This is a genomic window from Bacillus infantis (assembly GCF_008180445.1).
GTDB lineage: Bacteria > Bacillota > Bacilli > Bacillales > Cytobacillaceae > Bacillus_AB > Bacillus_AB infantis_B.
This window is the reverse complement of record NZ_VTER01000007.1, coordinates 288,358-344,343: the sequence shown is the minus strand read 5'-3', so window position 1 is coordinate 344,343 and position 55,986 is coordinate 288,358. Positions and strand designations below refer to the sequence as shown.

The 55,986-nt window shown below is 48.7% G+C and carries 58 protein-coding genes and 2 pseudogenes (2 of these 60 cut by a window edge); 22 read left to right on the top strand and 38 right to left on the bottom strand.

Annotated elements, in window-relative coordinates; genetic code table 11:
* On the bottom strand, positions 1-267 hold the 5' end (the start) of the coding sequence (locus tag FZD51_RS15790) for a site-2 protease family protein (RefSeq protein WP_094769435.1). It extends 396 nt beyond the left edge of the window; 267 of the gene's 663 nt are visible here — the first part of the coding sequence; the start codon lies at positions 265-267; its stop codon lies off the left edge, out of view.
* Between the two features lie 169 nt (positions 268-436).
* Here FZD51_RS15790 and FZD51_RS15785 point away from each other — a divergent pair.
* Positions 437-661: pseudogene (locus FZD51_RS15785) on the top strand (2-hydroxymuconate tautomerase); the annotation flags it as partial.
* Positions 662-708: 47 nt separating this feature from the next.
* Here FZD51_RS15785 and FZD51_RS15780 read toward each other — a convergent pair.
* The 3 genes from FZD51_RS15780 to FZD51_RS15770 form a co-directional block, all read right to left on the bottom strand.
* The gene (locus FZD51_RS15780; protein ID WP_009791656.1) at positions 709-1,215 is read right to left on the bottom strand and encodes a YwgA family protein; all 507 of its coding nucleotides are present in this window, start codon (positions 1,213-1,215) and stop codon (positions 709-711) included.
* Between the two features lie 49 nt (positions 1,216-1,264).
* Positions 1,265-2,563 carry an HD domain-containing protein gene (locus FZD51_RS15775; protein WP_009791657.1) on the bottom strand — a complete coding sequence of 433 codons (1,299 nt, stop codon included), beginning with the start codon at positions 2,561-2,563 and terminating at the stop codon, positions 1,265-1,267.
* 302 nt (positions 2,564-2,865) lie between these two features.
* Complete coding sequence (locus FZD51_RS15770; protein WP_022544517.1) at positions 2,866-3,090, bottom strand: YuzB family protein; 225 nt, start codon at positions 3,088-3,090, stop codon at positions 2,866-2,868.
* A 311-nt stretch (positions 3,091-3,401) separates the two neighbouring features.
* On the opposite strand from FZD51_RS15770, the gene FZD51_RS15765 reads away from it, so the two are divergent.
* Complete coding sequence (locus FZD51_RS15765) at positions 3,402-4,193, top strand: RsfA family transcriptional regulator (protein ID WP_148975649.1); 792 nt, start codon at positions 3,402-3,404, stop codon at positions 4,191-4,193.
* 106 nt (positions 4,194-4,299) lie between these two features.
* Here FZD51_RS15765 and lipL read toward each other — a convergent pair whose 3' ends face one another.
* Complete coding sequence (gene lipL / locus FZD51_RS15760; RefSeq protein ID WP_148975648.1) at positions 4,300-5,154, bottom strand: octanoyl-[GcvH]:protein N-octanoyltransferase; 855 nt, start codon at positions 5,152-5,154, stop codon at positions 4,300-4,302.
* Positions 5,155-5,873: 719 nt separating this feature from the next.
* Positions 5,874-6,851: a phosphate acetyltransferase gene (gene pta, locus FZD51_RS15755; RefSeq protein WP_148975647.1), complete on the bottom strand. Its 978-nt coding sequence runs from the start codon at positions 6,849-6,851 to the stop codon at positions 5,874-5,876.
* Between the two features lie 454 nt (positions 6,852-7,305).
* Between pta and hemQ the strand changes: the two genes are divergently transcribed.
* From hemQ to gerQ, 3 genes are all read left to right on the top strand, one after another.
* Positions 7,306-8,049, top strand: a complete 744-nt coding sequence (gene hemQ / locus FZD51_RS15750; RefSeq protein WP_148975646.1) for a hydrogen peroxide-dependent heme synthase — start codon at positions 7,306-7,308, stop codon at positions 8,047-8,049.
* Positions 8,050-8,493: 444 nt separating this feature from the next.
* The gene (locus FZD51_RS15745) at positions 8,494-8,916 is read left to right on the top strand and encodes a cell wall hydrolase (RefSeq protein WP_148975645.1); all 423 of its coding nucleotides are present in this window, start codon (positions 8,494-8,496) and stop codon (positions 8,914-8,916) included.
* A gap of 22 nt (positions 8,917-8,938) precedes the next feature.
* A complete protein-coding gene (gene gerQ / locus FZD51_RS15740) occupies positions 8,939-9,439 on the top strand; it encodes a spore coat protein GerQ (protein ID WP_009794338.1) in 501 nt (166 codons plus the stop codon).
* 35 nt (positions 9,440-9,474) lie between these two features.
* Here gerQ and FZD51_RS15735 read toward each other — a convergent pair whose 3' ends face one another.
* The 4 genes from FZD51_RS15735 to FZD51_RS15715 all read right to left on the bottom strand — a co-directional run bounded on the left by FZD51_RS15735 (position 9,475) and on the right by FZD51_RS15715 (position 12,061).
* Entirely contained in the window at positions 9,475-9,846 is a 372-nt protein-coding gene (locus tag FZD51_RS15735) for a DUF423 domain-containing protein (protein WP_009794339.1), read from the bottom strand.
* Between the two features lie 23 nt (positions 9,847-9,869).
* A complete protein-coding gene (locus FZD51_RS15730; protein WP_148975644.1) occupies positions 9,870-10,151 on the bottom strand; it encodes a YwdI family protein in 282 nt (93 codons plus the stop codon).
* 475 nt (positions 10,152-10,626) lie between these two features.
* A complete protein-coding gene (locus tag FZD51_RS15720) occupies positions 10,627-11,301 on the bottom strand; it encodes a uracil-DNA glycosylase (protein WP_148975642.1) in 675 nt (224 codons plus the stop codon).
* On the bottom strand, positions 11,285-12,061 hold the full coding sequence (locus FZD51_RS15715; RefSeq protein ID WP_262380934.1) for a DUF4230 domain-containing protein: 777 nt from the start codon (positions 12,059-12,061) through the stop codon (positions 11,285-11,287). Before FZD51_RS15715 ends, FZD51_RS15720 begins: the two co-directional genes overlap by 17 nt.
* Before the next feature lie 177 nt (positions 12,062-12,238).
* On the opposite strand from FZD51_RS15715, the gene FZD51_RS15710 reads away from it, so the two are divergent.
* On the top strand, positions 12,239-12,562 hold the full coding sequence (locus tag FZD51_RS15710) for a YflT domain-containing protein (RefSeq protein ID WP_148975640.1): 324 nt from the start codon (positions 12,239-12,241) through the stop codon (positions 12,560-12,562).
* Between the two features lie 97 nt (positions 12,563-12,659).
* On the opposite strand, the gene FZD51_RS15705 is transcribed toward FZD51_RS15710, so the two are convergent.
* From FZD51_RS15705 to FZD51_RS15660, 10 genes are all read right to left on the bottom strand, one after another.
* The gene (locus tag FZD51_RS15705) at positions 12,660-13,679 is read right to left on the bottom strand and encodes a ThiF family adenylyltransferase (protein ID WP_148975639.1); all 1,020 of its coding nucleotides are present in this window, start codon (positions 13,677-13,679) and stop codon (positions 12,660-12,662) included.
* A 13-nt stretch (positions 13,680-13,692) separates the two neighbouring features.
* Positions 13,693-13,923 (bottom strand): molybdopterin converting factor subunit 1, encoded by a 231-nt coding sequence (moaD, locus tag FZD51_RS15700; RefSeq protein ID WP_148975638.1) that lies wholly within the window; start codon positions 13,921-13,923, stop codon positions 13,693-13,695.
* Positions 13,916-14,380, bottom strand: coding sequence for a molybdenum cofactor biosynthesis protein MoaE (locus FZD51_RS15695; RefSeq protein ID WP_148975637.1), 465 nt, complete (start codon positions 14,378-14,380; stop codon positions 13,916-13,918). Before FZD51_RS15695 ends, moaD begins: the two co-directional genes overlap by 8 nt.
* A 71-nt stretch (positions 14,381-14,451) precedes the next feature.
* Positions 14,452-15,048, bottom strand: coding sequence for a molybdenum cofactor guanylyltransferase (gene mobA / locus FZD51_RS15690; RefSeq protein ID WP_148975636.1), 597 nt, complete (start codon positions 15,046-15,048; stop codon positions 14,452-14,454).
* A 534-nt stretch (positions 15,049-15,582) separates the two neighbouring features.
* Positions 15,583-16,317, bottom strand: a complete 735-nt coding sequence (locus FZD51_RS15685; protein ID WP_148975635.1) for an ABC transporter permease — start codon at positions 16,315-16,317, stop codon at positions 15,583-15,585.
* 1 nt (position 16,318) lies between these two features.
* Positions 16,319-17,026 carry an ABC transporter permease gene (locus FZD51_RS15680; RefSeq protein WP_187445787.1) on the bottom strand — a complete coding sequence of 236 codons (708 nt, stop codon included), beginning with the start codon at positions 17,024-17,026 and terminating at the stop codon, positions 16,319-16,321.
* Complete coding sequence (locus tag FZD51_RS15675; protein ID WP_148975633.1) at positions 17,026-17,937, bottom strand: ABC transporter ATP-binding protein; 912 nt, start codon at positions 17,935-17,937, stop codon at positions 17,026-17,028. The genes FZD51_RS15680 and FZD51_RS15675 overlap by 1 nt, the downstream gene beginning before the upstream one ends.
* 58 nt (positions 17,938-17,995) lie before the next feature.
* Positions 17,996-18,355 (bottom strand): hypothetical protein, encoded by a 360-nt coding sequence (locus FZD51_RS26230; protein ID WP_187445786.1) that lies wholly within the window; start codon positions 18,353-18,355, stop codon positions 17,996-17,998.
* A 138-nt stretch (positions 18,356-18,493) separates the two neighbouring features.
* Positions 18,494-19,873: a HAMP domain-containing sensor histidine kinase gene (locus FZD51_RS15665; RefSeq protein WP_148975631.1), complete on the bottom strand. Its 1,380-nt coding sequence runs from the start codon at positions 19,871-19,873 to the stop codon at positions 18,494-18,496.
* Positions 19,870-20,541 carry a response regulator transcription factor gene (locus FZD51_RS15660; RefSeq protein ID WP_187445785.1) on the bottom strand — a complete coding sequence of 224 codons (672 nt, stop codon included), beginning with the start codon at positions 20,539-20,541 and terminating at the stop codon, positions 19,870-19,872. The genes FZD51_RS15665 and FZD51_RS15660 overlap by 4 nt, the downstream gene beginning before the upstream one ends.
* Before the next feature lie 146 nt (positions 20,542-20,687).
* Between FZD51_RS15660 and pdxK the strand changes: the two genes are divergently transcribed.
* The 3 genes from pdxK (at position 20,688) to bshB2 (ending at position 22,685) form a co-directional block, all read left to right on the top strand.
* Complete coding sequence (gene pdxK, locus FZD51_RS15655) at positions 20,688-21,524, top strand: pyridoxine/pyridoxal/pyridoxamine kinase (RefSeq protein WP_148975630.1); 837 nt, start codon at positions 20,688-20,690, stop codon at positions 21,522-21,524.
* A 126-nt stretch (positions 21,525-21,650) separates the two neighbouring features.
* A complete protein-coding gene (locus FZD51_RS15650; RefSeq protein ID WP_148975629.1) occupies positions 21,651-21,998 on the top strand; it encodes a YojF family protein in 348 nt (115 codons plus the stop codon).
* Between the two features lie 21 nt (positions 21,999-22,019).
* Positions 22,020-22,685 (top strand): bacillithiol biosynthesis deacetylase BshB2, encoded by a 666-nt coding sequence (gene bshB2, locus FZD51_RS15645; RefSeq protein ID WP_148975628.1) that lies wholly within the window; start codon positions 22,020-22,022, stop codon positions 22,683-22,685.
* A 56-nt stretch (positions 22,686-22,741) separates the two neighbouring features.
* Here the strand turns inward: bshB2 and FZD51_RS15640 are convergent, their stop codons facing one another.
* Positions 22,742-23,185, bottom strand: coding sequence for an SRPBCC family protein (locus tag FZD51_RS15640; RefSeq protein ID WP_148975627.1), 444 nt, complete (start codon positions 23,183-23,185; stop codon positions 22,742-22,744).
* 179 nt (positions 23,186-23,364) lie between these two features.
* Here FZD51_RS15640 and FZD51_RS15635 point away from each other — a divergent pair, with 179 nt between their 5' ends.
* The 3 genes from FZD51_RS15635 to FZD51_RS15625 all read left to right on the top strand — a co-directional run bounded on the left by FZD51_RS15635 (position 23,365) and on the right by FZD51_RS15625 (position 25,854).
* Complete coding sequence (locus FZD51_RS15635; RefSeq protein WP_148975626.1) at positions 23,365-24,096, top strand: ABC transporter ATP-binding protein; 732 nt, start codon at positions 23,365-23,367, stop codon at positions 24,094-24,096.
* Complete coding sequence (locus tag FZD51_RS15630) at positions 24,093-25,121, top strand: ABC transporter permease (RefSeq protein WP_148975625.1); 1,029 nt, start codon at positions 24,093-24,095, stop codon at positions 25,119-25,121. The genes FZD51_RS15635 and FZD51_RS15630 overlap by 4 nt, the downstream gene beginning before the upstream one ends.
* 79 nt (positions 25,122-25,200) lie before the next feature.
* Positions 25,201-25,854 (top strand): TetR/AcrR family transcriptional regulator, encoded by a 654-nt coding sequence (locus FZD51_RS15625; RefSeq protein ID WP_148975624.1) that lies wholly within the window; start codon positions 25,201-25,203, stop codon positions 25,852-25,854.
* Between the two features lie 440 nt (positions 25,855-26,294).
* On the opposite strand, the gene FZD51_RS15620 is transcribed toward FZD51_RS15625, so the two are convergent.
* From FZD51_RS15620 to FZD51_RS15610, 3 genes are all read right to left on the bottom strand, one after another.
* Complete coding sequence (locus tag FZD51_RS15620; protein ID WP_187445783.1) at positions 26,295-27,380, bottom strand: PQQ-dependent sugar dehydrogenase; 1,086 nt, start codon at positions 27,378-27,380, stop codon at positions 26,295-26,297.
* Positions 27,381-27,449: 69 nt separating this feature from the next.
* Positions 27,450-28,316, bottom strand: coding sequence for an HAD family hydrolase (locus tag FZD51_RS15615; RefSeq protein WP_148975623.1), 867 nt, complete (start codon positions 28,314-28,316; stop codon positions 27,450-27,452).
* Between the two features lie 62 nt (positions 28,317-28,378).
* Positions 28,379-29,041 carry a DNA alkylation repair protein gene (locus tag FZD51_RS15610; protein WP_148975622.1) on the bottom strand — a complete coding sequence of 221 codons (663 nt, stop codon included), beginning with the start codon at positions 29,039-29,041 and terminating at the stop codon, positions 28,379-28,381.
* Between the two features lie 215 nt (positions 29,042-29,256).
* Between FZD51_RS15610 and FZD51_RS15605 the strand changes: the two genes are divergently transcribed.
* A complete protein-coding gene (locus tag FZD51_RS15605; RefSeq protein ID WP_148975621.1) occupies positions 29,257-30,774 on the top strand; it encodes a glycine betaine uptake BCCT transporter in 1,518 nt (505 codons plus the stop codon).
* Positions 30,775-30,836: 62 nt separating this feature from the next.
* Here FZD51_RS15605 and FZD51_RS15600 read toward each other — a convergent pair whose 3' ends face one another.
* From FZD51_RS15600 to FZD51_RS15585, 4 genes are all read right to left on the bottom strand, one after another.
* The gene (locus FZD51_RS15600) at positions 30,837-31,562 is read right to left on the bottom strand and encodes a hypothetical protein (RefSeq protein ID WP_148975620.1); all 726 of its coding nucleotides are present in this window, start codon (positions 31,560-31,562) and stop codon (positions 30,837-30,839) included.
* A 136-nt stretch (positions 31,563-31,698) separates the two neighbouring features.
* The gene (gene clpP / locus FZD51_RS15595) at positions 31,699-32,280 is read right to left on the bottom strand and encodes an ATP-dependent Clp endopeptidase proteolytic subunit ClpP (RefSeq protein ID WP_009794366.1); all 582 of its coding nucleotides are present in this window, start codon (positions 32,278-32,280) and stop codon (positions 31,699-31,701) included.
* A 23-nt stretch (positions 32,281-32,303) separates the two neighbouring features.
* The gene (locus tag FZD51_RS15590; protein ID WP_148975619.1) at positions 32,304-32,984 is read right to left on the bottom strand and encodes a sigma-70 family RNA polymerase sigma factor; all 681 of its coding nucleotides are present in this window, start codon (positions 32,982-32,984) and stop codon (positions 32,304-32,306) included.
* A 246-nt stretch (positions 32,985-33,230) separates the two neighbouring features.
* Complete coding sequence (locus FZD51_RS15585; protein ID WP_148975618.1) at positions 33,231-34,130, bottom strand: SDR family oxidoreductase; 900 nt, start codon at positions 34,128-34,130, stop codon at positions 33,231-33,233.
* Between the two features lie 149 nt (positions 34,131-34,279).
* Here FZD51_RS15585 and FZD51_RS15580 point away from each other — a divergent pair, with 149 nt between their 5' ends.
* From FZD51_RS15580 to FZD51_RS15565, 4 genes are all read left to right on the top strand, one after another.
* Positions 34,280-35,599, top strand: coding sequence for a short-chain fatty acid transporter (locus FZD51_RS15580; protein WP_148975617.1), 1,320 nt, complete (start codon positions 34,280-34,282; stop codon positions 35,597-35,599).
* Between the two features lie 170 nt (positions 35,600-35,769).
* Positions 35,770-36,537 (top strand): MerR family transcriptional regulator, encoded by a 768-nt coding sequence (locus FZD51_RS15575; RefSeq protein WP_148975616.1) that lies wholly within the window; start codon positions 35,770-35,772, stop codon positions 36,535-36,537.
* Positions 36,524-38,290 (top strand): ABC transporter ATP-binding protein, encoded by a 1,767-nt coding sequence (locus tag FZD51_RS15570; RefSeq protein ID WP_148975615.1) that lies wholly within the window; start codon positions 36,524-36,526, stop codon positions 38,288-38,290. Before FZD51_RS15575 ends, FZD51_RS15570 begins: the two co-directional genes overlap by 14 nt.
* A 207-nt stretch (positions 38,291-38,497) precedes the next feature.
* Entirely contained in the window at positions 38,498-39,814 is a 1,317-nt protein-coding gene (locus tag FZD51_RS15565; RefSeq protein ID WP_148975775.1) for a YjiH family protein, read from the top strand.
* A 259-nt stretch (positions 39,815-40,073) separates the two neighbouring features.
* Here the strand turns inward: FZD51_RS15565 and FZD51_RS15560 are convergent, their stop codons facing one another.
* From FZD51_RS15560 to FZD51_RS15530, 7 genes are all read right to left on the bottom strand, one after another.
* Positions 40,074-40,583 (bottom strand): hypothetical protein, encoded by a 510-nt coding sequence (locus FZD51_RS15560; RefSeq protein ID WP_420886253.1) that lies wholly within the window; start codon positions 40,581-40,583, stop codon positions 40,074-40,076.
* Between the two features lie 26 nt (positions 40,584-40,609).
* Positions 40,610-41,722, bottom strand: a complete 1,113-nt coding sequence (locus tag FZD51_RS15555) for a PRK06851 family protein (protein WP_148975614.1) — start codon at positions 41,720-41,722, stop codon at positions 40,610-40,612.
* 167 nt (positions 41,723-41,889) lie between these two features.
* Positions 41,890-42,366 (bottom strand): Cys-tRNA(Pro) deacylase, encoded by a 477-nt coding sequence (gene ybaK, locus FZD51_RS15550; protein WP_148975613.1) that lies wholly within the window; start codon positions 42,364-42,366, stop codon positions 41,890-41,892.
* A gap of 135 nt (positions 42,367-42,501) precedes the next feature.
* Positions 42,502-43,818, bottom strand: a complete 1,317-nt coding sequence (locus tag FZD51_RS15545) for a UDP-glucose dehydrogenase family protein (RefSeq protein WP_148975612.1) — start codon at positions 43,816-43,818, stop codon at positions 42,502-42,504.
* On the bottom strand, positions 43,815-44,702 hold the full coding sequence (gene galU, locus FZD51_RS15540) for a UTP--glucose-1-phosphate uridylyltransferase GalU (protein ID WP_148975611.1): 888 nt from the start codon (positions 44,700-44,702) through the stop codon (positions 43,815-43,817). The genes FZD51_RS15545 and galU overlap by 4 nt, the downstream gene beginning before the upstream one ends.
* Before the next feature lie 327 nt (positions 44,703-45,029).
* Positions 45,030-46,688, bottom strand: coding sequence for a glycoside hydrolase family 13 protein (locus FZD51_RS15535; protein WP_148975610.1), 1,659 nt, complete (start codon positions 46,686-46,688; stop codon positions 45,030-45,032).
* Positions 46,689-46,915: 227 nt separating this feature from the next.
* Positions 46,916-47,377 (bottom strand): hypothetical protein, encoded by a 462-nt coding sequence (locus FZD51_RS15530; RefSeq protein ID WP_148975609.1) that lies wholly within the window; start codon positions 47,375-47,377, stop codon positions 46,916-46,918.
* Between the two features lie 182 nt (positions 47,378-47,559).
* On the opposite strand from FZD51_RS15530, the gene FZD51_RS15525 reads away from it, so the two are divergent.
* Positions 47,560-48,282: a class I SAM-dependent methyltransferase gene (locus tag FZD51_RS15525; RefSeq protein ID WP_148975608.1), complete on the top strand. Its 723-nt coding sequence runs from the start codon at positions 47,560-47,562 to the stop codon at positions 48,280-48,282.
* Positions 48,283-48,430: 148 nt separating this feature from the next.
* Here FZD51_RS15525 and FZD51_RS15520 read toward each other — a convergent pair whose 3' ends face one another.
* Complete coding sequence (locus tag FZD51_RS15520; RefSeq protein ID WP_148975607.1) at positions 48,431-49,336, bottom strand: NAD(P)/FAD-dependent oxidoreductase; 906 nt, start codon at positions 49,334-49,336, stop codon at positions 48,431-48,433.
* Between the two features lie 241 nt (positions 49,337-49,577).
* On the opposite strand from FZD51_RS15520, the gene resA reads away from it, so the two are divergent.
* On the top strand, positions 49,578-50,114 hold the full coding sequence (resA, locus tag FZD51_RS15515) for a thiol-disulfide oxidoreductase ResA (RefSeq protein WP_148975606.1): 537 nt from the start codon (positions 49,578-49,580) through the stop codon (positions 50,112-50,114).
* An 83-nt stretch (positions 50,115-50,197) separates the two neighbouring features.
* On the opposite strand, the gene FZD51_RS15510 is transcribed toward resA, so the two are convergent.
* Together FZD51_RS15510 and FZD51_RS15505 are read right to left on the bottom strand one after the other, a co-directional pair.
* On the bottom strand, positions 50,198-50,806 hold the full coding sequence (locus tag FZD51_RS15510; protein ID WP_148975605.1) for a hypothetical protein: 609 nt from the start codon (positions 50,804-50,806) through the stop codon (positions 50,198-50,200).
* A gap of 14 nt (positions 50,807-50,820) precedes the next feature.
* Positions 50,821-51,999, bottom strand: a complete 1,179-nt coding sequence (locus FZD51_RS15505) for a ParM/StbA family protein (RefSeq protein ID WP_087944255.1) — start codon at positions 51,997-51,999, stop codon at positions 50,821-50,823.
* Between the two features lie 452 nt (positions 52,000-52,451).
* Between FZD51_RS15505 and FZD51_RS15500 the strand changes: the two are divergent.
* The 3 genes and pseudogenes from FZD51_RS15500 to pepT all read left to right on the top strand — a co-directional run.
* Positions 52,452-54,103, top strand: a pseudogene (locus FZD51_RS15500) (M20/M25/M40 family metallo-hydrolase).
* Positions 54,104-54,148: 45 nt separating this feature from the next.
* On the top strand, positions 54,149-54,532 hold the full coding sequence (locus FZD51_RS15495) for a VOC family protein (RefSeq protein WP_148975604.1): 384 nt from the start codon (positions 54,149-54,151) through the stop codon (positions 54,530-54,532).
* 383 nt (positions 54,533-54,915) lie between these two features.
* Positions 54,916-55,986, top strand: partial view of a peptidase T gene (pepT, locus tag FZD51_RS15490; protein ID WP_148975603.1) — the 5' portion only. Its footprint extends 162 nt past the window's final position; only the first 1,071 of its 1,233 coding nucleotides appear in the window; its start codon is at positions 54,916-54,918; its stop codon lies off the right edge, out of view.

Below are 55,986 nucleotides of genomic sequence, written 5' to 3'. Positions count from 1 at the left end.
CCCTGCAAGCCTTGGATTTTTAAAGTGGAAACGGTTCACCGGCACAGGCCGCGCCCAGCCGAATCCTGCTATAAAAATCAGGATGGTCCCAAGGGGGTCCAGATGATGGATCGGATTGAGCGTCAGCCGCCCCTGCTTCTGTGCCGTCGGGTCGCCGAATTTATAAGCAACAAACGCATGGGCAAATTCATGAACCGTAAAAGCGATCATCAAAGTCAATGCTACATAGGGAATCTCCCTCAAAGAAAAGGCTAAGAATTGTTCCAACGGCAATACCCCTTTATGTGAATGAATAAAGTCCTCATGCAGCAGGCAAATGCCTGCACACTTATCTATTTTTCAGTATACATGAAATGCCGGGCGAAGGGAAAACTCCGCTTCCGGGAAAAGCCCGGCCTCAGGGGGCGCACCGAACTGGCACTTCCCTCAAGCCTTCTGCTATAGTAAAAAGTATAAAAAGGAGGAAGTTATTATGCCATATGTGACAGTCAAAATGCTTGAAGGACGTACAGAAGACCAGAAAAAAGCGCTTGTTGAAAAAGTGACCGATGCGGTCAGCGAAACGACCGGTGCTTCTAAAGACAAAGTCGTCGTATTTATCGAAGAAATGAGCAAGAATCACTATGCTGTAGCAGGCAAACGCTTAAGCGACGAAGACTAAACTGCCCTTGTAAGGCCCGCAAACTAAAGAAAAAGCTAAGCACACCCCTAGTGCTTAGCTTTTTCTTTCAGCTTTTCAATATATTGATAGGCCTCTTCAACCTCTTCTTCTGTGTACTTCTGCTTGCTTTTTAAGGTGAAGACCTTCTCCTGCACCTCTTCGCGGGGAAGATTATCAAAATATAAAACCGTTGAAACAAGCTCCAGGAATCTTGCATTCTGGCTGTTCATATCCTCCAGGCAGTCCGGCAGGCAAGGCATATCAACCTGGTTGACGGATAGAAATTCCCGGCCGTTGTCCGTCAGTGTGTACCGGTATTGAAAATAGCCGCCCTTCTTCTCTTTCACTTCATTCAGGAAGCCCATATTGCAAAGCTCCTCCACCCTCAATGTCAGCTCCTCTGAATAAGGCCCGTAAAAGTGGAACTGAAACCGCTCCTGAAAAGGAAAAGAAATCTTCTTTGCAATAAAAATCATCTTCTGAAGCTTTTTCCGGCCGATGACTTCCCCGGAAGCCGCCAAAGCGTGCACCAAATTGGCATGATCTTTTAACAAAACCCCTCATCTCCTACTCCAAAGTAATTACCGCTTCTATGTATGTCGATCAGATCTCCAGCATTTCACGGATTTTTTTCTTAATAGTCTTCTTGCTGCCCTCGTCCATAATCAAATCAGCAGGATAATATAACTTGTGGTCCGTCCGCCTCTTTCCGGATATCGCATCAACAATCTCCGATTCGCGCGACAATTCCCGCAGGTCCCCGTTTTTCATCTGCAGGTGGATCGGAAGACGCTCCTCTTCCTCTCCCGGCCTGTAGAAGTCATATGGAAGATCTGAGGAGGAATCGACAACCAGATAATACTCAGGATCCAGCCCTGCCTTGCTGAACAGCACAGACAGCTCGGCCAGCTTCTTGTATTCCTTCGCCGGGTCAAATTCCACATATTTAAAAAGATTTCGGTCCATATACCTTTTGCACAAATCCCTCAGAATTGGATCTTCTTCTTCCTGCCACATCTGGAAATAATAGAGTATCACGGCTTCATCGAGCTTCAGATAGTCTTCCAGCGTCACTTCGCCTTCAAACAGTGTATAGAAATGGAGGGGAAGGTACTTGAACGCATAATAATTTTCATGGAGCTGCTTGGCCCGGTGCAGGATTTTCGTCAATATGACTTCCGCACTCCTTGTAACCGGGTGGAAATAGACCTGCCAGTACATCTGGTAGCGGCTCATGATATAATCCTCGACCGCATGCATGCCGCTCTGCTTGATGACAACCTGGTCCTCCCTAGGGCGCATGACCCGGAGGATCCTTTCCATATCAAAATGGCCATAGCTGACACCAGTAAAATACGCATCGCGCTGCAGATAGTCCATCCTGTCGGCATCGATCTGGCTGGAAATCAGGCTGACGACCTGCTTATTCCGGTAAGTCTTCGCAATCACGTCGGCTACATCCTTCGGAAAATCCTTCCCGGCTCTTGAGAGGACCAGGTTCACCTCTGTATTCCCGAGTATGATCGCCTGTGTGTAATGCTCATGGTCCAGGTCGAACACTTTTTCAAATGAATGGGAAAAAGGGCCATGCCCCAAATCGTGCAGGAGCGCCGCACAGAGGGATACAAGGCGTTCATTGTCATCCCACTCTTCCCGGCCGGCAAATACATCATCGATGATCCGCCTGACAATCTCGTAGACTCCGAGTGAATGATTGAAGCGGCTGTGCTCTGCCCCGTGGAAGGTCAGATAAGTCGTCCCCAGCTGCTTGATCCGCCGCAGGCGCTGAAATTCCCTCGTCCCGATCAAATCCCAGATCATTCTGTCACGAACATGGATATAGCGATGGACAGGGTCCTTGAATACTTTTTCTTCGCTTAATTTTTCCGTTGAATATGGCATCTTTTCCCCTCTTCCTGTGCACCAGCCCGGCTTATTCCCGTTTTTTTCCTTTGTATCTATTATAGCCAGTTTTCACCGCTAAATCATTACAAAATCTGCTGTAATTTCCTTTTCTTCGACAAAAACCAGACACAGCAAGGCTTTCGGAAAAATAAAATTTTCCCTGTGTTCAGATGATGTTCTTTTTCCACAAACAGGCAGCAGGCTAAACGTACCGGGAAGAAAAGAAATTGCCTGATCAGCTGGAGCGGCACAGCATTTGGCGAATAAAAAATCACCTTAAGACAGGTGTCAAAGGCGATTTATTTTTTCAGCTTTTTTTCGATTTTCTCTCTTAGCTCTTCTTCCGACAATGCTGCCAGCGGACGGTTGTTAACAAATGCAAAGGTCTTCTTCCTGCCCGGCCCGCAATAGGATTGGCAGCCTACGTCCACTTTTGCCTCAGGGTCGATATCCTTCAGCATGGGGATCAGTGTTTTCAGATTAACTGCCTGGCAGTCGTCGCAAACACGGAATTCGTTTGCCATTTCGTACATCCCTTTCTCGGTCTATCATTTGAATTATTTATAGAAATTTTAGTTGCTATCTCAATTAATCTGCCCGGAGGCACTAAAGGGTATTTTACATTTTCTCAACCTGCATTGCAAGCTGCAATCTTTAGCATTGATGGCAGGCTGCAGGCATTTTTTCCAGCACATTCTCCCTTCTCCCCAGTCCCTGAATATATCAGAAAAAAAAACTACTATCCTTTTATTCCCTCTGTATAAACAAAGAAAGATGTGGCCATGCTAGTGCTAGAAGGTTATATAAACCAATTTTGCCCAGGGAGTTGAAGAAAATGAAAGTAAGACAGGATGCATGGTCAGAAGAAAATGATTTATTGCTTGCTGAAACGGTATTAAGGCATGTCAGGGAAGGAAGCACCCAGCTGAACGCTTTCGAGGAAGTCGGAGATAAGCTGAACCGCACCTCTGCCGCCTGCGGATTCCGCTGGAACGCTGTTGTAAGGCACCGCTACGAAAAGGCGCTGCAGCTCGCCAAGAAACAGCGCAAACAGCGCAACAGGCTGCTCGGGAAAGAACAGGGCGGCAAGAAAAAGCTGCTGTACAATCCTCCGGTTCCGGCCGTTGAAGAAGTTGAATTGCTCACTGCTGATACACTGCCAATGCCGGAAGAAACAGAAGTCTATACAGAGACTTATACAGAGTCTTATACAGAAATAGATATAGATACCGATGGAGATGCTGAAGAAGAAACAATCGAAGCTCCAGAACCAGTATTCTCTTATCCTGCTTATCAATCGGTGCCGCAGCCGCGGGCCCAGCTGAATCTGGACTCAGTCATCAGCTATCTGCAAAGCCTGAACGGCTCCACCCTCAGCGCAGATCTGTTAAAAAGCGAGAATGAAAGATTGAGGCGTGAAATCGCCATGCTGAGAAGCCAGAATGAGGAGTTATCCGGAAAAATCGGCATGCTGGAACAGAATACCGTCACGATCCAGGAAGATTACGAGACGCTCATGAAAATCATGAACAGGGCAAGAAAACTGGTTCTGTTTGACGAGGAAGAGCGCCCGGCCACCAAATTCAAGATGGACCGCAACGGCAACCTTGAAAAGGTAGCAGAATAAAGGAACCCGCTGTTTTATAGACTCGGAGAGAAGAAATGGCAGCAGCCTGCCCCTTTAAACAGAAAACCGCCCGGATTAAAGGGCGGTTTTTTCTATTCCTGGATAGTCAGGCGGGATCCTGAAGGGTGCCGAATACTTTTTCATTCCGCTCGGCGACCCGCTCATAATAGCTTTCATAAAGGCCGGCTTCTTCTTCATTCAGCCCGCCGGCATACAGCCTGCCTGATCGGCTTTTCAGCACGTTCAAGAACCTCATCATCACATCTGCGACCGTCAGCTCTGTCTGAAGCAGCTCACTGAGCGATGCCATGACCGGCGGTGTGATGTCAGGGTACAGGAACTTCGTTACCGCATCCTTTTTTGCCCTGCTGTAAAACTCCCTTACCAAGTCAGCCCGCCCGCTTCCGCTGCCGTTTACGCATAAATAAATCTGGACTGCCACACCCTTGCGCAGCCTGCGCTGGGAAATGCCGGCGAACTTCCTGCCGCCGATGCTCAGATCATAGCTGCCGGGGCAATAAGAGCCGACAATTTCCCTTGCTTCTATTTCATATGGAAAGTCGCTGAACATTTCTTTTATTAAAAGCCACATAGCATCATAGCCGCGGTTGATATCAATTCCTTTTTCCGATTCCGGAAAAATGAGCGACAGATTCAGTACACCCTCATCCAGCACAACTGCCAGTCCGCCCGAGTTGCGGACAATCGCCCGGTAGCCCTGCCCGCTGAGATAGTCCACCCCGTCTGCCAGATATGGAAGGCGCGAATCCTGGATGCCGAGCACGATCGTCCGGTCATGAACCCATGCCCTTGCCGTTGCCGGGGTTTTCCCGGAGCCGACAGAAGCACAGAGCGTATCATCCATCCCGAACGAATGCATCGCATTCAAATGCAGCCCCGCACTCGACTGATCTATTATCCGCCACTCCGGCTGCTGCAGCAGCTCACTTGCTTCGTTCATCTTCAGTACTCCTTTAAATAAACAATATGGAATTATTATAGCATATGGGGGGCGGGGAGAAGAAAAGGGGCGGAGCCGCTGATTGAGAGCGCGATTTGATTATGGGGATCCGCGTTTTGACTGCTATTTCTGCAGAAAACTGCTCTTGCTGCCTGAAAACAGTCCATCTTTTGGTGGCGCAGACGGCGCTGGCGTTGCTGTTCTGTTCAATTCGGAGCATATTCTACCGAGCCGGTACGGGAATCTACCGAATTCACGCTATATTCTACCGAACCCACGCCAGAATCTACCGGATCAGGCGTTTTTTCTACCAACCGGCAGCTGGCACGGCCTCACTCACCGCGCCAAGCCGCACCACATAAAAAAGAACCGGTACTTAATGCACCGGATCTCTTCCTATTACTGATTCAATGCCTGAGCTGCTGTGCTCAAGGCAAGCTTGGATATTTTCTGCTTGAATACTGCTCTTTCAGTCAGAAAACAGCCTATCATTGCGGCGCAAACGGCGCTTGAGCTGCTGTTCTGTTCAATTCGGAGCATATTCTACCGAGCCGGTACGGGAATCTACCGAATTCACGCTATATTCTACCGAACCCACGCCAGAATCTACCGGATCAGGCGTTTTTTCTACCAACCGGCAGCTGGCACGGCCTCACTCACCGCGCCAAGCCGCACCACATAAAAGTGAACCGGCACACAATGCACCGGATCTCTTCCTATTACTGATTCAATGCCTGAGCTGCTGTAATCAAAGCAAGCTTATACACGTCTTCCTGGTCACATCCGCGGGAAAGGTCATTTACCGGGCGGTTCAGGCCTTGAAGGATCGGTCCGACCGCTTCAAAGTTACCAAGGCGCTGGGCGATCTTGTAGCCGATATTCCCTGCTTCCAGGCTTGGGAATACAAATACATTAGCATCTCCCTGCAGCGGTGAATCCGGAGCTTTCTTCTCAGCTACAGATGGAACGAAGGCTGCGTCGAACTGGAATTCGCCGTCCACGATAAGCAATGGCTCGCGAAGCTTGGCTTCTTCAACTGCCTGGGATACTTTTTCTGTTTCAGGTGATTTTGCAGAGCCTTTTGTAGAGAAGCTCAGCATGGCAACGCGCGGGTCGATGTCGAACATTCTTGCTGTCTTTGCGCTTTCGATGGCGATTTCTGCAAGATCTGCGCTGTCTGGTGCGATATTGATTGCACAATCGGCAAATACATACTTTTCATCTTCACGGACCATGATGAAGACACCGGAAGTCTTTTTGACGCCTTCTTTTGTCTTGATGATCTGAAGAGCCGGGCGGACTGTATCTGCAGTTGAGTGTGCCGCTCCGCTGACAAGGCCGTCTGCTTTGTTGGCATACACAAGCATGGTGCCGAAATAGTTTTCATCAAGAAGAATGCGGCGGGCATCTTCTTCTGTCGCTTTTCCTTTGCGGCGTTCAACAAATGCAGCAACAAGTTCGTCCATCATCGCAAAGTTCTTCGGATCATAGATTTCTACAAAATCAAGGGATACATCCAATGATTTTGCTTTATCTTCGATTTGGGCGATGTCCCCGATCAGAATAGGGGTAAGAATTTTGTCAGCTGCCAGACGGCCTGCTGCAGTCAGAATCCTTTCATCTGTTCCTTCTGGAAATACAATTCGCAGATTATTGCCGGAAACCTTATTCCTTAATCCTTCAAAAAGATCACTCATATGAAAATCCTCCTTTTATATGTAACAAATCACTCGGCTTAAGCGGCGCTGAGACTGCCTTCATCCATAGAAATGGGCCTGCGTCCGCTATTCTCACTCCCTTAGGATACTCCTCCACTGTGAAAATTCAAGAACAAGGAGAAGTGGCAGCGGTTACACCTGAAAAGTTTTTGTTTTCTTAACATTCTTATATTTATGACCTGGAATCGATTCTCTCCGGACGATGTTAATATGGTCCTTTTTGCCGGAAAATATCCGATTTCGCGCCCGTTCTGATTGCCTTATCTGCTATTCTTTAGAATCCCCTTGTTTTCCAGGCTGGAAACCTGATTGAGGATTATTTTTGAACAGCTGGTAAGTGACATATAATTTTCAAGTTTCAGGCAGACGTGTTATGGTGAAACTATGATATAGTATTGGTGAGAATTCGAGTACATATATAGGAGTGATCAGAATGACTGAAGCAGCACAAACGCTTGATGGCTGGTATTGCCTCCATGATTTCCGCACAATGGACTGGACAACATGGAAAATGACTCCGAAAGAAGAGCGCGACGCAGCAATCCAGGAGTTTATGGGCCTTGTGGATAAATGGAATTCCGTGCAGAGCGAAAAGAATGGCAGCCACGCTTTATATACGGTTGTTGGCCAAAAAGCAGATTTCATGATGATGATCCTGCGCCCAACAATGGAAGAGCTGAATGAAATCGAGAATGAGTTCAATAAATCCAAGCTTGCGGAATATACCATTCCGGCACATTCTTATGTTTCCGTTGTGGAGCTGAGTAACTATCTGCCGGCCGGAGAGGATCCTTATCAGAATCCGCATGTCCTGGCACGCCTTTACCCGGAGCTTCCTAAAGCAAAATATGTTTGCTTCTACCCGATGGACAAGCGCCGCCAGGGTGAAGACAACTGGTATATGCTCCCTATGGAAGACCGCCGCAATATGATGCGCAGCCACGGGATGATCGGCCGCCAATATGCCGGCAAAGTAAAGCAGGTCATCACCGGCTCTGTCGGCTTTGACGATTATGAGTGGGGAGTAACCCTCTTCGCAGACGATGTGCTTCAATTCAAGAAGCTTGTCTACGAAATGCGCTTTGACGAAGTGAGCGCCCGCTACGGCGAATTCGGCTCCTTCTTTGTCGGAAACCTGCTCCTGGAAGACCAGGTAAGCAGCTTCCTGAATGTTTAATATATGAATCAAGCCTCGGCTCTTGCCGGGGCTTTTTTTTGAAAAAAAACCGTCACATTTACTGCAATTGGGCTTCCAATTTTTCTACTTATTCAGTTACGCAGATAGATTCCTGCTTATAGAGCAAGCGCCCTCCGCTTTTCTTTTTGTCCAGCTCCGGGCGCTAGCCCCTCGAGTCATAAGTCACTTTGGAACCGAAGGCAAAGAACGCCTTCAATTCCAAAGCGCCTTATGCTGGGCCCGCAGGATGCGGGTCATGCAGGCGTTGCCACAGGACGTGGCGTCTTTAGCCTGCGTTCCTTTATTCTAAACAGTCGCCTCCGCTTTTCTTTCCCCCATCAGGCATAATACAGCATTTCCCACATATTTATGAAATAGTGAGTTTGGTTTTATACGGATACTTTCACTTACAGCCTTTGAATAGCTGCTGAGAGAGGTGAAGTTATGGCCGTTATTCCTTATACCGAAGAGGATGTGAAGCTTCTCGCAAGGCTGATTCGTGCGGAGGCTGAAGGGGAAGGAAATCTGGGCATGCTGATGGTCGGCAATGTCGGGGTGAACCGGGTCAGGGCCGATTGCCTGGATTTCAAGGAGATTCCTTCCATCCGGAAAATGGTTTATCAGCGGCCAGGCGGTTTTGAAGCCACCATCAAGGGCTACTTTTATCAGCGGCCCCGCCAGAATGAGCTCGACCTGGCCAGGAAAGTCATCAAGGGGCAGCGCCATCATCCTGCCAGCAATTCGCTCTGGTTTTTCCGCCCCACCGGGGACTGTCCTGCCCAATGGTATAATCAGCCGAATGCAGGAAGATACAAAGCACATTGCTTCTTCCAGCCGGCCCAGGCAGACTGTCCCACTGTTTATTAATGACATTTAGGAGGGATTTATTTTGAAACAGCAATCTGTACCGCAGCAGCAATATGTGGATTACCGCACCTATCCGCCTTATCAGCAGCAGCAGCCGCAACAGCAGCAGCCTTATTATGGGGCCGGCACACAGGCACAGGGATACGGCGCCCAGCAGGCCTATCCGCAAATGCCATCCGGTTCCATGCTCACCACATCTCCGCCTTCAGGTTCACCCGTTTCACAGGTTCCCGGGATGCTTCCTATTGAGCAATCTTATATTGAAAACATCCTCCGTCTGAACAAGGGGAAGCTGGCAACCGTTTACGCCACCTTTGAGAACAACCGGGAATGGAATGCGAAGATTTTCAAGGGAATCATCGAAGCAGCCGGAAGGGATCACCTGATCTTGAGCGATCCGCAGTCAGGCACACGCTATTTGATCCCGATGATTTATCTGGATTATATTACATTTGATGAAGAGATTGAGTATGACTATCCATATGGAGCGGCTCCAGGGCTGGCAGCCTTTCCGCCAAGATAATGAAAAGCCTGGCTTATGCAGCCAGGCTCGTTTTTTTACAAATATTTAACTGCAGCAATAATCAGCAGAACCCATGCAGCAAGGAAGGCGACTCCGCCGAGCGGCGTGATGGCGCCGAGGACACTGATTTTTGTCAGCGTCAGGACGTACAGGCTTCCGGAGAACAGGATGATGCCAATCAGCATCAGCCATCCGGACCATGACAGTAAGGCCGTTGCCGGCAGGCGTCCCAGCAGAACGCCGATGATCAGAAGTCCGGTGGCATGGAACATTTGATAGGTTACACCTGTTTTCCAGGTTTCAAGATATTTAGGTTCGACTTTTCCTTCCAGGCCGTGGGCGCCAAAAGCACCAAGCGCAACAGCCAGGAACGCATTGATTGCACCGATTATGATAAAAATTTTCATGATTTCACCTCTTCAACGACTTCTTAAAAGTCGAAAATTGAATCTCCGTTCGCTTCATTTTCCATATTCATCTTTCTGGGCTGCTGGATTGAAGCCAGCGGCACGCTTTCCTGTACAGGCTGGGGAATATAAGTTGCAGCCGGGTGCACCGGCTCTGAACTCGTCTTCTCACCTTCCAGAAGCAGCTCGCATAAAGCCTTTATGGAATATACCCGTTCCCGGATCCTTTCCTCAGAAGCGCTTGATTTGGCACCCTGCAGCTCCTTTTCAATCTTGGCAAGCAGATTTCCAACAGGTATCTGCATACTGTTCACCTCTTTTTCCTAAATCTCTACAGCTCCATTTTCGGCAGCAGGCACCCATGCTATTCAGCCAGCCGAAATTACTTGGACTTTTCTTCAAACTTAAGGCAAGGATGGCCCGAAGCCCTTTCAACCGCTTTGGACGGAAGCTGCCTTCCTTTAAATTGAAACGCCCTGCACCCTTTCGGAAACTGCCGGTCCCATGTCACGTAGAAATGCTTGCATTTAAAGCAATTAGCTTGATTGCTGTTCAATCCTGTCATCCTTTGCTGAGTCTTATTTCTAACTCATTTGGCTATCGGTTTCTATTTTACATGACTTGTACCCATTATACATCCTAAAACTCTGACAGTTCTTTGAATAGAGAAAGGCGGAAGCGCATTGTCCACGTTATTTTATACTTGTCTATTAAAAAATGCCGTCAGCTTTCGACGGCATTCTTCTATGCAATTTCCGTTCCACGTGAAACATGCCGGAATTAGAGATCTGGTATCTGCCAGTCTATCTCCTCTTCCCCATTATCCTTCAGAATCTGATTGGTTTTAGAAAAGTGATGGCTGCCAAAAAATCCTCTTCTTGCTGATAACGGGCTGGGGTGGACTGATTTTAGGATAATATGGTGCGGATTATCGATCAGCTTGGCCTTTTCCTGGGCGGGCTTCCCCCAAAGCAGAAATACGACCGGCTTTTCCCTTTCATTCAGCAGGGCAATCACGCCATTGGTAAAGGTTTCCCATCCCTTGTTTTTGTGGGAATGGGCTTCCCCCTCCCGCACGGTCAAAACGGTATTCAGCAGCAGGACACCCTGCTCCGCCCAGCCTACCAGATAGCCGTTATCAGGTATTTTGCAGCCAAGGTCTTCATGAAGCTCCTTGAAGATATTCCTTAAGGAGGGGGGAATCCTGGTCTGCGGCTTGACCGAGAAGCTCAAACCATGGGCCTGTCCCGGTCCATGGTAAGGATCCTGCCCCAGGATGACCACTTTGACATCCTCATAATCGGTATACTTCAGGCTGTTGAAGATATCCTCCCTGGCCGGATAGACCGTCTCGCTCGCATATTCTTCTTCCAGGAATCTTTCCAGCTCCTGAAAATACGCTTTTTCGAACTCCTCTTCCAGAAGCTCGCCCCAGCGGTTATTTAATAGCTGCATCTGAATCCCCCTTATAGCTGACAGAGGCCTCATAGCCAAGCCTGCCAAAAAATTCGCTGATTGTTTTTTCTGCGTTTTTCTCAGCAAGTTCAAGAATCCCCTGGTCAATCGCTTCCGCCTCTACCAGTTCCTTTGCCTCCGCTGCAAGGCTGTATGCCTCATCCCAGTTCACATCATCCCGAAAAATGCCGGAAGCTGAAAAGGTTTGGACATGCTCCAGATCGAGCGACGGCTCCTGGAGGATGCTTGCCTTCGGAAGGGAAACTTCAATCCTCTTATCCTCTTCCGACACCTTGATATCCTTTTCTCCAACCTGCTCAAGATCGACCCCTGCCGTTACCGTTCCCGGGACAATAAGCAGAAGCTTGCGCTTTGTCCCCGGCAGATCCGTTTCTATCTGCCTGCCAAACAGTTCATTGTCCTCTTTTTCAATCACGGCCTTCACGAGCGCCTGTGATGATGCCAGCGTGGACAGGCCCCGTACCTGTTCTATAAAACTCCCTTTCTCTTCTTGAGCTGATGACCCTGTATAAAAATAAAAGATTCCTGCTGTAAGCAAAATTCCGATCATAATTAGCGACAATAAAAGCAGCGCGATTTTCCAGCTCCACTTCCTGAATCCGTAGCGCAAAAACCGTGAAAACGTGAACGCAACCCCGCTGCCTTCAAGAGCGGCGGCACTTGCAGCCTGCTTGCGGGAAGTTTTCAGTTCCTTCATAAGCGCCTCCATCTGTTCTAATACTTCCTGTTCTTTTTTCAATATCTCCGCTCCTTTTCTATACCCGTTCGTTTCCATTATAAAATGGGAACTGCCTTTTTTGTAAAATTTTGCTGAAACAGCATATATAAAGTTTGAAGTTTAAGGATGGAAAAAAAGGATAAATAAAAGAATAAGCGGACAGGCACATTGTCCAAAAAATTAGAGGAGGAATACTTCATGTATAAAATTGAGGTTTGTGAAAACGGCGTACAAGCAACGGATACTATTAAGACTTTAACGGCAGAAGGCTATGAAAAGGACAATATCTTTATTTTTGCGCATGACGAAAACCGCTCCGAAGATTTAACGGATGCTACCAACACAGGCAGCGTCGGCATGAAGGAACAGGGCTTATTTGATTCTGTCGGCAATATGTTCAATAAGCGCGGCGACGAGCTCCGTAATAAGTTTGAATCCTTAGGCCTTTCTAAGGTTGAAGCTGAGCAATACGAAAAGGTTCTTGATGAAGGCAAGCTTGTCATCGTAGGTTCCAACGAATAATAAAGAAGATCAGCCAGCCGCTCCGGAGCTTCTCCCGGGGCGGTTTTCTTTTTGAAAAAAAGAACCCCTCTGCAGCCGGGCAGAGGGGTTCTTGCATTTAACCGAGCAGCCGCTGGTAAATGGACTTGGCATGCGCCTCATCCTTCGTGCCATGTATGAGCGCCCGTCCATCACTGAAAAAGACGGCCCTTTCGGCACCAAGCTCGGCAGACAGAAGATACGGATTGCCCTTTACTTCATAGCCGAGCCGGCCAAGCTGCCCTGCCAGCCCTTCAAGATCCAGGTCCCGCTTACCGGGCGGGCGGATCTGGACTGTATCCCGGCCGCAGAGTACGGCTGTCCTGGTCCGGTTATCCAGCTCCAGGTAAGGATAGGTCCTTTCAGCCCCGCATGAAGGGCAGCCCGGATCCTTGGCTTTGGCAGTCCCCATATTTGTATACTGGCTGTGCCAAAGATCGAAGCTGACAAACGAAGTCCTGACAGCGCCCCAGTCTTCTGCCAGGATTTTCAGCGCCTCTGCCCCCTGATGGGCTACAGTCATCTGGACGGCCGGTCCGATGATGCCCCCTGTATCACAGGTAAGCCCCTGAAGCGGAACAGCTTTCAGAAGGCAATTCAGGCAGGGGGTCTTGCCCGGGATCACGGTAAAGCTCATTCCGAAGCTGCCGACACAAGCCCCGTAAATCCAAGGTATCCCGAGTTTTTGCGACAAATCATTGATGACCATTCTCGTTTCAAAATTGTCAGTGGCATCAATCATCAGATCAGTTCCAGGCGCAAGCTCGGCCAGCAAGGAAGGGTCTGCATCCCCGACAATGCAGCTTAAGCTGACGGAAGAATTTATTTCCTTCAGCCGCCTTTCTGCCGCCTTCGCTTTCGGCAGCTTTTCTCTCGCATCTTTCTCTGCATAAAGCTGCTGCCTCTGAAGATTGCTTTCTTCCACATAATCTCTGTCAATGATTGTCATACTCCCGGCACCGGCACGGATCAGTAGCTCTGCACAGCCTGAGCCCAGTGCCCCGGCCCCGATGATCAGGACATGCTTCCTGGCAATCTTCTCCTGTCCAGCTGAGCCGATTCCGGGAAACAGCGTCTGGCGCGAATATCTTTCGTCCAACCTATTCCCCTCCTCAGCCGCCGCTGACCGGCGGGATGAAAGCAATGACGTCTCCCTCTTTGATCAGCTCGTGATCCAGGGCGAACTCTTCGTTCACTGCTGTCATTACGGTTTCCAGATTAAGGTGATAGGCTTCGGTTAACATGGCTTTCAGTTCATTGATCGTCTTCCCCGCAGCCTCGAGCTCTATTTCTTCCTGTCCTGTACTTTCGCGCAAATGGGCAAACAGTTTGATTTTATTCATCCAGATCCTCCTTTTGCGGACGGCCAGCCGGATAAGATACGGTTTCAAGCTGGTTGCCGATCCATTCTTCCCCGTCCTCCCAGTGTTCCTTTTTCCAGATAGGGACTATCTCCTTGATTCTTTCGATGGCATAGCGGTTCGCTTCATAGGCATCCGCCCTGTGCGGAGTTGATACAGCAATGACGACGGCTATATCGGTAATATCCAGCCTGCCTGTCCGGTGGGTGATGGCTGCCTTCGCGCCTGCCCATTTTTCTTCTATTTCATGGCCGATCTGCTCAAGCTTCTTCACTGCCATTGGCTCGTATGCTTCATACACTAGATACAGGGTTTTCTTGCCGCCCGTCAGCTCCCTGACCGTCCCGATAAACACCGTGACCGCCCCTGCATTCCGCTGGATGACTTTATCAGTGACAGCCTGCACATCAATCGGTTCTTTTGATAATTCAAAATCCATTTTCTCACCTCTTAGGATTCTCGAAGTTTTTATCTATATAGAATAGCAGGATTGGCTTCCCATTCCCAATGTTAAGATTCTTTCCCGAGCATACGCTTAGCCTGCTCGTATTCAGAAGGATGGTTCATATTGAAAAAACAGGCTTCCTCACCCTCCCAGCCTTTTTCCAAAAGCTCTTTCTCTGATAAAATCCGGCTGTCCACTGTTAGCAGATTCCTCATTTTACGGTCGCCTGCCTCCAGCATTTCCTCTGCCCTCCGGTATAACCCCTTGTGATAGGCACCGAACAAGGGGTGAAGCTGCCCGGAGATTTTCGGGACAGCCGCCTGGCATTCGCCCAGCTCGTTTAAAAGGATGCTGCCAAGCCCGGCTGAAAGAAAGGGCATATCACAGGCTGCGACAAGATTATAGTCTGTTTGCGACTTTTTCAGTCCTGCATGGAGTCCGGCAAGCGGCCCTCCGTCCTGATAGAGGTCACCAGCCATCGGGCAGCCGAGAAAATCGTAGTCTTCCGGGGTGTTGGTGACAATGATGATACTCTGGACTGTCTTTTTCAGCTCGTCACGCACCCGTTCAATGACCGTGATTCCCTCTAAGGTCATAAGCGCCTTATTCTGGCCCATCCGGCTTGAACGCCCGCCCGCAAGGATGATTCCTGTTGCTTTCATGCAGCAGCCTCCTTTTTGGTATCTGTATCTATTGTAGCTTTCTTGATGGCGGAATAATAGGTATTGGGAAAAACATCCATGGAGGGGTGTAAAAAGAGTTTAGTGGCGACAGAGGAAAAAAACTGCGGAAAATAAGAAGTTGCATAAAAAGTTTTAGGAAATCTGCTGTTTGGAGTGCAAGGCACGCAGACTCCTGCGGGAGATAGCGGCAGGGCTGAGACCCCGCACCGCGGAGCGGGAGGAGGCTCAGCGCCGTCCCGCGGAAAGCGAAGTGCCTGGAACGGAAAACAGCAGCCCCGTTATGATGCAGACTTGTCCAACTAACTTTAGGAAACCTGCTGTTTGGAGTGCAAGGCACGCAGAATCCTGCGGGAGATAGCGGCAAGGCTGAGACCCCGCACCGCGGAGCGGGAGGAGGCTCAGCGCCGCCCCGCGGAAACGAAGTGCCTGGAACGGAAAACAGCAGCAAAGTTCTCAAGACTAAATTTTTTGATCCGGAAGATCTTACTTAATTTTTCTACACAAAGCTGATGGCTAAATCTCCTTGCGCTGAAAGTACGTCAATCCTGATAGGAAAAACAGGATGAAGCCGCCGAGGATGACGATGAACAGTGTTTCCATGGAGGCATTCAGTGCACCGAATTCTTCTCCCATCCGTGGGATCATGGTCAGAAACGGCTGTGCCCATGGATAGAACGGGCCGTAGGTTTCTGAGTTGGCTATCAGAATGTTTGGGAGTGTAAAGACCACATTGATGGCCAGCGGAGCGGCAAAGCTTGACCATGCGGATGAAACAAACATTTGCAGGGCCGCGACCGGAAGGCAGGCAACCCATCCGCCGGCTATGCTTTCCAGGATGATTTTCCACGGAATCGGTGCATCGAATCCTTTCAGCTGTGCGACCAGCAGCAGGCCGCCTAAAAAGAGCAGCTGGGAAACAGCGATCAGACCCATGACAAGACTGAATTTGACGATATATACATTCCTCCGGGATACCGGCAGTGACAGCAGCTGCTTCCAGCCTCCGCCCAGATGCTCATAGCGGCAGACAAATGCAGAGAATACACCGGTCAAGAGCGGCAGGAACAGCAGCGCATGGACGAATGCCATGCTGCTGAGGGTGTAGAGCCATTGAAGCTCCCCTTCCATCCCAGGCACATCAGCTTCGGCAAAGCCAGCCAGAGATGCCAGAAGGGGGCTTATAAAGATAAGCAGCCAGACAGAAGACTTTCTTAGCTTCAGCCATTCAGAACTTAATAGATTGAACATGCTATTTCACTTCCTTTCTGGAAAAATCGATCAGCCCGGTCAAGTAGACTGCGATGCCGAGCAGGACGCCAGCCAGTGCCGAATAAAAAGGACCGCCCCAGCTCTCAAGGAACAGCCATTTCAGCGGGACCCAGTCGGGAAACTTCACGGAAAACAGGGCCAGCACCGTCGCCAGGATGCCGGCCGTCAGCGGGATGGCCTGATTTTTCATGGTGATGGAAATCCATAACTGCAGCGCAATGAAAGGCATCCCAGCCAAATAAGGAAAGAACACCGATTCCGCCAGATGAAAGAAGGGAATGTTTGTGCCAAAGCCGAGGATCAGTCCCAGAATGATCAGCCCAACGAATAGCAGTACACAGGAAATAAACAATAAGATGGCTGCCAATAGAAACTTGGAGGTAAATACCTTTCCTTTAGAAACCGGAAGGGCCAGGAGCTGCTTCCAGGCATTTGTCTGATGCTCAATATTGGCAATCATGCTGGTGACCAGCGCAAGCCCGAGCATGATCGCAGGGATGCTGAGGAAGCTGGCTTCACCGATCAAGCCTTTCCATAAATCTTTTGCATAAACTCCTGTCAGATACTCATAGCGGAGCCCGAAGTTGACCGCTTCAAGAGCGACAACGCCAAAGGGGCCGAGAAAAACGAGAAACAGGATCATTTTTCTTTTGATTTTCAGAAAGTCGGCGGAAAGCATGTTCATCATCAGAGGCTTCCCCCTTCTCCTGTCAGCTCCAGGAAAATGTCCTCAAGCGTTTTTCGCTGCTCCTGGACACGGTATACAGAAACATCATGGCGGACCAGTGTTTCCACAGCCGCTGCCACCTGGGTGTCTGTCCCGTCCAGCAGCAGATGTTCCCGCTCTTTTTCTGCCTGGATGCCGTTTGACAGTAGCGCTCTCCAGGCCTTTTCTGTGTCATTGACTAAGATGCTGATCTGGCTGTTTGCCCTCTGCCTGAGAACATGGATCGAATCCTGGAAAATCATCGACCCTTTTGAGATGATGCCCACCTGTGTTGCCATCTGATCGATCTCGGACAATAGATGGCTGGAGACGAGGATGGTCATCCCATGCTGTGCCGGCATGCTTTTGATCAGTTCGCGGATCTCAAGAATGCCTGATGGGTCCAGTCCGTTCGTCGGCTCGTCCAGGATCAGCAATTCAGGGTTCGCAAGCAGGGCGGCGGCAATTCCAAGCCGCTGCTTCATCCCAAGGGAAAAGCCTTTTACCGGACGCTTTGCTTCCTTTGATAAGCGGACAATGGCCAGCACTTCATCAATCCGCGATTTTGGCACCTCGAGAATCCTGCGGAGAGCCTCAAGATTTTCGATGGCGGTCAGATGTCCGTAATAGGATGGATATTCAACAAGGGAGCCGACTTTGCGGAGGATCTGCAGCTTCTCTTTTTTCAGGTCCTTGCCAAAAATCTGGATGGATCCGCCCGTCGGCCTGGCCAGCCCGAGCAGCATCCGGATCGTCGTCGTTTTGCCCGCACCGTTCGGGCCGAGGAAGCCGTATATTTCGCCTTTCGCCAGACGCAGGTCCACATTTTCAACCGCACTCCGTTTCCCGAATTTTTTCGTTAAACCATTCGTTTCCAAGATTAATTCGCTCATTTTCTTCACCTCGGAACCATTTTATCCCGGGAAGGTTAAGCTGGGGGTGGGGGGAAGTTTAAATTTGGTTTAAAAAAAGATGGATGTAGGCTGCATTTGATGAATTTCTTTGAAAAATTCCATCTATCTTAGTAGCAGCTGGCGCCGATATGCATGATTTCCGGCTGATTCCACCCAAATTCAGCGTTTTTCTACCTAAAATTTCAATGATTCGCCCTAAAAATGAAATGATTCGCCCTACTTTTTTGGTTATTCGACCTTTCATACAATTTTTTCCATTTTCCAAGAAAAGCGACTGACCCTTTATAAATATTTTTATCGCTTCGAACTTCGTCTGTTGATTTCCGTTCCAGGCACTTCGCTTTCCGCGGGGCGGAGTTGAGCCTCCTCGCGCTTGCGCGCTGTGGGGTCTCAACATTTCCGCTATCTCCCACAGGAGTCTTCGTGCCTTCCACTGCAATCAACAAGGTTTTTAAATTTGGATTGTTTCCTATCGCCTCAAAATTTTAAAAAACAAAAAGAGTCCAGATGAAATCATCTGAACCCTCCTCAATATTTATCCATCCTTATGCCCTATTCCCGAATCCCCCTTCCTCCCAATCACCATCTCCGTCCCGCCGCTGCTGCTGTTAATTTGAAGGTCAAAATCCATCTCCTTCAGCATGAGAGCAGCAATAGAAAGCCCGATGCCGGCGCCTTTTCCAGCCGACTCTCCTGTCATTCCCGGACCTTTATCCTTAATCAGAAGGATTTCCTTTTCCGCATCCAGCAGGACACCGGCATATTTGCCCTGGGCGGCGTGCCGGAGGATATTCTGAAACAGATTGTCGAGGATGCGGTTCATCCATTGCCCGTCTATATCCCAGTAGATACTCTTGTCCGGCAGCTCGATATCAAGCTCGAAGCCTTCATTTTCAAAAACAGGATACCAGGCGGCTGCCGAGGTTTTTACGAGCCGGACGATATCGGTTTCTTCCGGATTGTATGGATACTTGCCTGAGGTTAATAGTGTATAGGAAAGCAGGTTTTCGATCAGCTGGCCGAGATAGCTGACTTTATTGTCAATGAGTTCGAGAGATTCCCGGCCTTTTTCGGAAGTGATTTCTTTTTTCAAAGAATAGGCATGGCCCCTGATTGTTGTCAGCGGTGTTCTGAGGTCATGGGACAGATTGGCGATCAGCTGGCGCCTGAGCTCTTCTTCTTCCCGCTCCCGCTGCCTGCCTGTTTCAAGCTGGTCGATCATCCGGTTAAAAGCCCCTTCCAGCTGGCCGATTTCATCCTTCTTTTCAATGGCAATCGGCAGGGGGATCCCTCCGTCAGCCGGCTTGTCCATAGCCTCCTGTAAACGGAGAAGCCTCTGGCGGATCCTGTAAAAGAAAATCCATGACACAAAAAGAAATAGTCCAAGCACGGCAAAGGTGGCAATAAGATAATAATAGTCATAGCTTCTGCTTACTTTTTCCCATTCTGTGTCCATTTCTCCCCGGGGCACCTGGATGACCATGAACCCTTCGGATTTCCTGGACCCGATGAATGAAACGACGGTATAAGGATCAGCTTCAAGGCCCCGGTTCGTCTTCATGAAATCTATTGTGTACAGCGGGTCCCACTGGGCAGGGACCTTAATCTGCTCAGGAAGCTTCAGCTTTGTGCTCCCCTGTCCGTCGACCCAGAAGATGCTTGCCTTATTGTACTTCTGCTTCAGCTCCCGGAGCCTCTCATTGATTTCCTCATCCGTCCTGCCGCCGAGCTGCTCCCCTTCTTTCTTCCACATTGATTCCATGCCCTCGCTGTCTTCGTAGAGGTTCGGGTCATGCTCCTGCATGGAAAATGGGATATGGAACAAAACTGAAACGAGCGGAAATGTGATTGGCATGAGCACCAGCGCCAGCAGGATGATGAGCAGATATCGGCCCTGCAGTGATTTTGGCTTCATTGCTTCACCCTGTAGCCGATGCCCCGGATGGTTTCCAGGATGGCAGGCGAGCCCGGGTTTTCTTCAATTTTTTCGCGCAGGTAGCGGATGTGGACCATCAAGGTTTTATCACCGTCCATATAGGGCTCCCCCCAGACTGCCTCATAAATCTGCTCTTTTGTGAGAATCTGGTTCGGATGGCGGAGCATGTACATGAAAATCTGATGCTGCTTGCCTGTCAGGATGATCTCTTCGCCGCTCCTTGTATCGGTGATCCGGTTTTCCCCAGGGCTGACTTCGAGATGGCGAAGCCGAAGCTGGCTCTGTTCCGGTTTCCCGTATCTTCGGAGCAGTACGTCGACCCTTGCCGCCAGCTCTTCCGGATGAAATGGCTTTGTCAGGTAATCATCAGCAAACTGCAGGCCCTGCAGCTTATCATCGACAGCCGTCCGGGCCGACAGCATCAGGATGGGGATTCCTGGAGCATCCTTCTTAAGGCGCTGGCCGACTGTAAAACCGTCAAGCCCCGGGAGCATCACATCAAGGATGACCAGGTCCGCCGTGGCCGCTGACTGGGCTGCTCCCTCCCCTGACTGCAGCCAGTCGACCGAGTAGCCTTTCTCAAGGAGATAATCTTTCGTCCATTTGCCGATTTCTTTATCATCTTCGATATATAGGATGTTCTTCATCTTTATCACCGCTCAATCTTCTATTTCTGTTTTTATCATAGGTAAATTTTGGCGAAAAGAAAAGGGGTCCCTGCAATTCGTTCCAATTGTACTGAGATATAATATTGTTATAATCATAATTAGAACAATAATGGGAGGCGCATGACATGACTATGAAGAAAGTACTTACGATTGCTGGATCGGATACGAGCGGAGGAGCAGGCATCCAGGCGGACCTGAAAACATTCCAGGAGCTCGGTGTGTATGGGATGACTGCACTGACAACGATTGTCACGATGGATCCGAAAGACCAATGGCATCATCATGTACATCCGCTGCCGATCGAAACGCTGAAGGCGCAGCTTGAAACCATCCTTTCTGTCGGCATCGATGCCATGAAGACCGGCATGCTCGGAACGGTGGAAATCATTGAGCTGGCGGCAAAGGTAATGGATGAAAATAAATTGGGCAATACAGTCATTGACCCTGTAATGGTCTGCAAGGGCGAAGATGAAGTATTGAACCCGGAGACCACTGACGCGATGAGGGAGCTTCTTCTTCCGCGGGCAACAGTGGTAACGCCGAACCTGTTTGAAGCATGGCAGCTGGCACAGACCGGGCCGATCCGCACCATTGATGATATGAAGGAAGCAGCAGCCAAAATTCATGACATGGGTGCGAAGTATGTATTGATCAAAGGCGGCAGCAAGCTGAAGCATGAAAAAGCGGCTGACCTCCTATACGACGGAAAAGACTTCACCCTGTTTGAAAACGAGCTGATTGATACTGTTTATACACATGGGGCAGGCTGCACCTATTCTTCTGCAGTAACAGCAGGGCTTGCGAAGGGCCATAGCGTGACAGAAGCTGTCGAGACCGCGAAATCCTTCATTACAGAAGCGATCCGTCATGGGTTCCGCCTTAACGAGTATGTGGGTCCTACGATGCACGGTGCTTATCGCAGCAATGGCTCAATCGAAAAAGCCGAGGGCCGGAAAATCTGATAGCGGAGGAAAAACTGCCGCTGCTTAAAAGGAATGTGGAAGCGCCGATTTCGCTTTTCCATTCCTTTTTTAGTAAAATAATCTCATTCAAGGAACAGCAGCATTGAGCTGAAAGGAGGCATATATATGAAGCCTGTCGTAAAAGAAGAGGTGCAAAAGGAAATCAGCCGGCTTGCCGGAAAGAACGTTTTTGTTCACCTCGAAACCACAAATGGGGCATACGCATCCCATTTTGATGAGTCTTTTTTCTCTGCCGGAGCCTATATCCGAAACGCATCCCTCAAATATGAGCTCGGAAAGATCACCGGGGACGGCCCGTTCAGAGTCGGTTTGAAAATGGAATTCGGCTGGGTGTATGCAGAGGGCATCACCCATTTTGAAGTGGATGAAATCGGCCGCCTGCTGATGGCCGGCCATGATAACGGCGGAAAGCTTGCTGTGGCTCTGCAGATCAGTGAGACTCCGTTTGAATAAATGTGAAAGGAGAAATAGCTAATGGATAAGGAAAGACATGTACTCGTCATTTTCCCGCACCCGGATGATGAAGCGTTTGGCGTGTCAGGCACGATTGCTTCCCATGTCAACGGCGGGACCCCTGTTACATATGCATGCTTGACGCTTGGCCAGATGGGGCGCAATCTGGGTAACCCTCCTTTTGCAACGAGGGAGAGTCTGCCGCTGATTCGCCGCAAAGAATTGAAGGAGGCTGCCCGCGTCCTGGGGATCCAGGATTTGCGGATGCTCGGCTACCGTGACAAAACAATTGAATTTGAGGATGAAAAATTGCTCACCGACCACCTTTTCTCCATTGTAGAAGAAGTGAATCCGTCACTGGTCATCTCCTTTTATCCGGGATATTCGGTTCACCCGGACCATGATGCAACAGGGGCAGCTGTTGTCAGAGCGCTTGAGCGCCTGCCTGAGCAGGACCGGCCGAAGCTGCATTGTGTGGCATTTTCCAATAACTGCGTCGATGAGCTTGGTGAAGCGGATATTCTCAATGATGTCAGTGCCGTTGTCGACCAGAAGCTTGCTGCCATTAAAGCGCATCTTTCCCAGACGCAGCTGATGGCTGCCCAAACCGAGGAAAAACTGAAAAATAAAGACCCGCAGGCTACAGCCTGGATTCAGAATGAGCGGTTCTGGACTTATAAATTTTAAAATCGGATAGCAAGAGCCACCATATCCATTAAAAAAAGAGCCCCCGGGCTCTTTTTTTAATCTTCATCCCCCTGCAGCATCTGCTTCAGATAGGACAGCTGCCTGCCATCTTCTTTTTTAATAATCTTTACGAGCATTGGCTTTGTCAGGGACATGATGAAGCCGGATGTGTGGATATTGGCTTCGAGCTCCACCTGCGTGCCTTCATCAATTTCCGTGAATGTATAATCATACGTGACAACCAGCCCATTGGAATTGCTTTTTGCTGTATAGGACCTGTCCTGTTCAAATTGTGTATATTCAATTTCAGCCTTGACCTTCTTGCCCCTGATCATCCTTGTTTCAATGAATTTCGTCGATGGCCCGATCGGACCGTCCGTGGCCTTTTCCATCTTGACGACATTCGGCATAATTTCAGGCGCGTTGTCCGGGTTGGTGGCGTATTGGAAAACTTCTGCTACTGGTCTTCTTATAATGACAGTTGATTTAAAATCAGCCATATTCTGCACCCCGTTTAAAAGATTTGCTGGTACAGAAAACATTATACCTTTTTCAGGGATTGGAGTCAGGTTTAAATTTACCCACCCTTTGTGAGTGATTACTCACTTTACAAAATTATGAACACACTATAACATTAAGTGAGTAATCACTCACAAATTTGAAAGAGGTGATTTTTTTCATGAAAAATCAAACTCCGCTCGTTTCAATTAAAAATGTCAGCAGGAGATTCGGAAGCCAGGATGTTCTCACCGGTCTCAACCTGACTATTCATCAGGGGGAAATCTACGGACTGCTCGGTCCATCCGGTGCAGGCAAAACCACCCTGATTAAGCAAATTGCCGGACTGGATATTCCCAATGCCGGGGACATCACGATTTTCGGCGAAAAGGTTCCATCTTTAAGCCTTTTGGAGAGGATCGGCTATATGGCCCAATCAGATGCTCTTTACGGCGAGCTAACGGCTGCAGAGAACCTCAGCTTTTTTGCTTCCTTATACGGCCTGAAGGGGTCCCGCAAAAAAGAGCGGATGCAGGAATCCATGCAGGTTGTCGGGTTATCTGAGCATATGGATAAACTTGTCTCCAACTATTCCGGCGGGATGAAAAGACGGCTGTCGCTTGCCATTTCCCTTCTTCATGAACCGGAACTCCTGATTCTTGATGAACCGACGGTCGGGATCGATCCCGTTCTGCGCCAAAGCATCTGGTCTGCCTTTCAGGAGTTGAAGCAGAACGGCAAGACATTGATCATCACCACCCATGTCATGGATGAGGCCGAAAAGTGCGACAGGCTCGGGCTGCTGCGGGATGGCAGGCTGATTGCGTCAGGCAGCCCGGCAGAATTAAAAGCGGAAAAGGATGCAAGCACAATTGAAGAAGCCTTTCTCGCCTATGGAGGTGAACAGCAATGAGGCTGACTGCATTGGTTATCAGGATTTTAAGGCAATTTTTACGCGATAAACGGACAATGGCACTTATGATTCTCGCTCCGATCCTCATCCTGACGATGCTGCATCTCGTCTTTAACGGAGAAGATTATAAACCTGAGATCGGGCTGGCCGGCATTCCGCAAGAATGGTCCGAAGGGCTTGAGTTCCAGGATGCAGCCCTGACTGAATATGACTCAGCTAAGCAGGCAGAAGCCGACCTGAAGGAAGGAAAACTGGATGCCTATCTGTCCATGAAAAATGGGACACCAACGGTCAGACTGGAAGGAAGCGATCCCGGCATAAGCAGGGAAGCGGCACAGGAAATCCAAGAAGCTTTCAAGCAGCTTCAGCCCGGCGGCCAGGAGCCCGGCCTGGAAATCAGCCAGCTGCACGGCTCACCAGATATGGGACAATTCGATTACTTCGGGCCGGTTCTGGTCGGCTTTTTTACCTTCTTCTTTGTTTTCCTGATTGCAGGCGTTTCGTTTTTGCGGGAAAGGACTACCGGCACGCTTGAGCGGCTCCTGGCCAGTCCTTTGAGGCGCTGGGAGATCGTAGGAGGATATATTGCAGGCTTCGGCATTTTCACCATGCTCCAGGCAGGCATCATTGCCTCTTTTGCCGTTTATGTGCTTGATATGAGAATGGAAGGTTCTTTCATTTATGTGCTGCTCACTGTCCTGCTGCTTTCCTTGACAGCTCTTACACTCGGCATCTTTTTATCTGCTTTTGCCAATAATGAGCTCCAGATGATCCAGTTCATCCCGCTTGCGGTCGTGCCGCAGATCTTCTTTTCCGGGCTGTTCAACCTGGAGACGATCTCCGGCTGGCTCAGCTGGATCGGGCCGCTGACACCGCTCTATTATGCTGCGAATGCTTTAAGGGATGTGATGGTCCGGGGATATGGCTTTGGGGATATTTATCCGGATCTTATTGTCCTGGCTGGATTCTCTCTCGCCTTTGCCCTGCTCAATGTCCTTGCCCTGAAAAGATACCGCAGGATCTAGCTGTTTTTCTTTTCCTCCGGATATGATTTATAATGGCTTTATCAGACAAGGTGAAAACCTATCGTATAAGGAGCAGATTATGCCTGAACAAGAATCCCTGATCTATTATCTATTCGGAGAACAAGCCGGACTGACAGAGAAGCAGAAAAGCATCCTGCTTGCGGCCATTCAAATGTTTTCAGAGAAAGGCTTTTCCGCAACATCGACAAGTGAGATTGCCAAATTGGCAGGTGTGGCGGAGGGCACGATTTTCCGGCACTACAAAACGAAAAAAGATCTTCTGCTGGCCATTGTCGAGCCAATCATGAGCGATCTGGTGGCCCCCTATCTCATTCAGGACATCGAGCAGGTGCTGAAGCAGCGCCCGATCCGCTATGAGGACTTCCTCCGTTCCCTGCTTGACAACCGCATTGCCTTTTTAAAGAAAAACCTGCCGATTTTTAAAATATTGATACAGGAAATCCCTTTTCATCCTGACTTGAAGAAACGATTTATTGAACAGATTGCCGAAAAGGTTTTTCAGCAGTTCATAAAAATTGTGGAATATTATCAGGAGCAGGGCCAGATTATACCTGATATCCCGCCAAAAAGCATTGTGCGGATGACTTTCAGCGCCTTAATCGGCCACCTGGCTATCCGCTATTTGTTCCTGCCCGAGGCAGAGTGGGATGATGACGCCGAAGTGGAGCGGACCATCCGTTTTGTCATGAACGGCCTTTCTCCCCTATCATAGGAAAGTGATAGAAAAATAAGGGGAGCTTTTACTCTTAGTGCAGATTAAAAGTGGTTTTTAGAGAAAATAAAGGGAGTTTTTCCCTCTATACAAAGAAAATCTATCTTTTTTCACGTTTTCAAGTCAAATAAGAGGAATTTCTCCCTCTATATAAGAGGTTTTCAGTACTATTCGCTAAATAAGGGCAATTACTCCCTCTATAAATATCCATTTGCAGGAACCTGGTTTCTTTTGTTTAAGCATCCAAAAGTTTAAAGGGAACCGGGCCGTTCAACTATTCAGCAATTAAGTGCGCTAATGAAAAACTTTGTTAAAGTAAAAAGCTTGGGATATCCCAAGCTTTTTTGTTTCCCATGCTATATATGTTACGTAAACGTCTATTATTTGGACTGTTCTCTCCACATTATCTGAACTATTTCCCCAGTGAGCCTGCCTCTTTTCTATTCTGATAGCCGGATTTTATACAGCTTATCATCGTTTGGCCCGGGGTTGCCGCGGCCATCCGTATTATTGCTGGCGAAATACAGGACATCATCTGATAGCAGCACATCCCTGATCCTTCCGGCACCGGTGATGATTTCCTTTTGCTCTCCTGACTCCAGGTTGAATTCAAGAACTGCAGTACCCCTCAGCGCAGCCGCATATAGCTTGCCGTCCTTGATGGCAATGCCGGATGGAGCCCAGGTATTGTCTTCCCCTGAGGTGAAGAGCGGCGTTTCCATGCCTTCCTTCTCTTGCTTGCCCTGGATGACTGGCCAGCCATAGTTTTTCCCGGCCTCGATCCGGTTGATCTCATCATTGGCGGATGGCCCGTGCTCAGAGGCATAGAGAGTGCCGTCTTCAGCCCAGGCAAGCCCCTGCGGATTGCGGTGGCCGTAGCTGTATACATACGATCCGGCAAATGGATTATCGTCGGGAACCGTTCCATCCAGATTCATCCGGAGGATTTTGCCGCCGAGGGAATCCAGATCCTGGGCGATTTCCGGATCGGCTGCCGCGTCGCCCGTGGTAGCATAAAGCTTGCCGTCAGGGCCGATTTTCAGGCGGCCTCCATGATGGTATTGCCCGCTCGGAATCCCATCGAGCAGCAGCCTTGTTTCCTCCCAGGCATCATCCGTCTGCTTCAGCACGACGATCCGGTTCTGCTGTACAGACCCTTCTTCATACGTATAATACGCAAAGGCTTCTCCAGAGCTTTCAAAATCCGGGGAAAGGACAAAGCCTAGCAGGCCGGCCTCTGAAGCTTGTGAGAGTTTCTTTTTCAGGCGGACCTCCTGCCTCTCCAGGCTGCCTTCTTCTGCTTTTACAATGCTCCCTGTCCTTTCGGTCATATAAAAGGTGCTTCCTGCCTTGTCGATTGACCACGGGGTCTTCAGATCGGCCGCGAATTCCTCCGCCTCCGGCACGGCTGAAGCCGCTTCCTCGCTTTCCTGCTGCCTCGGCTCTGTCTCATTCGATTTGTCTTCTGCCGAGCAGCCCGCTGCTGCCAGCAAACCGAGCAGCATGAATAAGGCTGATTTTTTCACAGTATCTCCGCCTTTCAGTTAAAGGTTTCAAAACGTCCAAAAAACAGGCCGGTTCGTGCCGTCATTTCCTTATGCCTTAAGGGCATCCAGGATTGCTTTTGCCACTCCGCTTTCTTCATTGGTCAGCGTCACAAAGTCACACTGTGCCTTGATGATTTCGTCTGCATTGCCCATGGCGACAGACCTGCCCACCCGTTTGAACATAGAAAGATCGTTATAGTTATCGCCTATTGCCATCGCATCCTGGATGCCTGTCCCGCTTTTTTCAAGGAAGGCTTCAAGCGCAACGCCCTTTTGTGCTTGTTTGCTTGTCAGTTCCAGATTTTCCTCACCGGAAGAGCTGATGACGAGCCCTTCGTCTTCAAGCGGCAAAAGGGCTTCCTTTGCCGCTGCGAGCCTTTCAGCGTCGAATGAGAAGGCAAGGAGCTTATAAATTTGATGCTCTGTATCATCAAAGAGGATATCGTAGCTGTCCACCTTCTGGACAAGCCCTTTTGTGAACCTTTCCTCTGCTGCCTTCATGACTTCATCCACATCCGCTTCAGGGTTTCCACTCATGAAGATGTCAACGATGATAGAGACGCCTTTATCGGCATCAATCGTGTATGTGCCTTTGTTTGTGTACACTTCAAAATAAACGCCATTTTGCAGGAGTGCCATGCCGGCTGTCCTTGCCGTCGATTTGTCGAGCGGATTGCTGGCTATGACTTCTTTATCGATGGACCTTACTTCAGCCCCATTGACGCAGATCATCGGGCAGCGGATCCCCGCTTCATCGAGGACAAAGTTTGCCTCAAAATAAGACCGCCCTGTGGCGATGACCACTTCCACCCCTTCAGCCTGAGCCTTCTGGATCGCTTTCTTGTTTTCTTCTGTAATCTGCTGGGTTGCGGTCAGCAGTGTCCCGTCCATATCAATCGCGATGCATTTCACCATGATTTCTTCACCTACTAGAATTGTTTTTTAAATCTATGTAGCATTCTATCAGTTTTTCCTTCTTACTTTAAATATTTGCTACCCTCACGGATGCTCAAGGGTGCGAGCGAAGTCTTGCTGATAAAGCTTCTGACTGACTCCGGGTTTGTCTTGCTGTACTCCCTCAATGCCCAGCCGATTGCTTTTTGGATGAAAAATTCTTTGCTTCCGGCGTTCTGGCTGATGAATTCATACAAGATGTCTTCACTTGTATTTTGCTTGTACCGGAGCTGAAAGATGATGCTTGTCCTTCTCAGCCACAGATGGCTGCCATATGCCCATTCCTTCACTGTCTCCTCAATGGTTTCCGGATGAGCGGAGGCAATATGGCCGACAGGATGGGCAGCCAATGTATCAACAGTATCCCACCAGGGTTTTTCTGTAATCAATCTCTCCATAAATAGCATGTCCTCTTTTACAAGCTTCTTCAAGGAGCTGAGGATATAGTCACAGGCTGCATATTGATATTCTCTTTCTTCCTTCTTCCATAGCTTCGAAACCAGTTCATTCTGAAAGGGCTCCCTCAGGATACCGGTTTCTGCAAAAAATTCCTTTGTCAGCTTCCTGCGCTCCGGTGTCCTTATTCCCAGGAACGGGAAGTTGTCTTTCATATATTTTCTCATCGGCACTGCCTGCTCAGCATTCCTGTGCAGGATGAATTTTTCTTCGAGATGCTTGAGATACATTCCATCCAGCTCCTTGTGAATTCAGATTTTTTGCTAAATAGGTTGCTAGCTTGCTTATTTGGGTATATATGTACGTGAGGCACTCTAAAGGCTGCGAAATCCCGGCTTTCCCGCCATATATTCTTGGATATTGCCATTTTCAGCTATTGATGGCGTTTTCTCCAGTCTTTTATACATGTTAAGGTTAAATATAGAGAAAAAACAGGGGGTATTCTATGAATGAACTGCAAGATAAGTCATTAAACAGTGTTTTTTGGGTCTCTGCTTCAGTGATCCTTCTGCTTGTCCTCACAGGCGTCTTCCTGCCTGATATTTTTTCAGGGGCCGCACAGAAAGCCTTCGATTTCACCACATACGCCTTTGGCTGGTTCTACCTGCTATCGGTACTCCTCTTTGTATTATTCTGCCTATTCCTGGCGATCAGCAAATATGGCCGCATCAGGCTTGGCGGAAATGATGAAAGACCGGAATATTCCTTTTTCACATGGATCGGCATGCTCTTCAGTGCAGGATTCGGCATCGGCCTTGTCTTCTGGGGGATCGCCGAGCCGATGAGCCATTACTTTTCGCCTCCCATTGCTGATATGGAAGGGCTCACACCTGAAGCAGCAAGGACTGCCATGGGCTATTCGTTCTTCCATTGGGGCGTCAGCCAATGGTCCGTCTTCACGATTGTCGGACTTGCAGTCGGCTATTTTCAATTCCGCAAAAAGCAGGACGGGCTTGTTTCCACTACGCTCAAGCCGATCATCAGTGTTAAAAAAGAGCGGACAGGCCTCCGGAAATTCATTGATATCCTGGCTGTCATTGCCACTGTCCTTGGGGTAGCCACATCCCTAGGGCTTGGAATCCTGCAGATCAACGGCGGATTGAATGCTGCCTTCGGTATCACTAACAGTCCTTGGGTGCAGATTATCATCATCGTTGTATTGACAGCCCTTTTCCTCTTGTCTTCTACGACAGGATTGGATAAAGGAATCAAGTATTTGAGCAATCTTAACCTTTCCCTTGCTCTGATCATCATGCTTTTTGTATTCATTTTCGGACCGACTGTATTCGTCCTGAATACCTTCACACAGGGGATCGGTGATTATATAACCAATTTCATCAACTGGAGCCTGCGCCTGACCCCTTATAAAGGAGGTACATGGGTGCGCGACTGGACGATTTTCTATTGGGCATGGGCCATTGCCTGGTCCCCGTTTGTCGGTGCGTTCATCGCCCGGGTATCAAGGGGCCGGACCATCAGGGAATTTGTCGTCGGCGTACTGCTCATCCCGCCGCTGATCGCCCTTTTATGGACAGCCGTGTTTGGCGGGACCGCCCTGCACTTTGACCTGTTCCAGGGAACCAGCATTGCTGAAGCAGTCAATGCGGATGTTACCAGTGCCCTGTTTACAACATATGGTGAACTGCCATTGACATTTATTGTTTCCATCCTTTCGATTCTGCTGATATTCACGTTCCTCATCACCTCAGCGGACTCGGCAACCTATATTCTCGGCAGCATGACCTCCAAGGGCTCACTGATGCCTCCACTCGGTGTGCGTATCGTCTGGGGCATCCTGATCGGTGCGATTGCGGCTGTTCTCCTGCTCAGCAGCGGGCTCGAGGGACTGCAGACTGCCTCGCTTGTCGCAGCCCTGCCGTTCACCGTCATCCTTGTTTTTATGTGCATTTCGCTCCTCAAATCATTGAGCAAGGAACCGCTTGCGCCAAGAACAAAAAAATAAACAGCGAAACTCCCGTGTGTAAGCGGGAGTTTTCTTTTATATGGTGTCCATATTATTTTTCCCTAGTGCTTTGATATATAAGATTTCAGCTCCTGCATGTCAGTTGTACGATAAACAATCTTCTCCTGCTTAAAAACAAAATAAGAGGGAAGCTCATTCAGTTCCAGTTCGGGATATGCTTTTTGTAAATAATCCAATTCTCCAGATACGTATCCAGCGGAAAATCGATCGCCTGGTTTTTTATTGGCAAATGCAAGAGATGATGAACCGCTGGCAGAAAATCCAATGACGGTTTGAACCTCTTTATCAGGGGCCAGAAGTTCCTGATAAGAGACAATCTTTTCAGTTTTGATTCTGGTTAAATACGTTGCCCTGCCTTTATTCCATTCAGCCTTAATCACAAGAGTCACAGTTCCGGGACGGTTCGTGAAATTGTAGACAGATCCATCCTGTTTATAGATTTCTTCCTCAAGCCGCGGATCCCAGGCCGAAATGGTCATTCTATCAGGCTTTTCCGGAAAAGAGACAGCCAGATCTGAATATGGACCGACCGGCAGTGCCTCCATGCTTTCCAGGGAGTCTGATAGATTAGCTTTATTCAATGCTTTGGATGTGTCCGTCCCGTTCCATGAATAATCAAACAGAACTGCTGAAGCCTCCTTGCCATCTGCCACGATTTCAGGGAGTGGAGGCTTTTCTTCCTTATACAGTTTCCATTTATCAAAAGATAGCAATATGGCCAATAGCACTATCGCTCCAATCCCCCATTTCAAAGATTTCTTAGTCATATCCCGCCTCCTTCACCTCCCTAAATATTACCATATTTTCTTTGTTTCGTGACCTTCATCCAGATTTCCCAATATGATTTAAGATTCAATTTTTCAAAAAAAAGCAGCCCTTCCTAAAAGGCTGCCATTCCTGTTATCAGCTATGAAAGATAATAGTATCGATAATCCCGTATTCTTTCGCTTCTTCGGCGCTCATAAAATAGTCGCGGTCTGTATCCCTGGCCACTTTTTCAACAGGCTGGCCCGTTTTTTCAGAAATGATTCCGTTGATATGCTCCCGGAGCTTTAGAATGCGTTTCGCGGATATTTCAATTTCAGTTGCCTGCCCCCTGGCCCCGCCGAGCGGCTGATGGATCATGATTTCGCTGTTTGGCAGGCTGCAGCGCTTGCCTTTCGTGCCGGCGAGCAGGAGCATCGCACCGAAGGAAGCGGCCATCCCCGTGCAGATTGTCCTGACATCAGGCTTGATGTACTGCATGGTGTCATAGATCGCAAAGCCTGCCGTAGTGGAGCCTCCCGGACTGTTAATGTAGAGGGAGATATCCTTGTCAGGCGCATCTGCGGCAAGAAACAGAAGCTGGGCAATCACACTGTTTGCCACATGATCATTGATCTCTTCTCCAATCATGATGATCCTGTCCTTCAGAAGCCGTGAATAGATGTCATAGGAGCGCTCGCCCCTGCTCGACTGTTCGATTACATAAGGTATTGCCGTCATATCCAATCCTCCCTTTCTGCGGTCTACGCCGCGATAGAGAGTGTGCATTGCGGAGGAGACTGCCTGCGCTGGCAAGGCTTTGGCTCAGCATGGACAGACAGGCTTTTCAGGGACGGCAGCATGGGAAGCGCCCTTAGAAGACAGCCAGGGTCTTCTTCCTGGAGGGACTTTACCAGCAGCCTGGCAACAAAGGCAGCCTCTTCGCTCCCGGTGTCAGGATTGCCTGAGTCTGCATCTGACTGCAGCTGCCTGCGCGCCCGGCTTAAGGCCGACTTTACGGCAAATTCGGTTGTCTGCATCAGTCCTGCAATTTCCTTTGAGGTATATTGGAACCCTTCCTTAAGAGCATAAATGACTGCCTGCTTCAAGGTCAGGCATTCCAGCAGCTTTTCGGCAGCTTCACTGCTGACGTACTGCTTCTCTTCATTCCGGACGGGCTCCGGCGCCTCCTCCAGCTGCTCCTTTTTCCGTTTGCGTGCCACATCCACCCAGCAGTTATAGGCAATTTTCTTCAAAAGCGCCTGGCTGACCCGCTCAGGCTCATAGCTGCTGGCGGCACGTAGGAAAGCCTCCTGGGCCAGGTCGTCTCCATCCCAGCTGTTCCTTGCCAGAAATCGGCTATAGCGCTGAAGGGCGGGATACATCTCATCCGCCTTCTCCGCCAATCCCGGCATCTGGTCTGCCTTTTTCTGCTTCATTACCATCGCTGCTCACTCCTTTTACACATCTCTGCCCTTTAAACGGATCAGGGAGGAAGAAAAGATACGGCTATTCAAATATATTTTATGCATTTGCATGAAAGAGTTCTCTAATAGGGTATTCTTCAGGAAACCGTCCCAAACCTTCCCGTTTTACTTCCCAACTGTGAAAAACTGGCCAAGGCACAGCTCCCCAGGGGTCCTGAACAGTTCTCCACAAAAAAACCGGGCCAGCCCGCCCGGCAGCTTTCCTTATGAACTTACCATCGTCCCGCCGTTGATATGAAGCACCTGCCCGCTCATATAGCGGGAGTCGTCGGAGGCAAGGTAAACATACGCCGGCGCCAGCTCAAACGGCTGGCCGGCCCTTTTCATCGGCGTATCTGTGCCGAATTCTGATACCTTCTTCGCAGAGAAGCTGGCGGGGATGAGCGGTGTCCAGATAGGACCGGGAGCTATGGCATTCACCCGGATTCCTATTTTCTCAAGCGACAATGATAAGGACCTTGTAAAGGTTACGATCGCGCCTTTTGTCGAGGAATAGTCAATCAGATCTTTATGGCCTTCGTAGGCCGTAACGGACGTTGTATTGATGATGGAGCCCCCTGCCTTCATATGGGGAAGAACGGCTTTTGTTAAGTAGAAAAACGCGAAAATATTGGTTTCAAAGGTGTCGAAGAGCTGTTCCCTTGTGATATCGAGAATGCTTTTCTGCACAAATTGGACGCCATGGTTATTGACGAGGATATCGATCCTTCCGAAATGATGAAGCGTTTTTTCGACAATTTCCCGGGAAAAGTCCTCCCTTCTCATATCGCCGGCGATAAAAAGGCTTTCCCCGCCAAGCTCCCGTATCCTTTCCTGTGTTTCCCTGGCATCCTGATGCTCATTCAGGTAGACAATGACAACCTTGGCACCTTCCTTTACAAACGCGTAAGCCGCGGCACGGCCAATCCCGCTGTCGCCGCCGGTGATGATCGCCACCTTCCCTTTCAGTTTTCCCGACCCCCGGTAGCCGGGGTCCTCCGAAATCGGTCTTGGCACCATCTTATATTCCAGGCCGGGCTGTACATCCTGATGCTGCGGCGGGAAAGACAGCGGCTTTTCTTTGCATTCCTCTTTTTTTCCGTAATAAGGATAGACTGGATACATGCTCATCACTCCTGTTCATAGGCATATGACTATCCAGTGTATTCGGTAGATGCCCACTTGGTGAAAAGAGAAGATTAAGGAGCAAAAGAAGGAAAAATTTGAATATTACAGAAACTATATAGGTATTGCTTTTTAAAGGGGGAATTTATATGAAAGCTGTCGTTTCACTTTTTAACCGGATCATGCAGCGCTATCTGCCGGATCCATTCCTGTTTGTGGTGATCCTGACCTTCGCCGTTTTCGGCCTGGGGCTCATCTTTACAGACAGCAGCCCGTACCAGATGGTCCAATTCTGGGGAGGCGGGTTCTGGGGGCTTCTGACATTCTCGATGCAAATGGTGCTCGTGCTGGTGACCGGCCATGTGCTGGCAAGCAGCCGGATCTTTAAGAAAGGGCTTGGCTCATTGGCAGGCCTGGCTAAATCTCCAGGGCTGGCCATCATCCTTGTCACCGTCATCTCGATGCTCGCGAGCTTGATCAACTGGGGCTTCGGCCTTGTGATCGGTGCTCTTTTTGCCAAAGAGCTGGCTAAAAAGGTTAGTAATGTAGATTACCGGCTTCTGATTGCAAGCGCATACACCGGCTTTATCGTCTGGCATGGAGGCATTTCGGGTTCGATTCCGCTGACGATTGCAACAGCCGGGCATTTCTCGGAGGATCTCATTGGCATCATCCCGACAGACCAGACCATTTTTGCTTTTTTTAATATTGCTATTATCTTAGGCATTTTCGTCATTATGCCGATTGTGAACAGAATGATGATGCCTTCCAGGGAAGACACTGTCGCGGTTGACCCTGCCCTGCTTGAGGAGGACCAGCCGGCCGCTGCCATTGAACAGGCTGCCCTGACACCGGCGGACCGTCTTGAGAACAGCAAGATCCTTTCCATGCTGATCGGCATTTTTGGGCTTGTGTTCTTATTCTATTATTTTGCCACAAACGGATTCAAGCTCAATCTTGATATCGTAAACTTCCTGTTCCTGTTCCTGGGCATCCTGTTCCACGGGACTCCAAAGCAGTTCCTGAATGCGACGGTCAATGCCGTGAAAGGAGCCAGCGGCATCATCATCCAGTTCCCGTTCTATGCCGGGATCATGGGAATGATGACCACATCCGGGCTTGCGGCTGTGATGTCAGAGGCATTCGTATCCATTTCCAATGACTTCACCTTTCCATTCTTCGCTTTCCTTTCCGCCGGCCTGGTCAATTTCTTTGTCCCGTCAGGAGGCGGCCAGTGGGCCGTACAGGCGCCGGTCATGCTTGAGGCGGCACAGACGCTCGGTGTCTCGATACCAAAGACAGCCATGGCAGTCGCCTGGGGCGATGCGTGGACCAATCTGATCCAGCCATTCTGGGCACTTCCCGCCCTTGCCATTGCCGGACTGAAGGCCAAGGATATCATGGGCTACTGTGTGCTCGCTTTATTTGTAAGCGGTATCATTATCTCGCTTGGAATGCTGTTTCTATAAGACTTCCGAAAACCCGCTCCGGCGGGTTTTTTCATGCGGCCGTTTCCTGCTTATGTCCGGGGCAGCAGCTTGGCTATAATAGACTTAAATAAAGTTTTTATAAAACAGCTTGCATCTCACGCTGCGTGAGGTTTTAAGATAAAGACAGATAGATTAAGGGAGATGAAGAGATGGCTGGCAAATACTCAATCGGTCAATTTTCAAAGAAAACCGGCACTACAATCAGGACACTCCATTATTATGATGAAATCGGCCTCCTGGAGCCAACCAAAATAACAGATTCAGGGCGCCGCTATTATTCCGACCCTGATTTCACCGTGCTGCAGCGGATTGTGACACTGAAATACCTCGGCTATTCCCTAGAGCAGATCAAAGGGATGCTACAGAATGAAAAATGGAGCCTGAAGGATTCCCTTGCCTTTCAAAGAGCGGAGATGATCCGTAAGAAGGAAGAAGTCGAAGGGGTCATCCGGGCTTTGGACCGGGCGCTCTATGTGATGGAGGGTCAAGGCGAGGTGGATGCAGGCGTCTTTATTTCGCTCATCAATACCATCCACCGGGAGGATGAACAGAAAGAATGGCTGAAGAGCTTCCTCCCGGAGGAAAGAGTAGATTCGATTTACGCCATTCCCGAGGAGAAACAGCGGGAATATGAAAGCAGATGGGTTTCCATTTCAATGGGCTTGAAGGAGCTTGCGGGTACAGACCCTGCAAGCGGGAAAGTTCAGGCTTTAATTGAGGCCATGATGGAGATAGTCGATGAAATCTCGGGAAATGATCCTTCGCTTCTGAAAGAAATCAGTTCGGTGGATTTGAGTGATGATGATGACGGCGGCCTTTTCCATGTTCCCTTCTCCCCTGAAGAGGAAGAATGGCTTGCATCTGCACTCGGTCTTTATCTGGAGCAGAAAGGAATGAATTTTAATGACGAAAAATGAGGAGCCTGCAATCAAAAAAGGCAGCTGGAAAGCATTCTGGAGTCTGCTGAAGGACTCCAAGCCCCCGCGCTGGATCCTGCTGTCGGCCATCATTCTCAGCATCCTGGAAACCGGTGCCGGGCTGATCGTCCCCCTTTTCACCAAGTCGATGGTCGACCAGCTGGCTGCCTCATCTTTGGAGGTGAGCGTCATACTGCTTCTGGCAGGTGCCTTCCTCATTCAAACTGTCTCCTCCGGCTTTTCCTACTATTTCCTCAGCTATATCGGGGAAGCTGTTGTCGCATCCATCAGGAGGAAGCTTTGGGGGCAGATTCTCCACCTGCCGGTCCCTTTCTTTGACCAGCAGCAGTCAGGTGAAACGATGAGCCGGGTCACACAGGATACAAATATTGTGAAGAACCTCATTACCCAGCATTTGATTTCATTTCTGACCGGGATCATTTCCATCATCGGTTCCGTGATCATCCTTATGCTGATCGACTGGAAGATGACTCTTGTGATGATCATTGCCGTCCCGCTGGCCATCGCTATGATCATGCCGCTCGGGCAGAAGATGTATAAGATTTCAAGGGCGACCCAGGATGAAATGGCGAGTTTTTCCGGCAATCTCGGACGGGTCCTTGCCGATATCCGCCTCGTCAAAGCCTATCATGCTGAAAAAGCAGAGCAGGAGAGCGGTGACAAGGGAATACGCCACCTATTCCACTTCGGACTGAGGGAAGCGAAAATCCAGGCAGTCATTTCCCCTTTCATGACTTTCATCATGATGTTTGTGCTTGTCATCCTGATCGGCTATGGCGGCGTCCGCGTTGCTTCAGGCGCCCTGTCAGCCGGCTCGCTTGTCGCGATCATCATTTATATGTTCCAGATTGTCGTCCCTTTCAGCCAGATGGCCTCCTTCTTTACAGCGTTCCAGAAGGCTGTCGGGGCAACAGAAAGGATCCAGCATATATTTGACACAGAAAAGGAAGTCGATAAAGGCACAGAGGCTGTAGACAACCCCAGCCAGGATATTACTTTTGAGAAGGTGGGCTTCGCCTACAAAGAGAAGGAGATCCTTGGCGGGGCATCACTGACTGTACCTGCCGGAAAGACGACGGCCATCGTCGGCCCGAGCGGAGGCGGAAAGACCACCCTGTTCGCCCTGCTGGAGCGCTTCTACCTCCCGCAGACAGGCAGGATCCTGCTCGGCGGTCAGGACATCAGCTCCTTCAGCCTCCATGCATGGCGGTCAGCCATCGGCTATGTTTCACAGGAAAGCCCGATCATGTCAGGCACCATCCGCGATAATATTGCCTATGGAATGGAGCGGCAGGTACTGGATGAGGAGATTGAAAGAGCTGCGGAGCTCGCCAATGCTTCGGAATTCATCGATGCCCTGCCTGATGGTTTCGATACACAGGTCGGTGAGCGCGGCATCAAGCTTTCCGGCGGCCAAAGGCAGCGGATTGCCATTGCCCGCGCGCTGATCCGCAATCCCCGCATCCTGCTGCTTGATGAAGCCACATCCAATCTGGACAGCACATCAGAGCATCTTGTCCAGAAAGCGCTGGAGCATCTGATGGAAGGCCGCACCACCCTTGTGATTGCCCACAGGCTCTCCACCGTCGTGGATGCCGATCAGATTGCCGTACTGGAAAACGGGAGCATTACCGGGACCGGCACTCACAAGGAGCTGTATGAAAAACATTCTTTATACAGGGAGCTCGCAGAGCAGCAGCTGTCAGACCGCTCTGCCGCCTCAGGAGGCTGACTTTTCAGGTCAGTCTCTTTCTTTATAAATATATTTCTTTGGGAAAAAGGTTTAAAAACAAGGGAATCCGTGGAATTTAAGACAAGTGGGTTGGCAATTCATACAGGATGAATTAAAATAACCTTTGTCTTATAAATATAAATTGTATTAAGGGTGAATGTTTTGATAGAATCTGCAGCGAGGAAAAAAGCATCAGGAAAAAGTTTTATGCTCTTCCTCATTCCTTCATTAATCGGCATCAGTTTATTTATGCTTCCTATTTCTTATAAAGGCGAAGTGACCATCCCTATCGCCATCTTATCGGGCCATGTCCAGGACCTTCTGGCAGCCTATCTGCCGGCCATCATGACCGTGATCATTTTTCTGACATTTGCAGGCACACTGCTGGCAAAGCTTGTAAAGCCCGCCTTCATCCGCAGAAGCGCGTTTTTTACTGCCCTGTTCGATGTTCCGGCGATCTGGTTTGCCGCGAGAGTGCTCGGCGCCATCTTTGCTTTAATGACTTTTTACCAGATCGGCCCTGAATGGGTTTGGTCTGAAGATACAGGAGGGCTTCTGCTCTACGATCTCCTTCCGGTCTTATTTTCAGTATTTTTATTCGCTGGATTATTTCTGCCGCTGCTTTTGAACTTTGGGCTGCTCGAGCTTTTCGGCTCCCTCCTGACGAAAGTGATGAGGCCCTTGTTCAGGCTGCCGGGCCGCTCTTCGGTTGACTGTGCGGCATCCTGGCTCGGCGATGGCACAATCGGTGTCCTTTTGACGAGCAAGCAGTATGAAGAAGGCTTTTATACAAAAAGGGAAGCGGCCGTCATCGGCACAACCTTCTCTGTTGTTTCGATCACCTTCAGCCTTGTTGTTATCTCCCAGGTGGATTTGGGGAGCTATTTTGTTCCATTCTATCTGACCGTCCTCATAGCCGGGATTGTGGCAGCCCTTATCTGTCCGAGAATCCCGCCCTTGTCGACCAAACCTGACACCTATGTTACAGAGGATGCTCCCCAGCTTGATGAAACCATTCCGGAAGGCTATACACCTCTTAGCTGGGGTATAGCACAGGCAACAGCCAAAGCGGCAACAAACCGCGGCATCAAGCAATTCTTTGAGCAGGGTGCGAAAAACATCCTCGATATGTGGATGGGTGTGGCGCCGATCGTCATGGCACTCGGGACATTGGCGCTGATTGTGGCGGAATTCACGCCAATCTTTAAGATTGCAGGCATGCCTTTCATACCGCTCCTGGAGCTTATGCAGGTGCCTGAGGCGAAAGCAGCTTCAGAGACGCTTGTAGTCGGTTTTGCGGATATGTTCCTGCCTTCTGTCATCGGAAGCGGGATTGAGAGCGAGATTACCCGCTTTATCGTTGCCTGTACATCTGTTACACAGCTGATTTATATGTCAGAAGTCGGCGGACTCCTGCTTGGAAGCAAGATCCCTGTCTCCCTGAAAGACCTGATCATCATTTTCCTTGAACGGACGATCATTACCCTGCCGGTCATCGTGCTGGCAGCACATCTTATTTTTTAACGAAAGAAGACCCCTTCAGATGGCTGAAGGGGTCTCTTTTATTTGATCAGATAGTATATCTTTTAGCTTTGAATGCTGTCTAGCAGCTGCGCCTGCCCCCCTCTAGGTCACAAGCCAATCCTGCCAAAAAGGCAAAGAATGCCTTTACGCCAGGATCATCTTGAGGCCCCCAGGAAGCTGGTCATGCAGACGCTGCCACGGACGTGGCGTTCTTAGTCTGCGTTCCTTTAGGGTGACCAAGGCGCTTGCGCATTTCTTATCAGGTGCAGCGGAAGGAGCGGATCCGGCTGGTATCTGTGCCGTAATACTCCCAGCGGAATCCTCTCCACCTCCAGCCGGCTACAGAAGTCCTGCCGACGAATGTTGGATAGAACCAGAAGCTTCTGCCGTTATTCAGCCATAAATAGGTGAAGCGGTATAAGCAGCCTCTGATGGCGCCGGGATCGACGGCAAAGACGGAGGCAGACTGTGTCTGGAGTTCAGGCGTAAAGGATGGAGGCGGGCTGCTTGGCGGTCCTCCGGCCTGCCCCTGGGCTTCTCCTCCGCCAGGGAATCCTGGCTGGCCTCCTCCACCTGGGAACCCGGGCTGGCCTCCGCCTCCCGGAAAGCCTGGCTGGCCAGGGAATGGCGTCCCTCCTGGAAAACCTGGAGGAAATGGAATGCCCGGCTGGCCCCCGCCCCCTGGGAATACATTAAATCTCGCCGGCAGCTGCTGCGAGTCTGCCTGAGGCAAAGGAAAGTACTGTCCTTGATAAGGGTAATAATTCAATGAGTCGTTCCCCTTTCTGCTTTCAGTTAATCTGCATATGTCGGATGGGGAGTTTCAACACGGAGAATCTTCTCCTCTATCCTGTCGCGGATCGTGTCCACAATTGTGTAATCCATGGCTTCTGAATAAATCTTCTCCAATTCATCATTCAGCCGCTTGGCGTCTGCCAGACAGCCTGTTGCCTCTGTCATCTTGGCTTTATATTTAGCGGCGATTTCTTTGATTTCATCAGCAAAAATTTCATCCGTTCCAGGGGCGATCAGCTGTTCATACATATCAATGATCTCATCACCATCCCTGCTCGGGAAATATTCATGAGGGGCCGTACTGTCGAATATCGCAAGGCCAAGCTCACGGATAATCAGCATATCAAGGCTATTGGGATCAAATCCGCAATGATAGACCTCAATATCAAAGCCGCGCTCTTCTGCCTCGGCAGCCAGCTTTTTCAAAAGCGTTGACTTGCCTGAGCCGGGACGGCCTTTGATGAAGTAACGCTTATGGATATCAAGAGTCAGGTTCGGGATGCAGTCTACCGCTCCATTCGGTGTAGCAGCACCCAAAAATCTATGCTTGACGGAAGAGATCTTATTCAGGGTCATTTTTCCGAAAAATACCTGTATCAGCTTTGAAGTAAGCTGGTTCGCTTTCTCAAAGTCCATGCTGTCGATATAGAATTTCTCCCAGTCATCATGTATTTTCAGCGCCTCTGCAAAGTTGCTGTATGCCTGTTTATAGAAGGATTCGATCTTACTGTTGAGCCTGAGTATTTTCCCTTTCTGGGTGGCCAGCTGGGCAGAATCCCACGCTTCCCCCAGGTTGACATATTCTTCTATGGCCCCCGGCGCTTTCGGTTCAATCACCTGCGGCGCAGTGCCATCTACTATTCCGATTTTCAAAGCTGGGATGATCACACCGCTGACAGAGTCATTGTCCGATGGACTGTGGATGAGCTCAATGTTAAAGCCTTTATCAAGCCATTTAGAGCCGATTCCTTTCATGAGTGTCGATTTCCCGGTACCTGGTCCGCCCTTAAGTATAAATAAACGCGATAAATCCTGAAGATTGGATTCATATAGACTGTGAAAGCCTCTTGCGGTATTGCCGCCTGCAAAATAGTCGATAATTTTTCCTGCCACATTCACACATCCTTTTTCAGTTGATTGCTGAATAGTCCTGCCTCTTTACTGTATGCCGGGACATCATGATGGGTGAACGCCCAGGTGCAGAAATTTCCCTGTGGAGGATGTACTTTTTTTAGGGACAAAATACAAAGCCCCTATCGTGCAGAGGCTTTTGGATATTGCTATTCTTTTGCAAAGTCCTTCCATTCGGCTTTAATCAATTCCTTCAGCCTCTCAGGAGCCAGCTCGATTTGGAGGCCGATCTTCCCGCCGCTGACGATGATGCTTTCAAGCTCCTCCCCCTGTGAATCGATAAAGGTCGGATACAGCTTTTTCATGCCGACTGGCGAGCAGCCGCCGCGGATATAGCCGGTAAGCTTTTGAATGTCCTTCACAGGAATCATCTCCACCTTTTTCTCCCCAGCCGCCTTCGCAGCTTTTTTGAGGTCCAGCTCAGCTTCCACCGGAATAATAAAAACATAGACATTCCTGCCGGCCTGGGCAACCAGTGTTTTATAGACCTGTTCCGGGTCCCTGCCGATTTTCCCGGCAACCGAAACGCCGTCAATCTTGCCGTCTTTGCTGTCATAGGATAATGAATTGTACTCCAGCCTTGCTGCATCCAGCAGCCTCATTGCATTCGTTTTTCCCTGCGCCATTGCTTATGTCCCTCCTGGCGTTTTTCCTTTATAGTAGCATTTCCAATGGGTTCCAGGCACCTGTGAAACAGAAAAAGCCTTCCCGCTGGGGGAAGGGTCTTTTCGAAACTGGTCTAGTGGTGGTATAGGTGCCTGTCACCAGAATACTGCACTTCTGGCCGGGCATTCGGGACGGCCGATGGAGATGTAGCGGATATTGGCGGATTCTGCTTCCTGAAGTGTATAACAGTTCCTTCCGTCCAGGACGAGGGGATCTCTCATGAATTCTTTGTAGGCGCTGAGCGGGAAGCGGCAAATTTCAGCCCATTCGGTAGTGATGAAAGCCAGATCTTTTCCATGGATCGCCTCATGAATGGATGCCGCGAAATGAACACTGTCAGGCAGGACCTCCATAGCCCTGCTGGATGCTATTGGATCATAGACCGAGACGCTGGCGCCTTCCTCCACAAGATCCCGGATCAGTTCAATGGAAGGAGCTTCACGGATATCGTCAGTATTCGGTTTAAAGGCCAGCCCTAATACAGCTGCATTCTTACCGGCCAGAGGCATGATGCTCTTAGCTTTTTGCAGCAGCACTTTCTTTTGTATCGCATTGACTTCCATGAGTGCTTTCAGGATCCGAAATTCATATTGATGTTCCTCAGCCATCCTGCCCAGCGCTTTTGTATCCTTTGGGAAACAGGATCCCCCAAATCCGGCTCCTGCCTGGAGAAACCGGCTGCCTATGCGCTTATCCAGCCCCATTCCCGCTGCCACATCATCAATATTAGCCCCCAATCTTTCGCACAAGTGAGCCATTTCATTAATAAAGCTGATTTTGGCTGCCAGGAAGGCATTTGAAGCATATTTGGCCAGCTCCGCACTTTTGGCATCCATATGGACAATAGGCACGGAAAATGGTGCATAGACTTCTTCAACAGTTCTTGCTGCCTTCAGGCTGTCTGATCCGATGATGATTCGATCGGCCTGGAAGGTATCCCTGATTCCTGATCCTTCACGCAGGAATTCAGGATTCGAGACCATATGGACCGGGATGGAGAGATTCTGTTTAAAAAAAGCCCGGAGCTTTTCATTGGTCCCGGACGGAACTGTACTTTTGATGGCAATGACCGTCTCATGTCCAAGTTTATTGGCAATCACCCCGCACGCACTGTAGATAAAACTAAGGTCTGCAGAGCCATCCTCTTTTTCAGGTGTTCCGACTGCAAGAAAGATGCATTCAGGATTTCTATAGGCAATCTCCGGATCAGAAGTGAAGGCAAGCTTTCCTTCTTTCATATTCCGGTCAAGCATTGCCTCCAGTCCAGGTTCATAGATTAAAGGAACCCCGGCCGAGAGTGCAGCAGTTTTCTTTTCATCATGGTCATAGCAAATGACCTTATGCCCTTTCTCCGCAAGGCAGACACCTGTCACCAGCCCCACATACCCTGTTCCGGCTATGGTTATATTCATAGAGCGGCTCCCTGCCGGTTCAACAGCATCTTTTCAAGGTAAACAATCAGATCTGTCCTTATGTCAGCCTGCAGCATAGCCATCTCAATGTTCGCTTTTAAAAATCCCATCCTGTCGCCGATATCATAGCAGCTGCCTGACAGCACCACTCCATACACAGGTGTGGTCCCTGCTAAAAACCGGATAGCGTCTGTCAGCTGGACTTCCTTATTGGCACCCGGCGGGAGAGTTTCCAGGATAGAGAATATTTCGGGCGGGAGAATATAGCGCCCCATTAAGGCATAGCTGGAAGGCTCCAGCCCTTTGGGAGGTTTTTCCACAAGGCTTTTGAGCTTCATGAGCTGCCTGTCGATAAATTTTTCCGGTTCCACTACTCCGTATTTGCATAGTTCTTCCGCAGCGACCTCCTGTACGCCTACTACAGTGCCCCCATATTGCTGGCGGGCCTGCAGCAGTTCTGACAGGCAAGGGCGTTCCCCCTGGACCACATCATCTCCCAGTATAACGGCAAAGGGTTCATCACCTATATAGCTGCGCGCGCAATAGATCGCATCTCCCAGCCCTTTAGGCTCTTTCTGCCTGACATAATGGATGTTGGCGAGGTTCGAGACAGCCTCAACCGCCTCCAGAAACTCATGCCTGTTCTGTTTGGCCAGCGTTTCTTCAAGCTCATAGGATTTATCAAAATGATCCTCGATCGCCCTTTTTCCGCGCCCGCTGATAATGATGATATCTTCGATCCCCGAGGCAGCCGCCTCCTCGACAATATATTGGATGGCAGGCTTGCCGGCGATCGGCAGCATTTCTTTAGGCTGGGCTTTTGTTGCCGGCAGGAATCTGGTCCCCAGACCGGCTGCTGGAATGATGGCTTTGCGAACGTACATGATTTACCCCCTCGAATGATATTGGTGCTTCTTTCCACTACCATAGGATCCGTCATGATGATCTACATGCAAACTAGCAAATAAGGTTTTCATCCTTCAGTATAAGACGCGAAACTTAAAGCATTATCAACTCTGTGCAAAGAAATTGTTAAGATGAGCGACACGTGCCTCTGCCGGCCGGAGAAACAAAAAAACTTGCAGTTTGGAATTAAGGGGGTTCAAACATATGAAAGTGGTATAGGTGCCTGTCACCTTTTTAAAACAAAAAACCCCCGTCCCGAATGGGATTGGGGGCTGCAGCTGGTCTAGTAGTGGTATAGGTGCCTGTCACCTCAAACGGTATACCCGAGCTTCGTAAGGCTTCAGCACAACGCTTTCCCCTTCCTCATCTGCTGCCGGATAGTTGTTCAGGAGCAGATTCTCAGGTTTTAAGGCTAAGCCGCTTGTAAAGACTGCTTCTTTTGCGGACAGATTGGTGATAACGATGACCTGATCATCTTCCGAAGTGCGTGTATAGGCATAGATCTGCTTGTCATCCTCAAGCAGCAGGTCATATTGTCCATAGGTAAAGACTTCATTGGCCTTTTTCAGAGAGATCATTTTTTTATAGAAAGACAGAATGGACTCTTCATCCTTTTCCTGCTTTTCAACATTGATGTCTGTATAATTGCTGTTCACCTTCATCCAAGGGCTGCCGCTGCTGAAACCGGCATTGGCTGTGCTGTCCCACTGCATCGGTGTCCGGCTGTTGTCACGGGATGAGGCCCAGATAATCTCCATGATTTCCTGGTGGCTCTTGCCTTCTTCTGTTTTAAGCTTGTAAAGATTCTTTACGGCTACATCGTCATAATCATCAATTGAAGGGAACTGGACATTCGTCATTCCGATCTCCTGGCCCTGGTAGATGAAAGGCGTCCCCTGCATCAGGAAATACATCGCAGCCATCGAGGTGGCGCTTTCCCTCCAGAATTCCCGGTCATTGCCCCATGTTGATACAACGCGCGGCTTATCGTGGTTTTCAATGAATAATGCATTCCAGCCGTCTTTTTCTAGGCCTTTCTGCCAGCGGGTCAGCACTTTTTTCAGCTCGACGATATCCAGCTCAGGATTTGTTTCCGCATCCCACAGACCAAGATGCTCAAACTGGAAGATCATATCCATCTTTCCGTTTTCAGAGCCTACCCATAAGTCTGCTTCATCCACTGTGACGCCGTTTGCTTCGCCGACAGACATGCTGTCATAGTTCGCATATGTCTTTTCCTTGAACTCCTGAAGGAACTCATGGATGCCTTCCTGGTTCATATGCATATCGAACGAAGAAACATACTTCTTATTTTCCGGATTCGGCAGGTCTGGCATGCCGGGGCGTTTCTTGATATGGCTGATGGCATCAATCCTGAAGCCATCGATTCCTTTTTCCAGCCACCAGTTCACCACATCATACAGCGCCTCACGGACTTCGCTGTTCTCCCAATTCAAGTCCGGCTGCCTTCTTGAGAACACATGGAGGAAATATTGCTGAGTCAATTCATCCCATTCCCATGCAGAGCCTCCGAAAATACTTTCCCAGTTATTCGGTTCAGCACCCTGTTTGCCGTCCTGCCAAATGTACCAGTCCCGCTTTGGCGAGGTTTCGGAAGAACGTGATTCTATGAACCATGGATGCTCATCACTAGTATGATTAAGTACCAGATCGATAATCAGCTTCATGCCGCGCTGATGGACCTCTTCGAGCAGTCTGTTGAAATCGGCCATCGTTCCGAAATCTTCCATGATGTCCTGATAATCGGAAATATCATAGCCGTTGTCATCGTTCGGCGATTTATAAACCGGACAGATCCAGATCACATCGATGCCAAGATCCTTTACATAATCAAGCCTTTCAATGATTCCCTGAAGATCGCCGATTCCGTCTCCATTTGAATCCCGAAAGCTGCGGGGATATATTTGATAGCCTACTGCTTCTTTCCACCAGATTTTTTTCATATGAACACCCTCAAGTAAATTAATGTTTGTATACGTATGCGCAAACGTTTGCATTAAGCAGCAAAAAAAACCGCATACATCTATATGTAGTGTAACGCTTACATAGAATTTAATCAATATGAAAGTGAAGCGCCAGCATAGGAAAATATGACCCTTTGACAATGTGCGTTTAAGAATCACTATAAGGCAAATCCAGCAAAAAACCGGCCATCCTCCTGGATGCCGGCCTACACAGCTTCAGCGGCTTCTGCCTCAAGCAGCTCCATATAGGGCTGAAGCGAATGATAAATAATGGTTTTTACAAAAGCGATATTAATATGCCCCAATAGTTTTTCAGCAAATTCCCAAGCATTTTCTTCAATAAGGAGAGCGAGCTGGTTTCTTTCCAATGAAGTGGATGCAAGGTCAAAACGGTCTGCAAGCTCCCCGAGCTCCCGGTCTTCAGCATGGCCGATTTCATGTGCGCAAACGACTGCAAAATACTCTTCAAAATGATCAAGCGAGGAAAAAATCTGCAGGCACTGCTTTTTAATTTCCTCTATATATAATGTAATGGTATGGGTCCCCATGCTGTATTTGCCACCCGCAAAACGGTTTCCCCCGAAATAATCCTCCAAAACGACAACGGCCGTGCTCCCTGCTTTTTCAAGAAGCTCATCAACGATTAGTTCAAGCCTTTTATTCGCCATTCTTACACCTTTCTTTGCAAATAAGCTAATAATCCATCACAGCGAAAAGAAAGGGAAACAAACCCTTTACCCCATTAACTCTGTAATGAAACATTATCTTACCATTATTTTTGTGACTTTGCATCCTTTTTATCCATATACTGTATGGCACAGCAGAACGGAACAGGAGGGATACCGGAAATATGAAGCCATCATATCAGGATGCCCTTGCTTTTTTCGGAATGGGCGGCGCTCACCCGGGCGGTTTGGCTTTGACGAAAAGAGTTTTGGGAATGGAACAGCTCTCAGGCAGGGCAAAGGTGCTTGATGCAGGCTGCGGCACCGGGCAGACAGCTGCCTTCATAGCCAAATCCTTCAAATGCCAGGTAACAGCAATCGACCGCCATCCGCTGATGATTGGCCAGGCAAAGAAAAGATTTGCCCAGGAAGGTCTGGCAGTCAATGCCCTAAGGGAAAACATTGAGAATTTATCTTTTGCTGATAATAGCTTTGACTATATTATCGCCGAATCTGTCATTATTTTTACCAGCATCGAGCAATCTTTGAAAGAAATTAAACGTGTTCTCAAACCAGGCGGGATATTCCTTGACCTCGAAATGACGGCTGAGGAGCCATTGAATCCCCAGGAGAAAAACCAAATCCAGAGTGTATACAGCATCAAGCGCCTGCTGACAGAGGGAGAATGGCTGGAGACTTATACATCAGAAGGTTTCCGGTCTCCAAGGACGGTAGCCGCCAATTCCATTTATGGTGAAATCATCAACTCGCCATGGGATCAGCAGCCCGAAATCGCCAATCCGCATCTTGTTAATCCAAAATACGAGCATATACTGATTGAGCACCAAAAGCTGCTTGCCATCTATGCCGAACGACTGGGATACCGGGTGTACCGGATGCAGAAATAGACGTGATTATACAATCTATGCGTAAAGCGGGCATTGTATGTATGGTGTCCACCCGGGGTGAACAGCGGCATCCCATGTGTTCGTTTTAAGGAACACACAAACATAAATAAACCCCCGCCTTTTTCATAGCAGGGGTTTATTTATCCATTTATTTATTTTCTTCCGCCAGAATGGACTTATGAATCCATATCGCTGCCTGGGATCCATCTCCCATCGCAATGGTCACTTGTTCTGAATGGGCCACTACATCTCCTGCCGCCCATACGTTCTTGACATTGGTCATCTTGGAACGCGGATCGACGTTTATATGCTTGTTTTCAAGCCTTTCCACCCCAAGCTGCTTTGCCAGGTCTGACTTGACTGCATTTCCTCCAAAGGCCGTAAAGCCGCGCTCACCCATCACCTTCTGCCCATTCTCAAGCAGAAATCCCTGGATGTTCGGACCGTCAGCTATAGCTTCCGCGATCGGCTCTTCCATATATTCAATATTCAGGTCGCGCAATTTGCCCATCAGCTCCTGGCTGACTTCCTTTTTCTCATGATTGATAAAGACCAATTCGTCTGTCCAATAGGAAAGCGTCACAGCCATATTGGCCCCAGGATTACCTGATCCAATTACAATCGTCCTTTTATCTTTCAACTCATAGCCGTCGCAGTCCGGACAAACATACACACTGACACCCAGAGTTGGATAAAGATTCGGGAATTCCGGTATCCTATCCATAACCCCCGTTGATAAAAGCAGCCTTTCGGACTCCAGCCGCCCGCCGTCTTCAAGGGTAATTTCAAACCCGCTTCCCTTTTTCTCCGCCTTCTCTGCTTTTCCCAGCTTAAATTCCACTCCAAGCCTTTCTGCATGTGACCGCCCGATATCCCTGAGCTCCTGGCCGCTCACCCCATCAGGATATCCGAGGATATTATGATAACTTTTGCAGATGGTCGATCTGCCATGGTTCGAGTCCACAACCAGCACCTTGTGTTTATACCTTCCCAACTGAATCGCAGCCTGCAGGCCTGCAATCCCTCCGCCGATGATAATGCAATCGTATGTCATTTGATGGCCTCCTTGCGCCTTTTAGTTTAGGTATTTATAGGTAATTTACCCGCAATAGGGCGCTATTAACGCACGGAAATGCTATTTTGCCTAATGCCGCAAAGGATTGTTGCCTATAATCATGCTGACAAGCCCCTGGCTGACTTTACGGAATTGTCAAAAATTAATAACATTCATCCATTTTTCTCCTCCCAGAAGATGTTACACTAATTAATACCATCTGTTTTAGATTGGAGGACTTATGAAAGCGAAAAAGACACATAGACTTGTCATGAGGTCGATTATTTTATTGATTTTATTCTTTGCAGCAGGATACACTTTGTACCAGAATGTTTTCTCAAAAGAATCCGGCACAAAAGCAATGCTCAATGAAAAAGCTCCTGACTTTGCGCTTCAAACACTGGATGGCAAGAAGACAAAATTAAGCGAGTACAACGGAAGACCCGTCTTGATCAACTTTTTCGCCACCTGGTGCGCACCCTGCAAAAATGAGATGCCTGCAATCCAGTCAACTTATGAAGAATTTAAGGATGACGGGTTTGAGGTGCTGGCAGTCAATCTGAGCGAACCAGAAATTTCGGTAAAAAACTTAAAAGAGCAACTGGGAATAGACTTTCAAATCCTGCTAGATAAGAACAATGCAGTTGAAAGCATGTACGATGTTTATAAGATCCCGTCCAGCTTTTTTATAGATTCTTCAGGGAAAATTGCCAGAGTGTATGAAGGAGAAATGAGCGAAGAAGATTTGAATGACTGGGTAGGTGAATTGGTTGATTAAATATAGCAACCATCGCTTTTGTTGTCAGTGTCATATAAGCAAAAAAGAGACAGGCCATAAGTGCGCCTGTCTCTTTCTTCATCCTATTTATTCATATGAGCAAGAAAATCGCCAAGAAGGTCTTCCATGCTTTCTTCTTCCTGGTCCTCGTTTTCAGCCGAACGTTCTATTTGTACACTTGACCAATCAATATCATCCAGATCGTCATCAGCACCATCTGTGAACGCAGGTAATGCTTCCTCTTCTTCCTGGACAGGAGGGGAGGGAGGAGGAACATCCGCCTGATAGACCGGCTCCACTTCCCTTTCCTTCTGTTCCTGCAGATAAAGGGCTTCATCAATATCGGTCGATTTGCTGTTCAGGCTGGCAAGCAGCGCAGCAGACCGTACCGGATCTGTGATCAGCTGGTAGATGATGCTGCCGAGAAGGGCTTCAGAGTGCTCGTGCTTGAGCCAGTCGCGCTGCATCTTGCTGAGCGCCTTCGGCAGCGGGATCGTAACGGTTTCCTGTTCCTGTTTGACTGATTGGCTGACACCCTGCATGACATAGTCGGCAATCCTGCTGGAAAAATTCCTTTTTTCAGCTTCTTTAAGCTTTTGCAGCTGTTTAACTAAGTATTCCGGGGTATCAGAAGGTACACGAAACGCAATCGTCTGGCCTCTTTCGATCCCCTTGGATGAAGATTTTGTCATGTTACCACCTTATTTTATGCTTTTACTGGTTTTTTCTCATCCTGCTTGTCCGGCTTGGATGTTCTCTTCAAATGGTCGGCAACCAGCTTGTAATAAGCATTCGCCATCATCCAGATGCTCTCTTTTTCATCCTCGAAGAAGTCGATATTATATCCATCAAGGCTGTTGTTCAGTGATTTGATATATTCCTTCAACACAGCAGATCCTCCGCCCACGAAATAGCAGATCTCCGTCTGAGAATTCTTCTGCCACACATTGCGGAGCAGGCGGTACTGCTTTTTGGCAAGGTCGAACAGGATGCGGTCAGTGATGTCATGGACGCTTGTCCTGCTTCCTTTAACCATGATATGGTTGCGGTCATTTTTCTTGGTGATGATCTCCACCACATCGCGGCGGCTGTCCAGCTCAACGCCATGCTTGGATCTGATTTCCTCACGGATCATTTCCAATGATTCCGATACGCCCAGATTGAAGCCCTGCGCCTTGTCATCATCAACCGTGCGGTTTTTGATGACAGCGATATCTGTGGATAGGCCGCCGATATCCTGGATGAGGATACGTTTGTCGATCAGTTCTTTATTGATAATGTTCAGGTCATTATCCATCACAAGATTGATGAATGCCGCGAATCCTTCCGGATAAACCTTTACATCGCTGAATTTCAGATTGACTTTGATGCCCTGGTATTTAGGCGTGACCAGGAATTCCACCTGGTGCACTGATCCAAGCAGCTTCGAACGGTAGCCCGCATCTTTCCCTTCCTTCACTTCACGAAGAGGGAGCCCTGTGCCCAGGATGTAATTAGTATCGATTATATTGTTATTTTTCGGGAACAAACCAGCGTTTTCTTCCCTTACCGCATCCAGGGCAAGTGAAACGAAAAGCATAACAAGCGTCTGGTCCTCTTCAGATTTGCTGCTGCCGGGATCCAGCTCGGAAGCATTGTCGCTTTTAGTTGCCAGTGTTCCTACACGATAGATTGCATTATTGTCTTTTAATGCTGGGGAATGAACTTTAACATGAATCCCGTCCAAAGGTTCTTTGCTGTCTAATTCTTCTATGCCGATTACCGGTCTGTCCGCAACATCCCTTGCAATGACATTCGGTATATTCAATTCATAATCCAATTTTCCGAATAAGGCTTTCAGCGAATCATTGCCTACGTCTACTGCTGCTATTCTCGGGTTTTTCAAATCTACCATTCCTTTCACATTGTACCTTGCTTATCGTACAAGCAATTATCTTAAGCTTAATTAATATTTGGAAAATATTCAATGAGTTTCATATAAAGTAATATAAATGTTAGATTGTAAACATTACGCAAACTTTACTAATCTTTCGATAAACGCTGATGTTTAGGGATTTAAACAAATTTGTAAACTTGTAAACATAATTATAAACATATTGTATACATTTTGTTTGCAAGTTTACAATTTCGTTTCCTTTTGTAAACATTAACGTAAACAAGTATACAAATTTGTTTTCAATCCATTTTCTCCCTAATTAATCTCTTTGAAAATCTATTTCTCCCCTCCCCTTCCAAGAACTTTTATCAGTAAAAAACAGTCCTCTTGACGACCGTTCCAAAAATAGGATAATTTTAATACATTAACAGTTTACTAGACAAAAGGAGAGCTTGATGAAGATGCTTAATTGCCGCGAAGAAACTTTGGCTTTTACGAAACAGCTGGTCAATATTGAAAGCATAGTGAATACAAATGGCGAGAAGGTGATCGCCCATTCTTTATATACACTCTTATCCTCGTTCCCCTATTTTACGGAGAACAGCGGACAGCTCGTTATAGAGCAGACGATAGAGGATGAATTGGAACGGTATAACGTTCTGGCTTTTGTGAAAGGAACTAAAAGAAAAAACAGCCGCACAGTCATTCTGATGGGACATATGGATACTGTCGGAATCGATGATTTCAATCAGCTCCGTGATGCAGCATGCGACCCGGATCGGCTTGCAGACCTGTTCAGGAATGAAGAACTCCCTTCCGGAGCAAAGGAACAGCTAGAATCCGGGGACTGGATGTTTGGCAGAGGCGTGCTTGATATGAAGAGCGGTCTTGCAAGCCATCTTTATCTTTTAAAATACTATTCTGAGCATCCGGAAGAATTAGAAGGAAATCTAGTCTTTCTAGCAGAATGTGATGAAGAGGACGGTTCACATGGAGTCCTGTCTGCTTTGAAGACCTTGAAAAATGGAAAGATGAGCATAAGTTCCATTATGCTGCTAGCATCAATGCTGACTTTGTCTCCCCCCGATATGAGGGAGATACAAACCGGTATATCTACAAAGGAACGGTTGGGAAGCTCCTCCCCTCCTTCTTCATAACAGGCGCTGAAACACATGTTGGCTCCTGCTTTGAAGGTCTGGATCCGAATTTCCTTGCTGCTGAACTGACAAGGCAGATCAGCTACAACCCTGAACTAAGCAATGAGGCGCTCGGGGAGACGACCGTACCTCCGGTTTCCCTGAAGCAGACAGACCTGAAGCCTTCTTATACGGTACAGACTGCATTGAGTGCCTATGTCTACTATAATTTCTTCATCCATTCCTGGTCCCCGAAGGAAGTACTCGAGAAGCTGAGGGAGCAAGCGCATATTGCCTTTAGCAATGCGCTCTCTTCCTTTGAGGAGCGGAACAGGCAATTTGCCGGATTAAGCGGGGAACCATATGCCGAGCTGCCTTGGCAGCCTCGCATTTATACGTATGAAGAAATGCACCGGATGCTTGTGGAAGAAAATGGGCAGGCATATACAGCCCATATGGATGCTTTTAAAGAAGAGCGTCTACTTGATAAGGAACTGGATACACGGATGTATGCCGCAAGAGTCGTGGAAGAGGCTTGGAAATGGATGAAGGATAAAAGCCCGGCCATGATACTTTTCTACTCTTCTTTGTACTCGCCGAGAATTGAGCTGTCCGGGAAAACAGATGATGAAAAAAGGCTTATTGATGCCTTGGATCAGGCAGTGGAAGAAATCCAGCCGTCCTACCCTCATCCAATCATCGCAAAGAATTTTTTCCCTTATATATCAGATATGAGCTTTATCGCGCTCAGCGATGACGAAGCAGGAATCAGTGCTGTATCTGACAATAACCCCGGCTGGGGCACAAAGCATTATGTGGAATACAGTGATATCCGGGAACTGAATGTGCCAGTCATCAATATAGGGCCATACGGACTGGATGCCCATAAGAAACTGGAGCGCATGGAAATGAAGTATTCACTTGAAATTGTCCCTAACCTGACAAACCGGGTGATACAGCAGGTACTAAAAGGCTAGGTTTCCAGGGAAATAATTTCAACATAATAGTGAGGAGATGTTTTCATGGCAGGAAAAAGAATCGACCATATTGGAGTAATGGTTAAAAACATAGAGAAATCAATAGAGTTTTATACAAATACTGTCGGCATGGTGCTGAAGGCAGAGGTGCCACATTCAAACGGTGTCATCAAGCTTGCATTCCTAGGCTTCAGCGGAAATGAAGAAACTGAGCTGGAGCTGATTCAAGGCTATAATGACCATCTCCCGGAGGAAGGTATGGTCCATCATTTTGCGGTAGGCACCGATGATGTGGAAGGCGAATTCACCCGTCTCAAGGAGCTGGGGACCGAACTCATAGACCAGGAAATCACCACCCTCCCGAATGGCTATAAGTATTTCTTCTTTTACGGGCCTGACAGAGAATGGATTGAGTTCTTTCAGCGTTAAGGTTAAAGACATACTTAGGATTAAAGAAGCTGGTTTGTTTATTCTTTTTTGTTTAATAATGGGGCTGTTGATTTCCGTTCCAGGCACTTCGCTTTCCGCGGGGCGGCGCTGAGCTTCCTCGTCGCTGTCGCTCCTGCGGGATCTCAGCTTTGCCGCTGCAATCCCACAGGAGTCTACGTGCCTTGCACTCCAATCAACAGGGCTTATAAACTTTTTTTACCAGCTCCATTAATATGGCCAAAAACAGGTTTGTGACAAGTCAGCCAATTCAATCCCCATTTTTCAAAAGAAACATGGCGCAAAAGTTCTGCTTTTGTGCCTTTTTTTATTCGCTTCCCGAAACAAAAATGATATGATGAAAGAAAAACCTTGGAGTGATTTTAGTGAAAAAAGACCTGATTGAAAGATTGGTTTCGTATGCAAAAATGGACACACAATCAGACGATAACAGCACCACCTGCCCTTCCACCCCTGGACAGCTGGACCTTGGCAAAAAGCTTGTAGACGAACTCAAAGCCATTGGCTTGGAAGATGCAGCAATGGATGACAATGGCTATGTCATGGCCACTCTCCCTTCCAATACAGAAAAGCAGGTGCCTGTCATCGGCTTCCTTGCCCATGTGGATACAGCAACCGACTTTACCGGCAAAAACGTCAACCCGCAGATTACTGAACATTATGACGGCGGAGATATTGTCCTGAACGATTCTTTACATATTGTGCTTTCACCGAAGGATTTTCCAAGCCTGCAGCAGTATAAGGGCCATACATTAATCACAACTGACGGCACTACCCTTCTCGGGGCCGACAATAAGGCAGGAATCACTGAAATCATGACGGCAATGGAATACCTCATCAAGCATCCGGAAATCAAGCACGGGACAATCAGGGTCGCTTTTACACCAGATGAGGAAATTGGCAGAGGCCCGCACAAATTTGATGTAAAAGCCTTCAATGCCACCTATGCATACACAATGGACGGAGGGCCGCTCGGTGAACTTCAGTATGAAAGCTTCAGCGCTGCCGGAGCCAGGATCACCGTTAACGGCACCAATATCCACCCTGGCTCTGCCAAAGGAAAAATGGTCAATAGCATCAAAATTGCGATGGAGCTGCAAAACAGCCTGCCGCAGGAACAGGCACCTGAACTGACAGAAGGATACGAAGGCTTCTTCCACCTCGGCTCATTCAAAGGAGACGTGGAAAAGACAGAGATGAGCTATATTATCCGTGATTTTGACCGTGCGGAATTCCAGCATAAAAAAGAGCTGCTGGAAAAAGCGGTTGCCACACTGCAGGAGAAATACGGAAAAGAGCGGATCCAGCTTGAGCTTAAGGACCAGTACTATAACATGAAAGAGAAGATCGAGCCTGTCATCGAAATCGTCGACATTGCCGGAGAGGCGATGAAAAAGCTTGATATCGAGCCGCAGATCCTTCCAATCAGGGGCGGC

What these genes read in the sequence shown, in the direction of transcription:
- FZD51_RS15775 (WP_009791657.1), bottom strand. Translation starts at nt 2,563, where the DNA reads ATGCCATATTCAACGGAAAAATTAAGCGAAGAAAAAGTATTCAAGGAC.
- FZD51_RS15770 (WP_022544517.1), bottom strand. Translation starts at nt 3,090, where the DNA reads ATGGCAAACGAATTCCGTGTTTGCGACGACTGCCAGGCAGTTAATCTG.
- FZD51_RS15765 (WP_148975649.1), top strand. Translation starts at nt 3,402, where the DNA reads ATGAAAGTAAGACAGGATGCATGGTCAGAAGAAAATGATTTATTGCTT.
- lipL (WP_148975648.1), bottom strand. Translation starts at nt 5,154, where the DNA reads ATGAACGAAGCAAGTGAGCTGCTGCAGCAGCCGGAGTGGCGGATAATA.
- pta (WP_148975647.1), bottom strand. Translation starts at nt 6,851, where the DNA reads ATGAGTGATCTTTTTGAAGGATTAAGGAATAAGGTTTCCGGCAATAAT.
- hemQ (WP_148975646.1), top strand. Translation starts at nt 7,306, where the DNA reads ATGACTGAAGCAGCACAAACGCTTGATGGCTGGTATTGCCTCCATGAT.
- FZD51_RS15745 (WP_148975645.1), top strand. Translation starts at nt 8,494, where the DNA reads ATGGCCGTTATTCCTTATACCGAAGAGGATGTGAAGCTTCTCGCAAGG.
- FZD51_RS15735 (WP_009794339.1), bottom strand. Translation starts at nt 9,846, where the DNA reads ATGAAAATTTTTATCATAATCGGTGCAATCAATGCGTTCCTGGCTGTT.
- FZD51_RS15730 (WP_148975644.1), bottom strand. Translation starts at nt 10,151, where the DNA reads ATGCAGATACCTGTTGGAAATCTGCTTGCCAAGATTGAAAAGGAGCTG.
- FZD51_RS15720 (WP_148975642.1), bottom strand. Translation starts at nt 11,301, where the DNA reads ATGCAGCTATTAAATAACCGCTGGGGCGAGCTTCTGGAAGAGGAGTTC.
- FZD51_RS15710 (WP_148975640.1), top strand. Translation starts at nt 12,239, where the DNA reads ATGTATAAAATTGAGGTTTGTGAAAACGGCGTACAAGCAACGGATACT.
- moaD (WP_148975638.1), bottom strand. Translation starts at nt 13,923, where the DNA reads ATGAATAAAATCAAACTGTTTGCCCATTTGCGCGAAAGTACAGGACAG.
- FZD51_RS15695 (WP_148975637.1), bottom strand. Translation starts at nt 14,380, where the DNA reads ATGGATTTTGAATTATCAAAAGAACCGATTGATGTGCAGGCTGTCACT.
- mobA (WP_148975636.1), bottom strand. Translation starts at nt 15,048, where the DNA reads ATGAAAGCAACAGGAATCATCCTTGCGGGCGGGCGTTCAAGCCGGATG.
- FZD51_RS15685 (WP_148975635.1), bottom strand. Translation starts at nt 16,317, where the DNA reads ATGTTCAATCTATTAAGTTCTGAATGGCTGAAGCTAAGAAAGTCTTCT.
- FZD51_RS15680 (WP_187445787.1), bottom strand. Translation starts at nt 17,026, where the DNA reads ATGATGAACATGCTTTCCGCCGACTTTCTGAAAATCAAAAGAAAAATG.
- FZD51_RS15675 (WP_148975633.1), bottom strand. Translation starts at nt 17,937, where the DNA reads ATGAGCGAATTAATCTTGGAAACGAATGGTTTAACGAAAAAATTCGGG.
- FZD51_RS26230 (WP_187445786.1), bottom strand. Translation starts at nt 18,355, where the DNA reads ATGTTGAGACCCCACAGCGCGCAAGCGCGAGGAGGCTCAACTCCGCCC.
- FZD51_RS15665 (WP_148975631.1), bottom strand. Translation starts at nt 19,873, where the DNA reads ATGAAGCCAAAATCACTGCAGGGCCGATATCTGCTCATCATCCTGCTG.
- FZD51_RS15660 (WP_187445785.1), bottom strand. Translation starts at nt 20,541, where the DNA reads ATGAAGAACATCCTATATATCGAAGATGATAAAGAAATCGGCAAATGG.
- pdxK (WP_148975630.1), top strand. Translation starts at nt 20,688, where the DNA reads ATGACTATGAAGAAAGTACTTACGATTGCTGGATCGGATACGAGCGGA.
- FZD51_RS15650 (WP_148975629.1), top strand. Translation starts at nt 21,651, where the DNA reads ATGAAGCCTGTCGTAAAAGAAGAGGTGCAAAAGGAAATCAGCCGGCTT.
- bshB2 (WP_148975628.1), top strand. Translation starts at nt 22,020, where the DNA reads ATGGATAAGGAAAGACATGTACTCGTCATTTTCCCGCACCCGGATGAT.
- FZD51_RS15640 (WP_148975627.1), bottom strand. Translation starts at nt 23,185, where the DNA reads ATGGCTGATTTTAAATCAACTGTCATTATAAGAAGACCAGTAGCAGAA.
- FZD51_RS15635 (WP_148975626.1), top strand. Translation starts at nt 23,365, where the DNA reads ATGAAAAATCAAACTCCGCTCGTTTCAATTAAAAATGTCAGCAGGAGA.
- FZD51_RS15630 (WP_148975625.1), top strand. Translation starts at nt 24,093, where the DNA reads ATGAGGCTGACTGCATTGGTTATCAGGATTTTAAGGCAATTTTTACGC.
- FZD51_RS15625 (WP_148975624.1), top strand. Translation starts at nt 25,201, where the DNA reads ATGCCTGAACAAGAATCCCTGATCTATTATCTATTCGGAGAACAAGCC.
- FZD51_RS15615 (WP_148975623.1), bottom strand. Translation starts at nt 28,316, where the DNA reads ATGGTGAAATGCATCGCGATTGATATGGACGGGACACTGCTGACCGCA.
- FZD51_RS15610 (WP_148975622.1), bottom strand. Translation starts at nt 29,041, where the DNA reads ATGTATCTCAAGCATCTCGAAGAAAAATTCATCCTGCACAGGAATGCT.
- FZD51_RS15605 (WP_148975621.1), top strand. Translation starts at nt 29,257, where the DNA reads ATGAATGAACTGCAAGATAAGTCATTAAACAGTGTTTTTTGGGTCTCT.
- FZD51_RS15600 (WP_148975620.1), bottom strand. Translation starts at nt 31,562, where the DNA reads ATGACTAAGAAATCTTTGAAATGGGGGATTGGAGCGATAGTGCTATTG.
- clpP (WP_009794366.1), bottom strand. Translation starts at nt 32,280, where the DNA reads ATGACGGCAATACCTTATGTAATCGAACAGTCGAGCAGGGGCGAGCGC.
- FZD51_RS15590 (WP_148975619.1), bottom strand. Translation starts at nt 32,984, where the DNA reads ATGGTAATGAAGCAGAAAAAGGCAGACCAGATGCCGGGATTGGCGGAG.
- FZD51_RS15585 (WP_148975618.1), bottom strand. Translation starts at nt 34,130, where the DNA reads ATGTATCCAGTCTATCCTTATTACGGAAAAAAAGAGGAATGCAAAGAA.
- FZD51_RS15580 (WP_148975617.1), top strand. Translation starts at nt 34,280, where the DNA reads ATGAAAGCTGTCGTTTCACTTTTTAACCGGATCATGCAGCGCTATCTG.
- FZD51_RS15575 (WP_148975616.1), top strand. Translation starts at nt 35,770, where the DNA reads ATGGCTGGCAAATACTCAATCGGTCAATTTTCAAAGAAAACCGGCACT.
- FZD51_RS15570 (WP_148975615.1), top strand. Translation starts at nt 36,524, where the DNA reads ATGACGAAAAATGAGGAGCCTGCAATCAAAAAAGGCAGCTGGAAAGCA.
- FZD51_RS15565 (WP_148975775.1), top strand. Translation starts at nt 38,498, where the DNA reads ATGCTCTTCCTCATTCCTTCATTAATCGGCATCAGTTTATTTATGCTT.
- ybaK (WP_148975613.1), bottom strand. Translation starts at nt 42,366, where the DNA reads ATGGCGCAGGGAAAAACGAATGCAATGAGGCTGCTGGATGCAGCAAGG.
- FZD51_RS15545 (WP_148975612.1), bottom strand. Translation starts at nt 43,818, where the DNA reads ATGAATATAACCATAGCCGGAACAGGGTATGTGGGGCTGGTGACAGGT.
- galU (WP_148975611.1), bottom strand. Translation starts at nt 44,702, where the DNA reads ATGTACGTTCGCAAAGCCATCATTCCAGCAGCCGGTCTGGGGACCAGA.
- FZD51_RS15535 (WP_148975610.1), bottom strand. Translation starts at nt 46,688, where the DNA reads ATGAAAAAAATCTGGTGGAAAGAAGCAGTAGGCTATCAAATATATCCC.
- FZD51_RS15530 (WP_148975609.1), bottom strand. Translation starts at nt 47,377, where the DNA reads ATGGCGAATAAAAGGCTTGAACTAATCGTTGATGAGCTTCTTGAAAAA.
- FZD51_RS15525 (WP_148975608.1), top strand. Translation starts at nt 47,560, where the DNA reads ATGAAGCCATCATATCAGGATGCCCTTGCTTTTTTCGGAATGGGCGGC.
- FZD51_RS15520 (WP_148975607.1), bottom strand. Translation starts at nt 49,336, where the DNA reads ATGACATACGATTGCATTATCATCGGCGGAGGGATTGCAGGCCTGCAG.
- resA (WP_148975606.1), top strand. Translation starts at nt 49,578, where the DNA reads ATGAAAGCGAAAAAGACACATAGACTTGTCATGAGGTCGATTATTTTA.
- FZD51_RS15510 (WP_148975605.1), bottom strand. Translation starts at nt 50,806, where the DNA reads ATGACAAAATCTTCATCCAAGGGGATCGAAAGAGGCCAGACGATTGCG.
- FZD51_RS15495 (WP_148975604.1), top strand. Translation starts at nt 54,149, where the DNA reads ATGGCAGGAAAAAGAATCGACCATATTGGAGTAATGGTTAAAAACATA.